Origin of the sequence: Bacteroides sp. HPS0048 (assembly GCF_964240755.1) — a bacterium.
Classification (GTDB): domain Bacteria; phylum Bacteroidota; class Bacteroidia; order Bacteroidales; family Bacteroidaceae; genus Bacteroides; species Bacteroides nordii.
The window spans coordinates 288,358-346,028 of sequence record NZ_CAXSVC010000001.1 but is presented as its reverse complement, the minus strand read 5'-3'; the positions used below and the strand labels follow the sequence as shown (position 1 = coordinate 346,028).

35 protein-coding genes, 1 tRNA gene and 1 pseudogene (2 of these 37 only partly in view) are annotated in these 57,671 nt (G+C 42.9%); 15 read left to right on the top strand and 22 right to left on the bottom strand.

All coding sequences use genetic code 11. The features are described from left to right. From ftsZ to ACESQI_RS01210, 5 genes are all read left to right on the top strand, one after another. Nucleotides 1-247: the final stretch of a cell division protein FtsZ gene (gene ftsZ / locus ACESQI_RS01230; protein ID WP_002558771.1), read on the top strand. Its footprint begins 1,067 nt before the window's first position; only the last 247 of its 1,314 coding nucleotides appear in the window; the start codon falls outside the window, past its left edge; it ends in the stop codon at nt 245-247. Nucleotides 248-323: 76 nt separating this feature from the next. Next, entirely contained in the window at nt 324-773 is a 450-nt protein-coding gene (locus tag ACESQI_RS01225) for a GatB/YqeY domain-containing protein (protein WP_195661509.1), read from the top strand. A 259-nt stretch (nt 774-1,032) separates the two neighbouring features. Next, nucleotides 1,033-4,221, top strand: a complete 3,189-nt coding sequence (locus ACESQI_RS01220) for a TonB-dependent receptor (protein WP_195661508.1) — start codon at nt 1,033-1,035, stop codon at nt 4,219-4,221. A gap of 23 nt (nt 4,222-4,244) precedes the next feature. After that, nucleotides 4,245-5,894 carry a RagB/SusD family nutrient uptake outer membrane protein gene (locus tag ACESQI_RS01215; protein WP_320908220.1) on the top strand — a complete coding sequence of 550 codons (1,650 nt, stop codon included), beginning with the start codon at nt 4,245-4,247 and terminating at the stop codon, nt 5,892-5,894. A 146-nt stretch (nt 5,895-6,040) separates the two neighbouring features. Then, nucleotides 6,041-9,448, top strand: coding sequence for a sulfatase-like hydrolase/transferase (locus tag ACESQI_RS01210; protein ID WP_373125376.1), 3,408 nt, complete (start codon nt 6,041-6,043; stop codon nt 9,446-9,448). 601 nt (nt 9,449-10,049) lie between these two features. On the opposite strand, the gene recO is transcribed toward ACESQI_RS01210, so the two are convergent. Further along, entirely contained in the window at nt 10,050-10,778 is a 729-nt protein-coding gene (gene recO / locus ACESQI_RS01205) for a DNA repair protein RecO (protein WP_002558765.1), read from the bottom strand. 287 nt (nt 10,779-11,065) lie between these two features. On the opposite strand from recO, the gene ACESQI_RS01200 reads away from it, so the two are divergent. The 3 genes from ACESQI_RS01200 (at nt 11,066) to gyrB (ending at nt 13,601) form a co-directional block, all read left to right on the top strand. Then, nucleotides 11,066-11,137 (top strand) — tRNA-Glu (locus tag ACESQI_RS01200). A 39-nt stretch (nt 11,138-11,176) separates the two neighbouring features. Then, complete coding sequence (rpsT, locus tag ACESQI_RS01195) at nt 11,177-11,431, top strand: 30S ribosomal protein S20 (RefSeq protein ID WP_002558763.1); 255 nt, start codon at nt 11,177-11,179, stop codon at nt 11,429-11,431. A gap of 202 nt (nt 11,432-11,633) precedes the next feature. After that, nucleotides 11,634-13,601: a DNA topoisomerase (ATP-hydrolyzing) subunit B gene (gene gyrB, locus ACESQI_RS01190; protein WP_002558762.1), complete on the top strand. Its 1,968-nt coding sequence runs from the start codon at nt 11,634-11,636 to the stop codon at nt 13,599-13,601. Between the two features lie 120 nt (nt 13,602-13,721). Here gyrB and ACESQI_RS01185 read toward each other — a convergent pair whose 3' ends face one another. After that, on the bottom strand, nt 13,722-14,303 hold the full coding sequence (locus ACESQI_RS01185; RefSeq protein ID WP_278510805.1) for a DUF3109 family protein: 582 nt from the start codon (nt 14,301-14,303) through the stop codon (nt 13,722-13,724). 119 nt (nt 14,304-14,422) lie between these two features. Beyond that, nucleotides 14,423-15,937, bottom strand: coding sequence for a 2,3-bisphosphoglycerate-independent phosphoglycerate mutase (gene gpmI / locus ACESQI_RS01180; protein ID WP_002558760.1), 1,515 nt, complete (start codon nt 15,935-15,937; stop codon nt 14,423-14,425). 264 nt (nt 15,938-16,201) lie between these two features. Between gpmI and ACESQI_RS01175 the strand changes: the two genes are divergently transcribed. The 3 genes from ACESQI_RS01175 (at nt 16,202) to ACESQI_RS01165 (ending at nt 20,729) form a co-directional block, all read left to right on the top strand. Next, nucleotides 16,202-17,128 (top strand): magnesium transporter CorA family protein, encoded by a 927-nt coding sequence (locus ACESQI_RS01175; RefSeq protein WP_002558759.1) that lies wholly within the window; start codon nt 16,202-16,204, stop codon nt 17,126-17,128. 307 nt (nt 17,129-17,435) lie between these two features. After that, a complete protein-coding gene (locus ACESQI_RS01170) occupies nt 17,436-19,229 on the top strand; it encodes a hypothetical protein (protein ID WP_007483436.1) in 1,794 nt (597 codons plus the stop codon). 30 nt (nt 19,230-19,259) lie between these two features. After that, nucleotides 19,260-20,729: a DUF5723 family protein gene (locus ACESQI_RS01165; protein ID WP_007483434.1), complete on the top strand. Its 1,470-nt coding sequence runs from the start codon at nt 19,260-19,262 to the stop codon at nt 20,727-20,729. Here the strand turns inward: ACESQI_RS01165 and ACESQI_RS01160 are convergent. Together ACESQI_RS01160 and ACESQI_RS01155 are read right to left on the bottom strand one after the other, a co-directional pair. Continuing rightward, entirely contained in the window at nt 20,718-21,320 is a 603-nt protein-coding gene (locus ACESQI_RS01160; protein ID WP_007483432.1) for a ribonuclease HII, read from the bottom strand. The genes ACESQI_RS01165 and ACESQI_RS01160 overlap by 12 nt on opposite strands. Before the next feature lie 213 nt (nt 21,321-21,533). Beyond that, nucleotides 21,534-23,738, bottom strand: a complete 2,205-nt coding sequence (locus ACESQI_RS01155) for a sodium-translocating pyrophosphatase (RefSeq protein WP_025866618.1) — start codon at nt 23,736-23,738, stop codon at nt 21,534-21,536. Nucleotides 23,739-24,218: 480 nt separating this feature from the next. On the opposite strand from ACESQI_RS01155, the gene ACESQI_RS01150 reads away from it, so the two are divergent. The 4 genes from ACESQI_RS01150 to ACESQI_RS01135 all read left to right on the top strand — a co-directional run bounded on the left by ACESQI_RS01150 (nt 24,219) and on the right by ACESQI_RS01135 (nt 28,198). Next, complete coding sequence (locus ACESQI_RS01150) at nt 24,219-26,177, top strand: heavy metal translocating P-type ATPase (RefSeq protein WP_373125375.1); 1,959 nt, start codon at nt 24,219-24,221, stop codon at nt 26,175-26,177. A gap of 2 nt (nt 26,178-26,179) precedes the next feature. Beyond that, complete coding sequence (locus ACESQI_RS01145; RefSeq protein ID WP_002558752.1) at nt 26,180-26,596, top strand: Fur family transcriptional regulator; 417 nt, start codon at nt 26,180-26,182, stop codon at nt 26,594-26,596. A gap of 78 nt (nt 26,597-26,674) precedes the next feature. Continuing rightward, on the top strand, nt 26,675-27,733 hold the full coding sequence (locus ACESQI_RS01140) for a YhcG family protein (protein ID WP_373125374.1): 1,059 nt from the start codon (nt 26,675-26,677) through the stop codon (nt 27,731-27,733). Between the two features lie 15 nt (nt 27,734-27,748). After that, on the top strand, nt 27,749-28,198 hold the full coding sequence (locus tag ACESQI_RS01135) for a serine hydrolase (RefSeq protein ID WP_256142184.1): 450 nt from the start codon (nt 27,749-27,751) through the stop codon (nt 28,196-28,198). Nucleotides 28,199-28,227: 29 nt separating this feature from the next. Here the strand turns inward: ACESQI_RS01135 and ACESQI_RS01130 are convergent, their stop codons facing one another. From ACESQI_RS01130 to ACESQI_RS01050, 17 genes and pseudogenes are all read right to left on the bottom strand, one after another. Beyond that, nucleotides 28,228-28,548 carry a heavy metal-binding domain-containing protein gene (locus ACESQI_RS01130; RefSeq protein ID WP_002558749.1) on the bottom strand — a complete coding sequence of 107 codons (321 nt, stop codon included), beginning with the start codon at nt 28,546-28,548 and terminating at the stop codon, nt 28,228-28,230. Nucleotides 28,549-28,635: 87 nt separating this feature from the next. Continuing rightward, the gene (locus tag ACESQI_RS01125) at nt 28,636-30,846 is read right to left on the bottom strand and encodes a RagB/SusD family nutrient uptake outer membrane protein (protein ID WP_373125373.1); all 2,211 of its coding nucleotides are present in this window, start codon (nt 30,844-30,846) and stop codon (nt 28,636-28,638) included. A gap of 36 nt (nt 30,847-30,882) precedes the next feature. Then, nucleotides 30,883-32,094: an aminotransferase class V-fold PLP-dependent enzyme gene (locus tag ACESQI_RS01120; RefSeq protein WP_195661453.1), complete on the bottom strand. Its 1,212-nt coding sequence runs from the start codon at nt 32,092-32,094 to the stop codon at nt 30,883-30,885. 103 nt (nt 32,095-32,197) lie between these two features. Next, nucleotides 32,198-33,541: a Fe-S cluster assembly protein SufD gene (gene sufD, locus ACESQI_RS01115; protein WP_007483415.1), complete on the bottom strand. Its 1,344-nt coding sequence runs from the start codon at nt 33,539-33,541 to the stop codon at nt 32,198-32,200. A gap of 116 nt (nt 33,542-33,657) precedes the next feature. Further along, nucleotides 33,658-34,410, bottom strand: coding sequence for a Fe-S cluster assembly ATPase SufC (sufC, locus tag ACESQI_RS01110; protein WP_195661452.1), 753 nt, complete (start codon nt 34,408-34,410; stop codon nt 33,658-33,660). A gap of 160 nt (nt 34,411-34,570) precedes the next feature. Next, the gene (gene sufB / locus ACESQI_RS01105) at nt 34,571-36,025 is read right to left on the bottom strand and encodes a Fe-S cluster assembly protein SufB (RefSeq protein WP_002558744.1); all 1,455 of its coding nucleotides are present in this window, start codon (nt 36,023-36,025) and stop codon (nt 34,571-34,573) included. Then, a complete protein-coding gene (locus ACESQI_RS01100) occupies nt 36,025-36,525 on the bottom strand; it encodes a CvpA family protein (RefSeq protein WP_025866611.1) in 501 nt (166 codons plus the stop codon). Before ACESQI_RS01100 ends, sufB begins: the two co-directional genes overlap by 1 nt. 154 nt (nt 36,526-36,679) lie before the next feature. Then, nucleotides 36,680-39,745, bottom strand: coding sequence for a translation initiation factor IF-2 (gene infB / locus ACESQI_RS01095; protein WP_007483410.1), 3,066 nt, complete (start codon nt 39,743-39,745; stop codon nt 36,680-36,682). Between the two features lie 144 nt (nt 39,746-39,889). Continuing rightward, a complete protein-coding gene (gene nusA, locus ACESQI_RS01090; RefSeq protein ID WP_002558741.1) occupies nt 39,890-41,152 on the bottom strand; it encodes a transcription termination factor NusA in 1,263 nt (420 codons plus the stop codon). 1 nt (nt 41,153) lies between these two features. Next, the gene (rimP, locus tag ACESQI_RS01085; protein WP_002558740.1) at nt 41,154-41,621 is read right to left on the bottom strand and encodes a ribosome assembly cofactor RimP; all 468 of its coding nucleotides are present in this window, start codon (nt 41,619-41,621) and stop codon (nt 41,154-41,156) included. 876 nt (nt 41,622-42,497) lie between these two features. Beyond that, entirely contained in the window at nt 42,498-43,097 is a 600-nt protein-coding gene (locus ACESQI_RS01080) for a chitobiase/beta-hexosaminidase C-terminal domain-containing protein (protein ID WP_373125379.1), read from the bottom strand. 231 nt (nt 43,098-43,328) lie between these two features. Beyond that, nucleotides 43,329-44,623: pseudogene (locus tag ACESQI_RS01075) on the bottom strand (beta-N-acetylhexosaminidase); the annotation flags it as partial. A gap of 164 nt (nt 44,624-44,787) precedes the next feature. Further along, nucleotides 44,788-47,367 (bottom strand): glycoside hydrolase family 3 N-terminal domain-containing protein, encoded by a 2,580-nt coding sequence (locus tag ACESQI_RS01070; protein ID WP_373125372.1) that lies wholly within the window; start codon nt 47,365-47,367, stop codon nt 44,788-44,790. Further along, the gene (locus ACESQI_RS01065; RefSeq protein ID WP_373125371.1) at nt 47,348-49,735 is read right to left on the bottom strand and encodes a polysaccharide lyase family 8 super-sandwich domain-containing protein; all 2,388 of its coding nucleotides are present in this window, start codon (nt 49,733-49,735) and stop codon (nt 47,348-47,350) included. The genes ACESQI_RS01070 and ACESQI_RS01065 overlap by 20 nt, the downstream gene beginning before the upstream one ends. 10 nt (nt 49,736-49,745) lie before the next feature. Then, nucleotides 49,746-52,022, bottom strand: a complete 2,277-nt coding sequence (locus ACESQI_RS01060) for a glycoside hydrolase family 95-like protein (RefSeq protein WP_373125370.1) — start codon at nt 52,020-52,022, stop codon at nt 49,746-49,748. A gap of 118 nt (nt 52,023-52,140) precedes the next feature. Further along, nucleotides 52,141-53,139, bottom strand: coding sequence for a glycoside hydrolase family 16 protein (locus tag ACESQI_RS01055; protein ID WP_025866607.1), 999 nt, complete (start codon nt 53,137-53,139; stop codon nt 52,141-52,143). A 110-nt stretch (nt 53,140-53,249) separates the two neighbouring features. Continuing rightward, on the bottom strand, nt 53,250-57,671 hold the 3' portion of the coding sequence (locus tag ACESQI_RS01050) for a RagB/SusD family nutrient uptake outer membrane protein (RefSeq protein WP_373125369.1). It continues 822 nt past the right edge of the window; the window shows 4,422 of its 5,244 coding nt (coding positions 823-5,244); the start codon falls outside the window, past its right edge; its stop codon occupies nt 53,250-53,252.

Below are 57,671 nucleotides of genomic sequence, written 5' to 3'. Positions count from 1 at the left end.
GCGTATTCGCAAAGCATATGGCGAAAGTGCCAGCAGCATTGGAAGTAAAAATATTCGTAAACGCCGTCATATCTACATTTTCAGTGCTGAAGATCTGGATAATGACGATATCATTGCAATGGTAGAAGATTCACCAACCTACCAGCGTGATAAAACCACTCTTGGCAAAATCAGAGCAAAAGCAGCTTTGGAAGAAGAGATCGCAACGGAAGAAGCCGTGGACGAAAGCGGACTAATCACTTTTTGAGTTGAGAGTTGAAAATTAAAGAAATAAGAGTTTTTTTTAATTGTAAATTGTAAATCGCTAAATTGTAAATATAATTATGGATTTATTCGAAAGGGTCAGCGAAGACATTAAAAACGCAATGAAGGCTAAAGATAAAGTAGCCCTTGAAACACTGAGAAATGTAAAGAAATTCTTTCTGGAAGCCAAAACAGCTCCGGGAGCAAATGATATTTTGACAGATGATGCTGCTTTAAAGATCATCCAGAAGCTGGTTAAACAGGGAAAAGACTCTGCAGAAATTTACATCGGACAAGGACGCCAGGACCTGGCAGACGGTGAATTGGCACAAGTAAAGGTTATGGAAGCTTATCTACCTAAACAGATGACGCCGGAAGAATTGGAAGCTGCGCTAAAAGAAATCATTGCGGAAACAGGTGCTACAGGTGGTAAAGATATGGGTAAAGTAATGGGAGTTGCCTCCAAAAAACTTGCCGGATTGGCAGAAGGCCGCGCTATATCTGCTAAAGTGAAAGAATTACTCGGTTAATTCTTCAATATACAGAGGAATTCTCTACGAGAAAACCGAAGCAAATACCAGTTTTTTAGAGAAGTCCCGGAAAGAGAATATTGCTCTCTTTCCGGGACTTCTTTTATAATATTCAACAAATTTATATTTAATTTACACAAGATTAAAATCCAAAAATCAAAACTAAAAATAACAACAACAAGGCTGAAAGCGCAAAAAGAAATAAAAGATTACATTGCAAACACTAAAACCTAAGTATTAATCTTATATTCAAACACGTATGAAAAATGTATTACGCTACATCTTTCTTGTATTATGTACCTGTTTCACTCTACAGGTATACGCACAAGGAAGTATCGAAGTTACTGGTCAGGTGGTCGATGCCGATCAGGAAGGTTTACCCGGTGCAAATATCCTTATTAAAGGAACAACAGTAGGAACCACGACCGATGTGGAGGGTAACTACAAACTTACCGTTACTAATCCCGGTCAAGCCGTGTTAGTATTCTCTTTTATAGGCCTTGACTCCAAAGAAGTGGCCGTGAAAAATCAACGAAGAATTAATGTCACCCTTGAATCATCTGCTGTCGAGCTGGAAGAAGTCGTAAAAATCGGATATGCTACTGTGAAGCGGAAAGATCTGACAGGTTCTGTGTCTTCAGTAAAAGCCAGTGAGCTGGCAGCTGTACCTATTTCAGACGTAACCCAGGCATTAAGTGGTAAAGTGGCCGGTGTACAGGTAATCCGTTCACAAGGTTCACCTGATGCTGATGTATCTATAAAGGTACGTGGAGGTACATCGATTACACAAAGCAATGAACCTCTTTATATTATTGACGGTTTCCCCTCGGAAGACGGATTGAAAGGTATAGAAGCTAATGATATTGAGTCAATTGACATCCTGAAAGATGCTTCGTCGACAGCCATTTATGGAGCAAGGGGAGCAAATGGTGTGGTTCTGGTAACAACGAAAGGCGGTAAACAGGACAAATTGGGTATCAGTTACGACATGTATATAGGATTCAAAAAAGTAAATAAGAAGTACGACCTCCTGGATGTAGAGGATTTCGTAAAATTAGACTACGAACGTTACATCGATCAGCCGGATAAAATGCGCGATGTGATCATTCCAACTTATGGAAATTTCGATGAATACAACCAGTTATATGGAAACCGATCCGGTATCGACTGGCAGAAAGAGGTTTTTGAAAACCACTCTGCTATCAGCCAACAGCATAAATTCACAATCAGTGGAGGTAGTAAGACCTCAAAGTATCTCTTCTCTTATACACGTAATGACGACAAAGGTATTTGGTATGGTAGTGGACTAAAGCGCGATAACTTCCGTATGAAGATCAACCAGGTAGCATCCGAATGGCTTAACCTATCGGCCAATGCAAGTTATATCGACGAAACAACAGAGGGATTGGGAAGTCTCCAGGAAGGCGGAGCATTCAGCCGCATGCAACATGTGATACAATACCGCCCTACTATCGGTAAAAACGGCAGTGACAACGACTTACTTATCAATGATGACGATCCGGTATTGCTACTCGAAGGTGCAAGCCCCATGCAAAGCCCGATTGCTTCTATCGAAAGCGAATCTATAGAAAAACGAAACCGCATCCTGAATATCAATGGAGATGCTGAAATCAAATTCAATAAAGAATGGTCCTATCGCGGAACGGTTGGTATCCGTAAGCGGATGCGCAACGAAGATGTATTTTATTCGGAACGTTCAAAACAGGCAAAGAATGCCGGTGCTCCTTTCGGATGGAAAAAATCAACGGACGAAGAGAGTTTCATGTATAATAACGTGTTGACCTATAATAAATCATTTAACATCAATCATCAACTCGATCTGGTAGGTGGACAGGAGTTCATCTCTTTCAAATCAAAATACTTAAAGACGGGAGCAACTAATTTCCCCGACAAGAACTTCGGTCTGAATGATATGTCGTTAGGGGCTTCACCCGATATTGTACAGACGATCAACCAGGAAGAACGTATGCTGTCTTATTTCTTTCGTGCCAACTATAACCTAAAACAAAGGTATCTTTTCGCAGCTTCCATCCGCGCAGATGGTTCGTCTAAATTCGGAGCAAACAACAAATGGGGCTATTTCCCTTCTGCCTCTTTTGCATGGCGAGCTTCCGAAGAGGAATTTATTAAACGCTGGAATGTATTTTCTAATCTGAAGGTAAGACTCAGCTACGGTGCTGCCGGTAACAATCATATCGACAACTACCTTTCACTTTCAAAAATAGGTTCGGTATGGATCCCCTATGGGACAGGCACTCAAAGTGGCTTTGTAAGCAAACAGCTATACAACCCCGACCTGAAATGGGAAACCAATATCACTGCCAACCTTGGACTGGATATGGGATTCTTCGATCAACGCCTGCAACTGACTGTAGATATCTACAACGTAGAAACCAAAGGTTTGCTACTGGACGCTCCTATCCCTCAATTATCCGGCTTTAAAAACATGATGATCAATGCAGGAAAAACCAATAACAAAGGTGTAGAAGTATCTATTACGTCGCATAACATCCATACCCGGGACTTTACCTGGACTACCAACATCAACCTTGCACACAACAAAAACAAGGTGAAAGAGCTGTACATGTCCGACTATATGGAAATCGTATCAGGATGGGCACAAACCTCTGAGTTCAATAAGAGTGACTACATGATCCGGGTGGGACAGTCGTTGGGACAGATGTATGGCTATCGTCTGAAAGGAATTTATACGATGGATGACTTTACATACGATGCCAATCAACAAAAATATATATTAAAAGAAGGTATACCCTATGATAAAAGCCGTTATCCCAAACCCGGTTATTGGAAGTTTGAAGATATAGATAAAAACGGAGAAATCACCGATAAAGATCGTGAAGTTATCGGGAATGCCAATCCCAAACTCTATGGTGGCATGACCAATACATTGACCTGGAAAGGCTTTGACCTGAGTATCTTCTTGAATTTCTCCATAGGAAACAAGGTATACAGTGCTAATAAGATGTATTATACAAAGTTCAATAACCAGTGGCGCAACACACTGAAAGACGAAGCCCTGAGCCGTTTCACCGTAATGAATGCCAAAGGTGAATATATCTTCAACGATCCGGTACAACTGGCAGAAGTGAACAGAAACAGAAACTACGTATCCATTGAAGGAAGTTCTGACCTTTATTTCCACTCCGGTTATGTAGAAGACGGCTCGTTCCTGAAGATTAACAATATCTCATTGGGATACACCCTCCCACGTGAACTGACAAAGAAAATCAAACTGTCAACAGTACGTTTCTATGCTACCGGATACAATCTTCATACATTCACGAAATACTCCGGCTATGACCCTGAAGTAAACACATACCCTAACAATGGTCTGACTCCGGGAATCGATTGGGGAGCTTATCCTTCTTCTATCTCCTTCGTATTTGGTGCAAACATCGCTTTCTAAACTTTAAAAAAAGAACAAGTATTATGAGAACAACAACGATCAAGCATATAGTAACCCTGCCACTTATTGTTTTGGGTATGGGCATATTCACTTCTTGCGAAGATTTCCTTTCAGAAAAGAAATATGATTTCATTGACGAAGCTGACTTTTATACCAATAACACCGAATTAGAACTTGCCGTAAACGGAGCTTATGAAGTGCTGAGTGAAAAGATGACTTACGGACATTTTATGCTCGTCAACGATTGCGATACCGACCTGAGCCATATCAAGGGTTCGGGTACAGGACAAGCTGCACGGGATATAGGCCACTATAATATCTATGCCGCACATACCTGGCTGGAAGAATCATGGGGGCTTTATTATACAGGTATTGACCGTGTGAACCGTATCATGGACAATAAAGATAAAGTGGAATTACCGGATGAAGCAAGTAAAGCTACTTTCAAACGCATGATTGCTGAGGCTCGCCTTCTGCGTGGACTTTGTTACTTTGACCTTGTACGCATGTGGGGCGATGTACCGATGAAACTAACCTCATCCAAAAAGAGCGAAAACTTCCTGATCCCCCGCACTGATCGTGAAAAGGTATATGACCAGATTATAGAGGATATGACAGCTGCTGTTGCCGACCTACCCTGGCATGACGAAGTTTCTTATACGGGGCGTCCTTCCAAAGGAGCGGCTATGGGATTACTGGCACGTGCTTATCTCTTTCGTGCCGGATACTCCTTGCACCAGGATGGAAAGATGAAACGCCCGGACAATTACAAAGAGTATTACAAACGGGCCAAAGAAGTTTGCAGCGAACTGATCACTTCGCATCACCACTCACTAAATCCAAGTTATGAACGGGTATTCCGCAATGTATGTGAGTATAAACTAGAACCCAAAGAGGTGATGTACGAAGTACAGTTCTATAACCCGACAGGAGGTACGGAACATACCGGTAAAATCGGTTCATACAACTCACCTGAGATTGACAGAAACTCTTCTTATGGGTTGGGAAATTCATTTATCAAAACCACTCACATCTTCTATAATTACTTTGATGAAGATGATCCACGCCTCTCAACCGCTATTGCTACATTTAAAATAGACAAGAATGATAAAGTAATCGCAGTTCCCCTCAACGAGAGTTATAACTGGGCACCCGGCAAATGGCGTCGCAACTGGGTAGCAGGTTCTCCAAAAGACCTCGAAAATACAGATGTAAACTTCATCCTGTTACGTTACTCTGACATACTGCTGATGTATGCTGAAGCTGTAAATGAATACGACGGGCAACTGGACGATCTGGCTATTGAATGTTTGAATCAGGTACGTCGCCGGGCTTATGAAGCCGATCCTACAACTCCGAATGCAGAACTGGACTTCACAAAAGCAGACTTTCCCACACAGCAAACCGTTCGTGATTATCTATATATGGAACGTGCACGCGAACTTTGCTTTGAAGGTTTTCGCAGATTTGATCTTATCCGATGGAATTTATTGGGTAGTACGATTGCCGATTTTGCAGTGAAGTTCAAAGCAGCTGTAGCTGACGGTACACTGAAAGCCTATACCTGGGCGGCAGGAAATCGTTTTGAAGCGGGCAAACATGAACTATATCCGATACCAACTTACGAAATACGGGAGACGAAGGGTATCGTGACCCAGAATCCGAAATATTGATAAAACCCCAGACCGCAGGTTGTATGAACCTATACAAACTATAAACTCTTAAGTCCATAACAATTAGTGTGATTATCTTTTGTTCCGGATTTGTATAATCTGCGGTCAAAGGGGAAAGCTGAAACAGATTTTTATCCCTGACAATTATGAAATACAAGTTATTATCAGCCCTGTCGGGCCTCATCTTACCGCTGGCACATAGTAACGCTACCGGGCAAAAACAGCCCGAACAGCCAAACATTCTCTGCATCGTTTGCGAAGATATCAGTCCTTACCTGGGATGTTATGGCGACGCCGTAGCCGTTACCCCCAACCTGGATAATTTCTCCCGCGAGAGTATACGCTACACGGGTATGTACACCACGATCGGAGTCTCTTCTCCAAGTCGTGCAGCACTTATTACCGGGATGTATCCAACCTCCATTGGTGCCAACAATATGCGTACAGCACAAAACAAGTCGAAACCGGCCGGCATACATCCATACGATGTAGTACTTCCGGCAGGTATCAAATGCTATACGGAACAGATGCGTGCCGCAGGTTATTTCTGCACTAATAACTCAAAAACAGATTACCAGTTTGCCGCTCCTCTAACCGCCTGGGATGAACAAGGAGATCGGGCACATTGGAAACATGCTCCCGAAGGGATGCCCTTCTTCTCCATCTTCAATCTCAATGTGACGCATGAGTTTCAGGTAATGAAACGTGCAGACCAGCCCTTGAGTGTCCAGCCGGAAGGTATCATTCTTCCTCCCTATTATCCGGACGACCCTGTTGTACGCAAAGATATGGCTATTCTTTATAGTAATATCACCGAAATGGACCGTCAGTTTCAGATACTGGTGGATGAGCTTAAGGCATCCGGAAAACTGGACAATACAATTATTATATGGTACTCAGACAACGGAGGCCCCATGCCCAGACAAAAAAGAGAACTGTACGAATCAGGAGCACTTGTGCCGTTTATGATACGTTTCCCCGACGGATACAAAGCGGGAACGGTGGACCGGGGATTGCATATGTTTGTTGATATCCCTGCAACAATCCTTTCACTGGCCGGACTACCTGTACCCGAATATATGCATGGCCGCCCTTTTTTAGGTCAATACAAGCAGAAATCGCGTAAGTATGTCTATGGTGCGCGCGACCGCCTTGACACTTTCTATGAAAAACAAGGTTGTGTACGTGATGAGCGCTATCGCTATATACGTAACTATCGTACTGAACAACCCGACTATCTACCCATCATCTCCCGTGCCGCCATGCCTATGATGGCCCGCATGGCAGAGCTCCATGAAGCCGGAAAACTAAATGCCGATCAGGAGAAATGGTTCAAATATCCCCGTCCCGAAATAGAATTCTATGATGTACAGGCTGATCCGCATGAACTGAACAATCTGGCGGATGACCCTAAATATAAGAAAAAGATAAAGGAACTGAGTGATGAATTTGACCGTTGGATATCCACTTATAATAAGATGTGGAAATACACCGAACCGGAACTCATTGAAATGTTTCGCCCGGGAGGGGTACAGCCTGTAGTAGCCCGCCCTGAAGTAAAGATAGAAAACGGAACGGCTACGCTGACTTGCAGTACCGAAGGAGCTTCCATTGCTTACCAGATAAACGGACGCGGATTGAACGAACACCACTGGTTCCTCTACACAGGTCCGTTCAGCGTAAATCCGGGAGATAAAATTTCGGCTATCGGTGTACGTGCCGGATACAAAGACAGCTCTATACAAGCCGAAGCCGATGAGCTACTTGCCGAATGGGTGGAAACACTCCTTACCTATCAAGTCAGCCACAAAAATGCCTCATTGGACGGAGGACTTCTTTGTCCGGCCTGTGCCCGTGTACACGGGCGTTGTGGTGATGCCGTGCTACCTTTAATGTATATTGCCGAGAAAACGTGTAATGAGAAATATGTAACAGCAGCCAAAAACCTGATGCACTGGATGGGCAATGTTCATCAACCGGATGGTTCATGGATGAATGATGTGAACGTGTCGGATTGGAACGGAACAACCGTATTTGCTGCCATCGCTCTTTATGAGGCCTTACATCATCACGGCCATTTACTGGACGACTCGACCCGTAATGCCTGGCGTGAACAACTCTTGCAGGCCGGAGAATTTATCTATGGTGATAAATTCATCTACAGCCGCCGCCGTGAAGGAATGCGCAATATGAATGTAAACTACTCCGCTTCGGCAATCTATGCCCTCTTTGCTATCGGCACAGAATTCAACCGGCAGGACTTCATCGCCCGTGCCCGCGAAACAGCCGGAGACTTAAAAGCTTTCTTCACCACCAATGAATATTTCCTTTTTGGTGAAGGTCCCGAAATAAAGAAAAAAACACGCAATGGTTGCCTCCCGGTAGACCTTCTATATAATGTAGAAGAATCACTTCCCAATATGGTTTACTATGCCCATATGGCAGATGATAAGGAGCTAATGGCACTCCTGGAAAAATCAATGGATACCCATCTTGAATTTATGCTCCCCGACGGAGCGTGGGACAACAGTTGGGGAACACGCAGCTTTAAATGGACCTATTGGGGAGGACGTACCAGTGACGGTTTCATGGGAGGATACTATACACTTGCCGACCGACATCCGGAATATGCAGAAGCCATCCACCGCAATATCACCTTACTGAAAAAAGCAACCCACAACGGACTATTACATGGAGGTATGAATTATCACGACTGCGGTGTAGAAGCCTGCATTCATCATACCTTCGGACATGCCAAAGCACTGGCTTCTTTTCTCAACCAACCGGTAGTTACTCCGGCCCCCGTTCCACTCCCACGAGATAAGGCTTATGGAGCGAAACGTTTTGAGGATATCAATACCTGGCTGGTGAGTGAAGGCGAATGGCGGGCTACCGTCACCGGATTCGATTCGGAGTACAAAGTGAAAGGGACACATCCGATGGGAGGAGTTCTTTCTATGTTATGGAACAAACAGATCGGTCCGGTATTTGCTGCCACCATGAATCTCTACACGCTGATTGAAGCCCCCAATATGCAAGCCTATACACAGCCACACCGTATGTCCGGCAGCCCTCGTATAGAGTTAATTGAAAATGGAACGATGTATAGTAACCTCGACGATCTGGACACAAAAATAACTTATCAGAAAAAGGGAAATACCCATCAGTTTCATATTGTAACGCATCTGGTAGATAGCAAACAGCAATTTTCTTCTGTCGGAAAAGAAGCTGTGGAGATTGATTATATCTTCCAGGAGAAAGAGATCGGCATTCACTGCTCTATCCCGGAATCACTAAGAAAAGCCGGCGTACAACTAACGTTGCCCATCATTGCCGCGCCACAGGAAAAAGAAAATATAACCGAACATTCTGTTCAAGTAAATAAGGAAGGAGGAGTCTTACTACTCAATAGCCCGCAAACGCTAACGATCGCTCCAACAGATGAAAACGGACGTATTTTCAACCCTGTCCCTGGATTTTGTTTTATCCCTGTGATTGTACACCCCAATGAAAAAGGGGAAGTAGAAATAAGTATCCGTACCACGGCGCCTTAAAAATCCCTACTTATGCGAATCAGTTCACCACAGAGTAGCACAGAGTTCCACAGAGTACTATTTATCTGACAAAATGCGGATTAACACAGATAAACGCAGATTAAAAGACTGTAGCTCTTTATCATACATTTGTTTCCCTTTGCGAAAATCTGCGTTCATTTACGTTTCAATAAAGATTTAAACTCTGTGGAACTCCGTATTACTCTGTGGTGAAATAGATTCATATCCATATAAGAACAAAGATTATGGCCCTATCTTTTCGGTAGCGGAAGTGCCCCTAAACGGCATCGCCACCGTTATCCGGTGTTGTACTTTGTCTTTCTCAGAAAGGAACGTTCCTTTCCCCGGTGAGCAGCGTTGTTTTACATGTACATGTTTCACTGCACGACATGCACATGTCGTACTGCACCACATGCACATGTCGTACCGCTTTACATGTACATGTAAAACAACGCTATACACCGAGGCTTCCTACGTCACTCTACGAGATAGGGCTTTATCGATACCGGAGAGATAAATAGATGGTAATGGCAGACAACATTTAGCGTAAAACTGATTAATAATAAATCAGCTCACCGCAGAGGACATAGAGACGGAGCAACTAATCGAATAACTCTTTCAGCACATCTAAAGATTTCAATAGCGGAAAATCGGGTAAGTGCAACCGATAATACTCATTAATAATGGTGAGGCAACGTGCCCGTTCTGTACGGTTCATACCGAAAATATGCATCGTATCATAATTCATTCGCATCAAACCAATAAGACGAAATGCCTCCTGCGGACCAATATACGACGAATGCAACTGCGGACGAAGCGAAGTAAAACAAGCATTCAACATATCAAAATAATCCCCTTCATGATAATCCTCCAGATTGGGATATAACCCCAAAAAGCGGGAAAGACGCATTAAAAACACCAAATGGAAATTGGCAAAACTCTCCCGGCATTCATCCAGCCAGGTAATGGAGTGAATCAGATAAGCAAACAACGGACGGTTTTCCGCTTCCTCACGAATGGCACGGTAAAGAAATTCCGCCAGAAAAAGAGCGATAGCTGACTTATATGGATCGTAAGGAATTGAAGAGAAAGGAAAAAAGGATTTTGCCTCTTTTATCTTATAAAGAGTAGCATTGGGGCGGTAATCTGCCTCAAACTCTATCAAAGAAAGTGGTTGAAACAATACGGACTTTACTGCCGCTTTTCTCGAACGTGGTACCGAAACTAAAAAAGAGGCACGTCCCAACAGCTCAGTATACATCTCAACGATATTAGATGTATCGTTATATTTCAGTGTATGAAGAACTATCCCAACCGTTTTTTGTAACATTTCTCTTCTAATTCTAATCCAATACAAAACTACAAAAAAAAGCGGAATGTTAGTAACTCTTCTCCTACTACCTAAAAAAAAGAGTTTCTATGTGACATTTTTTTTGCTACATTATTTCACTGATAATCAGAAGAAAGTCAGGTATAACATAAGGAATAGGGTAACTTTTTATAAAAAAAATCTTGCGAAACATTTGCTAATTCAAAAAAAGTATCTACCTTTGCATCCGCAATCGAGAAACAAACACTCGAAAAGCAAAAGAAACGGAAACGCTTCAAAGAAATGATGGCCCGTTCGTCTATCGGTTAGGACGCAAGATTTTCATTCTTGAAAGGGGGGTTCGACTCCCCCACGGGCTACAATTAAAAAAATAAACGAATTAAAACAGATTAGTCGAGATGGCAAATCACAAATCATCACTAAAGAGAATCAGACAAGAAGAAACAAGAAGACTTCATAACAGATATTATGGCAAAACCATGAGAAATGCTGTTAGAAAACTTCGTTCGACTACTGACAAAGCAGAAGCAGCTGCTATGTATCCAGGTATCACCAAGATGCTTGATAAGTTGGCTAAAGTGAATATTATTCACAAGAACAAAGCCAGCAACTTGAAGTCAAAATTGGCTATCTACATTAATAAGCTTGCTTAATATAAGAAATTAGCACTACTTCATACAACACTGAGACTGAACTTTTTAGTTCGGTCTTTTGTGCGTTAGGATCTATTTATTCAGGTAGTATCTTCTTCTTTTCCACTACTTACCAGTATTCGTGTTTTTTCACCCTTTATTCTTCCTCAATCCATTTTTTTTTGCTATTTTTGCTCTGTTATTATAACTTAGAAAGGCAATTATGAGCGAAGACTTATTCTCCCAAGTTCCCCAGGACAACGGATCGTATTCAGCCGACAGTATTCAGGTCTTAGAAGGTCTGGAAGCTGTACGCAAGCGCCCCGCGATGTACATCGGCGACATCAGTGTAAAGGGACTTCATCACTTGGTATATGAAATCGTTGATAACTCTATCGACGAAGCGTTAGCAGGTTATTGCGACCACATTGAAGTCACAATCAACGAAGATAATTCAATTACTGTACAGGACAATGGACGTGGTATTCCTGTAGACTTCCACGAGAAAGAACAAAAATCTGCATTAGAAGTAGCTATGACGGTACTTCATGCAGGAGGAAAGTTTGATAAAGGTTCCTATAAAGTTTCAGGTGGTCTGCACGGTGTAGGTATGTCTTGTGTAAATGCACTGTCTACCCACATGATCAGTCAGGTTTACCGTAATGGTAAAATCTATCAGCAGGAATATGAAATAGGAAAGCCACTTTATCCTGTAAAGGAAGTAGGCGAATCCGAACATACCGGAACAAGGCAACAGTTCTGGCCGGACAATACAATCTTCACCGAAACAGTCTATAAGTATGAGATTCTGGCTGGACGTATGCGTGAACTTGCTTACTTAAATGCAGGAATTAAAATCACGTTAACAGATCGTCGTGTAGTTAATGATGAAGGCAAATTCAAACAAGAAATATTCTACTCAGAAGAGGGTTTGAAGGAATTTGTTCGTTATCTGGAATCCTCACGTGATCACCTGATCAATGATGTAATCTACCTGAACACAGAGAAACAAGGTATCCCCATTGAATTGGCTATCATGTATAATACCGGATTCTCGGAGAACGTTCACTCTTATGTAAATAACATTAATACCATAGAAGGCGGTACGCATCTGGCCGGTTTCCGCCGTGCGCTTACACGTACTCTAAAGAAATATGCCGAAGACAGCAAAATGCTGGAAAAGGTAAAGGTAGAAATCTCCGGTGATGACTTCCGCGAAGGCCTGACTGCCGTTATCTCAGTCAAAGTAGCCGAACCTCAGTTTGAAGGACAAACTAAAACGAAGTTAGGCAACAACGAAGTAATGGGAGCCGTAGATCAGGCAGTAGGTGAAGCATTGGCTTACTATCTGGAAGAGCATCCTAAAGAAGCCAAACTGATTGTTGATAAGGTGGTACTTGCTGCAACAGCTCGTCACGCTGCCCGTAAAGCACGTGAAATGGTGCAACGCAAATCTCCAATGTCCGGTGGTGGACTTCCGGGCAAACTTGCCGACTGTTCAGATAAGGATCCGCAAAAATGCGAACTATTCCTCGTCGAGGGAGACTCAGCCGGTGGTACGGCAAAACAAGGTCGTAACCGTGCATTTCAGGCCATCTTACCATTACGTGGTAAGATTTTGAATGTAGAGAAAGCCATGTATCACAAAGCACTTGAAAGCGAAGAGATCCGTAACATATATACAGCGTTAGGCGTTACCATCGGTACAGAAGAAGACAGCAAAGCAGCCAATATCGATAAATTGCGTTATCATAAGATTATTATCATGACCGATGCCGACGTCGATGGTTCTCACATCGACACATTGATCATGACCTTCTTCTTCCGCTATATGCCGCAGATCATTCAGAATGGCTATCTGTATATTGCTACACCTCCACTTTACTTGTGTAAAAAAGGTAAAGTAGAAGAATATTGCTGGACGGATGCGCAACGCCAGGCATTTATTGACACCTACGGTGGTGGTTCTGAAAATGCTGTTCATACACAACGCTATAAAGGTTTGGGTGAAATGAACGCCCAGCAGTTGTGGGAAACAACGATGGATCCGGAGAACCGCATGCTAAAACAAGTAAATATTGAAAACGCAGCAGAAGCTGATTTCATTTTCTCCATGTTAATGGGTGAAGATGTAGGACCGCGCCGCGAATTCATTGAAGAGAATGCAACGTATGCAAATATCGATGCATAATACGTAATTATTTACCAACCTCACATCTTACAACGAAGAAGCGCCGGGAAACAAAGGAAAATCCTCTGTACCGGCGCTTTTCTTTTTAAGAAGAAAGGCTGGAATACCGCCTTGTTCCAATCAAATAAAATGTTGTTTCTTTAATTCTTCGGCAGTAACTTCCAACTCCTGGTACCACTCTTCTCCGAATTTACGAATAAGTGGTTCTTTCAGAAATTTATATACGGGTACATCTTCTTTCTTCCCCAACAACACGGCTGCCTTACAAATATCCCAACGGTTGTAATTAACAGCTTTATAAGGACCATAGTCGCCTACACGAATAGGATACAGATGGCAAGACACAGGTTTGTAGAAATTTACTTTCCCTTCGCGGTAAGCTTTTTCAATGGCACAATAACAATAACCTTTTTCATCGTAACAAGTAAACACACAATCCTTATTGTTTACAATAGAAGTCACAATATCTCCCTCTTGGTCAGTATACACCACCCCTTGTTTGTCAATAATGGCACGAGCCTCCGGAGAAAGCTCTTCCCAAATCACGGGAAGTACCTCTTCCAGCTTCGCAATCTCATCGAGTTCTACCGGAGCACCGGCATCTCCTTCGATGCAACATTCGCCTTTACAAGCCTTTAGGTTGCAAATGAATTTTTCGCGAAACACATCTAAACTTACTACAACATCTCCTATTTGAATCATCCACTCAATCTATTAAAAAGCAGAGACGCATTGAATACACCTTGTACCCTTATAAACATTTCATTCGTGTTTGCAAAGCTACAAGACGCATGCAGTGCGTCTCTATCATAAATTATATATTACTTAATCAGTACGTTACCATTCATCTCTGCCGGTGCTTCAAGTCCCATAATCTTCAGGATTGTAGGAGCAACATCAGCAAGACGGCCATTCTCTACTTTAGCATCCTTATTTTCTGTAACATACACACAAGGAACCGGGTTCAAAGAGTGTGCTGTATTCGGAGTACCATCTTCATTCAAAGCGTGATCGGCATTACCATGATCAGCAATAATGATAGCTTCATAGCCCTGCGCCTTAGCTGCTTCAATTGTTTCTTTTACACAAGCATCTACAGCAACAACCGCTTTCTCAATTGCATCATAAATACCGGTATGGCCTACCATATCACCATTGGCATAGTTCACAACGATAAAATCATATTTATTCTCGTTGATGGCAGCCACCAGTTTATCTTTCACTTCGTAAGCACTCATCTCCGGCTTCAAGTCATAAGTAGCCACTTTGGGAGACGGAACCAAGATACGGTCTTCATTATTATATGGAGTCTCACGTCCACCGTTAAAGAAGAATGTTACATGTGCATATTTCTCTGTTTCGGCAATATGAAGCTGTTGCAAACCTTTGGCAGCCAGATATTCACCCAAGGTATTCATTACATTTTCTTTATCGAACAAGATATGAACACCTTTAAAAGAAGCGTCATATGGAGTCATACAATAATACTGCAACCCCGGAATAGTATGCATACCTGCTTCCGGCATATCCTGCTGAGTCAGTACTACAGTCAGCTCTTTCGCGCGGTCATTACGATAATTAAAGAAGATAACAACATCGCCTTCTTTAATTGTACCATCCACATTCGCATTAACAATCGGCTTTATAAATTCGTCAGTAATACCTTCATCATAAGATTGCTGCATTGCCTGAACCATATCTGTAGCTTTTGCACCAATACCGTTTACCAGCAAATCATATGCTTCTTTCACACGTTCCCAACGTTTATCGCGATCCATTGCATAATAGCGACCAATGATAGAAGCAATCTTACCGGCTGATTTTGCACAATGCGCTTCCAACTGTTCGATAAATCCTTTACCGCTCTTCGGATCTGTATCACGGCCATCCATGAAACAATGAATGTATGTATTCTCAACACCATATTCTTTGGATATATCACAAAGCTTATACAGATGATCCAATGAACTGTGTACACCACCATCAGAAGTCAATCCCATGAAATGAATATTCTTTCCGTTTTCTTTAGCATAAGTAAAAGCAGAAACAATTTCGGGGTTCTTCATGATGCTGTTATCACGACATGCCAGATTGATTTTTACCAAATCCTGGTAAACCACCCGTCCGGCACCAATATTAAGGTGTCCTACTTCTGAGTTACCCATCTGTCCATCGGGCAAACCCACGTTCTCACCACTTGCCTGAAGCTGAGAATGAGGATACGTTTTTAGCAAATAATCCCAATAAGGAGTGGGAGTATTAAAAATTACGTCATCTTTTCCGTGGTCGCCTATTCCCCAACCATCAAGGATCATTAAAAGGGCTTTCTTACTCATAATATTTAAAATTAATTAATTGGCTTTCTTTAATTCGGGTGCAAAGGTACGAAAAAGATTATTTTAATCACAAAAAAGGAGAATAAGGTGCACTCTTATAAGAAATATTCCGTACTTTTGCTCCGCTTTTAAAAATATTAAGAATATAAATATGGACGATTCAAACCCGCGAACGTGCAACAGTATTAACTAAAAGCGAACAGAGCCATACAAGCGTCATGATGCCTCTGTTCGGATTAAAAACAAACGAAAGGAGGCAATAAGATGAGAAAATATCTTTATTGTGAGGCTGGCTTTGTGGAAAAATCACAATGGCTACCCAATAGCTGGGTGAACGTAGTATGCCCCGATGCAAATGATTTTGAGTTTCTGACTCAGGAATTACAAGTCCCGGAATCTTTTTTAAATGATATAGCCGATACCGACGAACGTCCTCGTACAGATACGGAGGGGAATTGGTTATTGACTATTCTTCGTATACCCGTACAAAGTAATCAGAACGGTATCCCATTCAGCACCGTCCCCATTGGCATCATTACCAACAATGAAATCATTGTTTCCGTATGTTATCACAACACGGAATTACTACCGGATTTTATTGAACATACCCGCCGTAAAGGGATCATAGTACGCAATAAATTAGACTTGATTTTACGGCTTATCTATTCATCGGCAGTATGGTTTCTGAAATACCTGAAACAAATTAATGTTGATATCACCGCAGCAGAAAAAGAACTGGAAAAAAGCATCCGCAACGAAGATCTTCTGCGCTTGATGAAATTACAGAAAACACTCGTTTACTTCAACACCTCTATTCGTGGTAATGAGGTGATGATAGGTAAACTGAAAAGTATTTTTCAGGATACTGACTATCTGGACCAGGAATTAGTGGAAGATGTCATAATCGAATTAAAGCAAGCATTCAATACCGTGAATATCTATAGTGATATCCTTACGGGAACCATGGATGCATTTGCCTCTATCATTTCCAACAATGTGAATGCGATCATGAAACGCATGACAAGCCTGTCTATTACATTGATGATACCTACACTGATTGCCAGTTTCTATGGAATGAATGTAGATATACACATTGATGAAGTGCCACACGCTTTTGCATTAATCGTATTATCTTCAGTAGTGCTTTCTGCAATGGCGTTCATCATATTCAAAAAGATTAAATGGTTCTAAGAGAAGGGGTAAGAAGAAGGGAGAGTGGAGAAGGGAGAAGTACTATGTAGCGTGACAGGGCAACAACTTTCAACTTTTCATTAAATAACTTTTTTCATTTCCAACGTTCAATTTTCCATTTTTAATTAAATCAGGTCCAAACAGACAGAAAGAATGCTTAAGTGGTTTAAATAGCCGCTTAAGTGTTCTTTTTGTTGTAAAACAAAGAATATCTGCAAGATGCATTTCTTGCACAAAGTTTGTGCCGTTTGATTTATTTGTTTATTTTTGCAAAAAGTACTACTATCGTGTTAAAAAGGAATGCATTATGAAGAAAAAACACTTAAAACTCGGCTCATGTGCCCTCATGGCCTCATTACTTACACTATCCTCTTGTGTGGATAACGATTATGATCTTACTAAAGACATCGACTTAACCATTCAGGTGGGCGGAAGCGAATTCGCTATTCCCGGAGGAGAAACTGAGCCGATAAAGCTAAGTAAGATACTGGATATTGAAGAAGATGGCGTTGTAAAGATCGACAATGAAGGCAATTATTATCTGTTGCAGGAAGGATCGGAACAAACCACTTTCATCTCAGTGTCCGGATTCGAGATCAACAGTCCAAGAATCAACCCAATAACCCCGGAACTCACATTCCCCATCCCTCCGTTAGCAGGTATTCCGCCAACAGATATCCCCGCTTCTCTTCCTAACCAAAGCACAAGCTTTGAGCTAAATAGTGACAACCTGCCTACAGATATAGAATCTCTCTCTTCCATCAATATGGGTATGGAAGCTGTGATTCACCTTTCATATTCGGAGCCGGTGGCAAGCAAGCTCCACCTGACAGAACTAAACTTAACCTTTCCTCAATTTATCAAATCAAACAGGCTACAAAACGGAATATTGAAGTTGGAAAACGAAGTAGCCACCAGTACCGACGGTTATATAACCACAATCCCCGTAGATGGCATCGATTGTAAAGCAGACGGTGTGACCTTTACCAAAGGAACTGACTTCTGTAAGCTCCTGATAGAAGGAACAATTTTGCTGGACGGAAAAGTCAGCCTCAACACCGGAGATGTGGATTCGAGATATGAAAACCAAACAGTTTCCGTACACCTGAACGTAGACATCACACTGCGAGATCAACAAACCAAACAGCACATTATCAGCATAAAGAGTGTAAAAGGCGTTGTACAACCGAAGATTAACATCGACATCGCCCCTGTAACTTTGTCAGAACTTCCCGACTTCCTGGACGATGAACAGGTTACTCTGTCCGTACAAAACCCGATGGTATTCTTCACAGCCCAAAACAACACACCGGTCAAAGCAAATGTAAACGGAACGATCACTGCTTTCACAGATAAAGACGGTGTAAAGAAACCAATAGGAGACCCGGTAAATAATCCTGTGAAATTCAGCTTCACTTTAAACAAAGACGGGGATGGCAGCAAACAACAGTTCTGTCTTTCGCCCATCGATCCTAACAAACCAGACGTAAAACATGTAGAAGTGGCTAACCTGCCTACACTCATTAACAAAATACCAGATATATTTGAATTTGCTGTAGAAACCAAAGCAAGTACTGATGAGACAGAAGTTTTATTAGGACACACTTATGAAATAATGACCGATTATGATGTGAATGTACCTTTCGTATTTGGTAAAAACATCACAACGATTGTTTACAAAGACAGTGTAGACGGTTGGTATGACGACTTGAAAGACTATGAAATACAACAGGTGAACGCTACCGCTACTGCTTTCAACACAATCCCGTTAGGATTGAACCTCACAGCTAAAGCACTGACAGTAGATAATCAAGGAAAGGCAGAAGAACTGAAAGGTGTAACTATCACAGTAATAGTTGATGGTAAAAAAGACGGTACCATCAAAGCCGGTAAGAATAATACAGCCGCTGAAAGTACATTAGTCATTGAAATAAAAGAAACGACTTCCGGAGCTGTCAAAAGACTGGACGGACTTGCTTTCGAAATCGTAGCAGCATCAGCAGAAGATGCAGAGGGACAACAACTGAACGAAAACCAGACGTTGCAATTGAAGAATGTACGCCTAAAAGTACCCAATGGTGTAATTATAGATTTGAACTAATTTAGATGTATCAAAAAAACGAATAGAACAATGAAACACTATAAATTAAAAGCCACACTGGCTTCACTCTTTATTCTCTGTACTACAGGCGTAGGGGCACAAAGCCTCAACTCAAGCTATTTCATGGAAGGCATGACTTACCGTCATCAGCTCAACCCGGCATTTATGAATGAAAGTAATTACATCAATTTACCTTTCTTCGTATTAGGTAATTTCAATGTAGGTCTTCAGGGTAATGTCGGAGTGAATGACTTCCTTTATAAATATAATCAGAACGGATATAAACTGACAACGTTTATGAATCCGACTGTTAGCAACCAAGAGTTTCTGAGTAACCTGCATACTAACAACCATCTCAGCGTAAATCTTCGTATGCCTATTATTGCATTTGGTTTCCGTGGTTTCGGAGGTTTCAATACATTTGAGATTGCATTCCGTTCTAATACCTCCGTCAACCTACCATACGGACTTTTTGATTTTATGAAAACAGGGATGAGCGACGAAGGCGGAACTCATTATAGAGTAAAAGATCTCACAGTACGTTCCAACAATTATGCAGAAGTAGCTTTAGGACATTCTCATGAGATCATTAAAGATCGCCTGACAATAGGTGCTAAAGTTAAATTCCTGGTAGGAGGTGCTAATGCAGAAGCAAAAATCAAGAGAATGGACATCACAATGGGACAGGATGAATGGCTCATAGATGCCGAAGGCCAGGTAGAAGGTTCATTAAAGGGTGGTTACTTTGAAAGTAAAGAACCCGACGAACACGGTAAACCCGGAGAAATTGACGGTTTTGATATCGATGGTCCCGGTATAGGTGGTTACGGAGTTGGATTTGATTTGGGAGCTGTATACAAAATGGACGATTATGTAGAAGGACTTACCCTTTCGGCTGCTCTACTTGACCTCGGCTTCATCAAATGGAATAACGGTTTGAAAGCTAAAATGCAACATAATTACACTTTTAAAGGATTCGAAAACCCAATCGCAGTAAAACCGGGAGAAGGTGAACCGGGAGACATCGACGACGAATTGGATAACTTAGGAGATCAGTTTGAAGAATTTATCAAGTTCTATGATGATGGAACAGTTAAGAGCCGTACCACCAAACTGGCTACTACGATGAATATCGGTGCCGAATACGTGCTTCCTTATTATAAGAACCTGAAATTCGGTTTACTTTCATCCACACATTTCAATAAGCCTTTCACATGGTCGGAAGCACGTCTTTCAGCCAATGTAGCCCCGGTAAGATGGTTTGAGGCTTCTGTAAACTATGCAATAAGCAGTTTCGGTTCGTCATTAGGATGGGTACTGAATTTCCACCCGAGTGGTTTCAACTTCTTCATTGGAACAGACCACATGATAACCAAAGTAACCCCACAATATGTTCCGGTAGGCAATGCTAATGCAAACGTAAGTATGGGATTCAACATTACCTGGGGAAAGAAGAAGGCCAAAAAAGTGGTAACAACAACTACAATATCAGAATTCTAAGGATAACTGACCGTCACCCAACAGGTTGAAGGTCATCCGATGATAAGGAGAAACACCGTGTTCGGCAATAGCTGCACGGTGTTTTTTTGTGGGATATCCTTTGTTATGATTCCAATCATAATAAGGAAATTCTTCATGCAACCGGTTCATATAATCATCACGATAAGTTTTCGCCAGGATAGAAGCAGCAGCAATGGACAGATACTTCCCGTCCCCTTTTATCACCGTTGTATGAGGTATATCAGTATACTTTTTAAAACGATTACCATCGATAAGAAGATGTTCCGGGCGTACCTTGAGTTGATCTACCGCACGATGCATGGCAAGGAAAGAAGCATTCAGAATGTTTATCTCGTCTATCTCTTCAGGAGATACAATCCCAACAGCCCAGGCAACAGCTTCCCGCTCAATAACCTCACGCAAAGCATAACGTTGTTTTTCGGTGAGCTGTTTGGAATCATTCAAGAGTTCATTCTTAAAATCTACCGGAAGAATAACGGCGGCAGCATAAACAGAACCGGCCAGACAACCACGCCCAGCTTCATCACAACCGGCCTCCACAAGACCTTCATTCAAATAAGGTAATAGCATAATCGCTTTATTTAGTTGAAAATTGAAAGTTGAAAGTTGAAAATTAGCTGCGCGATTATGCTACGTAGCAACTTTCAACTAATAGCATAATCATCCTTACATTAAAACGGCACAAAGATAATTATTTAGTTGAAAATTGAAAATTGAAAGTTGAAAATTACTATGCAGCGTTATAGCGCAGCCAATTTTCAACTTTCAACTTTCAATTTTCAACTAAAACAAGCTCCAGGCAACAGTCAGACCTGCCATAACAATGGCAACCATGCTCATAAGCTTTATCAGGATATTCAAACTCGGACCAGATGTATCTTTAAACGGATCACCAACGGTATCGCCCACAACAGTTGCTTTGTGTACTTCGCCGCCTTTGCCACCTAAATTGCCTTCCTCTACATATTTCTTTGCATTATCCCAGGCGCCACCGGCATTAGCCATAAAAATAGCAAGTACGAAACCACTGCTCAGACCACCGATAAGTAAACCAACAACTCCCGTCACTCCAAAAATGACTCCGGTAAGAATAGGAGCAATAATGGCTATAAGTGAAGGAATAACCATTTCACGCTGAGCACCTTTGGTGGAGATAGCCACACAACGTTCGTAATCGGGTTCTGCCTCTCCGGTCAGGATACCTTTTATCTCACGGAACTGACGACGTACTTCATCCACCATATGCCCGGCAGCGCGACCAACAGCATTCATTGTCAATCCACAGAAAAGAAAAGCCATCATAGAACCAATAAAAATACCGGAAAGCACCTTTGGATTCATCAAAGTGACATCATAGTAATTCATGAAATCCACAAAGGTAGCATTGGCAGTAGCTATAACATCGCCATTGGGCATCGTCAGTTCTATTGTCCCCAGACGAGTCAGTCCAATACGGATCTCTTCAATATAAGAAGCAAGCAAAGCAAGCCCCGTTAATGCAGCAGAACCAATGGCAAATCCTTTACCGGTAGCAGCTGTTGTATTACCCAATGAGTCGAGGGCATCCGTACGCTTACGTACCTCCTCACCCAAGCCGGACATTTCGGCATTCCCACCGGCATTGTCAGCAATCGGTCCGTAAGCATCCGTAGCAAGGGTTATTCCTAATGTAGAGAGCATACCTACGGCAGCAATGCCAATGCCATAAAGTCCCATACCGACATTATCAAAGTCGAAACCGGAAGCAAACAGGAAAGAAGCTATAATACCCACTACGACAGCCAATACAGGAATAGCCGTAGAAAGCATCCCCAGACCAATACCGGAGATGATTACTGTAGCCGGACCAGTCTTACCGCTCTCACTCAACTTTTGGGTAGGCCGATAGGACTGGGATGTATAATATTCGGTAGAACGGCCGATGATAATACCAACCACCAATCCGACTACAACGGCACAAGAAATCCACATCCAGTTTTCGAGCTGTAACAGCCAAAGGATAAAGAAAGTAGCCGCTACTATCAGTACCGAACTCAGATTTGTACCGAAAGCAAGGGAGTTCAACAAGTCTTTCATCTTAGCATTCTCTTTGGTACGCACCGAGAAGATACCAATAATAGAAAGCAGAATACCCACAGCAGCAATCAGCATCGGGGCAATAACGGCTTTAAACTGCATCACGGTGTCACCTGTATGAATAAAGGCAGCTGCCCCCAATGCGGCGGTAGCAAGGATAGAGCCACAATAAGACTCATAAAGATCGGCTCCCATACCAGCCACATCACCTACATTGTCACCTACATTATCGGCAATGGTGGCAGGGTTTCGCGGATCATCTTCTGGTATGCCTGCTTCTACCTTCCCCACAAGGTCGGCGCCCACATCGGCCGCTTTGGTATAAATACCGCCACCCACGCGGGCAAACAATGCCTGTGTGGAAGCTCCCATACCGAAAGTCAGCATCGTAGTAGTGATAATACAAAGTTTATGGGTAGGGCTCAATACATCAGCCGGAATGGCCCAATTCAACAATAGATACCAGAAAGATATATCAAGAAGCCCAAGGCCTACCACTACCAGTCCCATAACGGCACCACTACGGAAAGCGATCCTCAGCCCGGCATTTAGAGAAGTACGGGCGGCATTGGCTGTACGTGCAGAAGCATAAGTGGCCGTTTTCATACCAAGAAATCCCGAAAGCCCGGAAAAGAAACCACCGGTCAGAAATGCAATAGGTACCCAGGCATTCTGTACCTGAAAACCGTAGGCCATAATAGAGAACAGGACTACCAGACCGAAAAAGACCCATCCCACAATCTTATACTGTTGTTTCAGATAAGACATGGCACCTTTGCGCACTGCAGCAGCAATTTTAATCATTTGAGGAGTACCTTCACTCTCTTTCATCATTTGCTTATGGAAATAATAAGCAAAGCAGAGAGCCAATACAGAGGCTGCAGGAACCAGCCAGAAAAGCAAGCTATCCATAGAATAAATTTTTAGAGGTTTACGAAAGGCTAAAAGTATTGATTCCAAACGAGATAAGCAAATAAAAAAGAAAGAAAAAAGATGTCGGATTACTTGACTTTAGCTTTTTTATATCGTATCTTCGTCAACGTAATCATAAGGTAGATTCAGTTAAACTACATTAGAAGGAGAGAGCCGCAGCTTTCTCCTTTCTTCTTTTATATACGGAAGATATGCCTTCTTTCTTCGGTATTTTTTAAGTATTTCCTCGGTATATAATGAAAATTACACGGTATGTTACGGTTCATTACATACTATGTTACGATGCAAATGATACTATGTTGCGATGCAAATGACATTGTGTTGCGATGTAAATGCTACTTTCTTCCCGAATAGTTGCTTTTTAGTTAAGAATCAATAAATCAGCTCTTGACAAGATTGCAACCCAGTTGCACATGCAAATGCTCTATCTTTGCATCAGAAATCAATAATAGAATCATTATGAGCTGTAACTGTTGTCACCCTTCCGGCTGTAGCCCGGAAAAGAAAAAGAACGAATATATACCGGCTATCATCAGTTTTACCATGCTAACAGTAGGAATGATACTCAATCATTTCAATCTGTTTACGCTGCCGGGCAGTGCTCTGATATGGTATACAGTAGCCTACCTGCCCGTAGGATGGCCTGTATTGCGGGAGGCTTTCGGACGACTCTGTCACGGAGAGTTCTTCAATGAATTTATGCTAATGGGCATCGCCACCATCGGCGCATTCTGTATCGGCGAGTATCCCGAAGGAGTGGCAGTGATGCTATTCTATTCCATCGGAGAAGCTTTTCAGGATCGTGCGGTGGGGAATGCACAGCGAAATATCAAAGCACTGCTCGATGTTCGTCCGGAAACAGCAACAGTCATCCGTGATGAACGTCCGGAGACAATGCACCCCGAAAATGTTAAGGTAGGAGAAACCATCGAGATAAAAGCCGGAGAACGCGTCCCTCTTGACGGAATGATGCAAAACGAGCAGGCCTCTTTCAATACAGCAGCACTAACCGGAGAAAGTCGTCCTCGAACCATCCGCAAAGGAGAGACGGTGCTTGCAGGAATGATTGCTACCGACCGGGTAGTACGACTTACAGTAACCAAACCATTTAATGAAAGTGCACTTGCCCGAATACTTGCCATGGTACAAGAGGCCAATGAGCGGAAAGCACCTGTAGAGTTATTCATACGCCGGTTTGCACGGATATATACCCCTATCGTTACGGGATTGGCAGTACTTATCGTTCTCCTCCCCTTCCTCTACTCATTGGGAGTGCCTGCATTTGATTATGTTTTCAGAGACTGGCTTTACCGGAGTCTGGTCTTTCTGGTTATCTCCTGCCCTTGTGCACTCGTTGTCAGTATCCCTTTAGGCTATTTTGGAGGTATCGGAGCAGCTTCCCGCGCCGGAGTCCTGTTCAAAGGGGGAAACTATCTGGATGTTATCACTCAGATCAACACCGTAGTGTTCGACAAGACCGGAACCCTCACCAAAGGGGTGTTTGAAGTACAGCATTTAGAGAGCGTGCTCTCTTCCGATACAGAGTTATTGCAATACGTTGCCTCTGCCGAGCAGAAAAGCACACATCCGATAGCGCGTGCCATCGGTGAATATGCGATCCGAAAGGGAGTAACACTCCTCCCTGCCACAGACACAACAGAGATACCCGGACATGGACTGAGAGTTATCATAGCCGGGCACGAAGTACTGGCAGGTAATCCCCGTCTACTCTCCCGCTACAACATTGCCTACCCGGCAGAGTTGAATGTTTCGGCAGATACCATTGTAGCCTGTGCGATAAACGGAACATATGCCGGATATCTTCTTCTGGCCGATACTCCCAAAGAGGATGCAGAGATAGCTATCCAGGCATTGAAAGCATTAAATATTGATAATATACAAATTCTTTCGGGCGATAAACAAGCAATTGTTTCTAAATTAGGGGCGCAATTGGGAGTATCTCAGGCATACGGCGATCTGCTACCCGAAGGAAAGGTTGCCCATATCGAACAACTGAAGGCCAATCCTGCCCACCGCATTGCTTTCGTAGGAGACGGTATCAATGATGCACCTGTACTGGCAATGAGCAATGTGGGTATCGCTATGGGAGGCTTGGGTAGTGATGCAGCCATCGAGACAGCAGATGTAGTGATACAAAACGACCAGCCGTCTAAAGTAGCAACTGCCATACGCATCGGTCGTGCTACCCGACGGATTGTCTGGCAAAACATCATTCTCGCTTTCGGTGTAAAACTAGCCGTATTGCTATTGGGTGCCGTTGGCATGGCTACCATGTGGGAAGCTGTGTTTGCTGATGTAGGCGTAGCTTTGCTGGCTATCCTGAATGCCATACGAATACAGAAGCAAGGCGCTTCGGATCAGTTTACATCCGGCATGAACAATGAAAACAAAAAATGATTATGGAAGAGAATATCTACCTCGACAAATTAGGACAACGGGATATTAAGCCAACCGCTATGCGGTTGCTTATCCTTCGAGCCATGATGCAGTTCAACCGGGCTTTCAGTCTGCTCGATCTGGAGACGTATCTGGATACTGTGGACAAATCTACACTCTCACGCACTATTAACCTTTTTCTGAAACATCATCTCATACATGGTATCGACGATGGTTCAGGCTCACTAAAGTATGCCGTATGTGGGAATGAATGCAACTGTGACATTAATGATCTGCACGTACATTTCTATTGTACTAAGTGCCACAAGACATATTGCTTGCGGAATATACATATCCCGGCAGTCAGCCTGCCACAACATTTCACTGCGGAAAGTATCAATTACGTGATAAAGGGCTTGTGTGATCATTGTTCGCATTGACAAAAAAAGATTCGGTTAGCGTTCTCTTTATATATATCTTTTGTTACCTTTGTGTCTCATCATACTATTCAACACACAATGGAACAGCTTTATGGATTGCAAGAAGACTACCGACAATGGCTCACAGAGCTTAAATCAAAAATACGTTTCAGCCAGATAAAAGCGGCAGTAGCCGTTAACAGTGAGCTCATCCGTCTATATTGGAACCTCGGGCAACAGATTGTAGAAAAGCAAGAGAATGCACAATGGGGAAGCGGATTCATAGAACGGCTTAGTAAAGACTTACAAATGGAGTTTCCGAATATAGGCGGGTTCTCTTATCGGAATCTAAGACGTTGCAAACAGCTCTATCTCTTTTATAATCAAGGCAATACAATTCGGCCACAACTTGTGGCCAAATTAGAAGACGATTCTTTATTCCAAATCCCCTGGGGGCATCACGGACTCATAATGGAACGGATCAAAGTTGTTCAGGAAGCCCTCTTCTACATCCACAAAACCATCGAAAACGGATGGAGTCGTGCCATATTAGAATATCACATCGAAAAAGACCTCTATCATACTCAAGGCAAAGCTATCAATAACTTTTCTACCACTCTCCCCGAACCTCAAAGTGAACTCGCCAACGAACTTATCAAAGATCCGTATCATTTCGATTTCCTCCAACTTTCAGACAAAGCATTGGAGCGCGACATTGAAAATGGTCTTGTACAACACATCTCACAATTTTTATTGGAGATGGGACAAGGCTTCGCTTACATGGGACGGCAATACCTGCTGAGAGTAGGTAAAAAAGAGTATAGATTGGATTTGCTATTCTATCATACAAAACTTAAGGCCTATATCATTATCGAATTAAAAGCGAAAGAGTTCGAACCCGAATTCATAGGTAAACTCAATTTTTACGTATCAGCTATTAACGAACTGGTACGTGATTCCCAAGACCGCCCCACCATCGGTATTCTCCTCTGCAAAGGAAAAGATGACTATGAAGTGGAATTCTCGCTTCGAGACATCAACAAACCTATTGGAGTCAGTACTTATACTTATAATGAACTTCCGGAAGAAATCCGACAAGCGCTCCCCGGCCTGCAAGAGCTGAAAGAACAATTAAACGAATATGACCGTTTACAGTAAAAAACAATCTGCAATATGAAGAAACCAATAATCTCATGTATTCTCTTCTGTTTAATCCTGTTGCCAATACAGGGACAAGAAATAAACACAGCCAAAATCGATTCTTTTCTTAATCATATCGAGAAGTATAATCAAGGTATTGATTCTGTGGCCATTTCCAAAGGAGAGAAAACGGTGTATACACGCCGTTTCGGACAAAATAATCTGAATAAGAAACAAAACGGTGAAGCATTCAAATATCGTATAGGCTCCATCACCAAACTTATGACGGCTACACTGGTTGAACAACTTGTGGAACAAGGCCGGCTCAGTCTAACCGAGACATTGGATACTTACTTTCCCAATATCCCCAATGCCCCCAAAATCAGTCTGACTCAATTACTGAATCATAGTAGCGGATTAGGCATTTATATTCTAAGAAATGACAGTCTGTACTTTTGGACAAAACTCCCCCAATTGTTATAACTTTACTAACAATCAGAGGAGTCCTGTTATTATTCTATCACTACCGCCGTTCCGGTAGCAGTTACCATCAACATGCTACCACTACCCCCAACGGTTTCATAATCCAGGTCAACGCCTATTACAGCATTAGCCCCGAGCCGGGCAGCCTGTTCTTCCATTTCCTTTATCGCCGTTTCTTTAGCTTGACGGAGCACTTCTTCATAAGCACCGGAACGTCCACCTACAAAATCACGAATACCGGCTAAAAAATCACGAAATACATTGGCACCGATGATCGTCTCACCGGAAACAATTCCATAATAGTGAATTATTCTTTTCCCTTCAATAATGGGAGTCGTTGTTACTAACATAATCTTTTCTTTGTTTATTGGTTATTTACGTTATTAGACGCACAAATAACCGGAAAAGTTGCAACTGCTGTCCAATTTAATTCACAATTATTTCCATCCCGGATTCTGAACAAGGTTCCGACTCGTATCTATGTCATGCTGGGGAATGGGCAATAACTGTTGATAATCTTTTATATTCAACAGCTCAACAGCCAGATTGTTGCGCCGTAAGAATGAAAAATAGCTACCAAAACCCTTCAATTCACTTTGCCAAACCGAGCGTAAAGATTCGATAAAGTTAACTTCAGAAATTAAGGGTAGATTCCGTGCTTGTGTTACTTTATTCGAATAAGCCATTGCCTCAGCCCGGTTGCCTAAATGATAAGCACATTCAGCAGCAGATAACAGGACTTCGGTATAAGTCACAAAAGGTACATAAGCATTGCCTTTCAAAACAGATTCAGATGACTGCTGTAGGGAATCAGTACGTAGCCCCCAGACGATTTCACGGGAGTTCAATCCCAGCGAAGTTTCCGAAGAGGACTCCAAGGCGTATACCCCACTGTCAATAATCCGTTTCAGATAATTATAAGCTTGTGCATAGGATTTCTGATGCAGATACATCTTAGCCAATAACGCTAACGAAGCACCTTTCGAAGGATACAAAACGCCCTCAGGAGTATCAAACCCACCCGGTTCCAGCTTACTATGCTCCACACAATAATTCAAATCATCTATAAAATTCGCAAACAAATTCTCACTACCCAGTTGTTGAGAGCCCCCAAGCGGATCATCATAATTTATCACATAAGGAACATTCTCCCACCAGAATGCTAACTGGAAATACTGAACGGCAGCTAACTGATGAATATAGGCCATAAAGGAAGGGGCTTCAACGACTCCACCTTTTTCAAGTATATAATCTAACATCCTGATTCTGGAAATAGCATTATATGCCTTCCTCCAAATATTCAGTATTTCATTGTCACGGGGAGTCAATGTATGCTCATAAATGGCATGATAAGGCGCATTCCTGCCATCAAAGCTTTGTGTATAGTAACCATCCAAATTGGAAAAGTCCTGCATGGAAATCATCATTTGACTGGCTATACCGGCAATAACTGCTTGTCCACCCTCTTCAAACTCGATCTGTTTAGAAGGATCTCCGTTTTGTGTAATCCTCAGTTCTGCAGAAAGTTTTCCACTTGTAGTATAGACAGTAATAGATTCTCCTTTTATCAAAGCTCCATCAGCAGGCCGGGCAACGATAACCAGTTCATTCCCCTCAATCGTTTTCGTATAATTAATATCAGTATATTTAAAAACCTTCAGACTCTCCTCAAAGACAGGTTCATCCGGTATCCCAGCCGGTCTCTCTAAAGTTACCGGCACTTTACACTCTATCTTAATACGGAAAGTTCCTCCCTCCGCAGGAATAGACAACTCTTTTTTATCAAGCGTCAGTGTCATATCTCCTCCGGCATCGGGTTCATTACCGGCAATACCATCACCATCCCAGTCAATAAAATAATTCAGGTTTGGGACAGTAACATCCATATTCAACTTCTTATAGCGGCTGATGATGTTATCTGATATGTCATTTACATCCAACATCATGGCATCCTCCCGGAGTTGTTTTTTTGTATTATCCATAAACGTACCTTCCGCTTTGAATTCGGCACTCAGTTTGGCCAAGTATTCCGTTAATTCAGCATCCGTACGATCTCTCAATAAAGTAGAAGACACAACGATTAATGCACCGGCTTCATCAGTACCGGAAGCAATAGAAAAGTTACAAACGTCCTTTTCGGCATAACGTTCCAGCCCAAAGCTCTTCAAAACTTCCTTTTGGACTTTTGCATCAGCTTCATTAAAATCTGGCTTGTTATTCCTAAGAAGCTGCATCATACGTTGCGTTTTCAGGTGGGTAAGAATGTTGATATTAGCCTGTTTATTATCAGCCAAATTGACTATTGACTGCAGGGATATCTGTCCGGTAGACAATTCCCCGTCTACTTCATTAAAATAATATCCGTCAGCTGTCAATAACACGTAAGAGGAATTCAATTTAATCTCTCCCAGATTAAAAGAGCCATCATCATCAACAATAATACCCTGATAAACCTCACCAGTCAGATTATAATCCTTATCCAATGCTTGCGCAGTAATTTTGGAACCATTTATAAAAGGTCCTTTTTCTACTTTACCCGTTACTTTATAGAGTTTCGGAGTAAAATCATCCTTATTATCTTCTTCACATCCGGTTACGAATGCCAAAAGAAAAAGTAAACAGAAATAGTTTAGCAGTTTATGTTTCATAGTTTATGTTATTGTGCCTTACGGCATATTACTCAATCAGAACATTTTACTAACGCGCTCCACACCGGCTACAAGGGCATCAATCTCCTCTTTTGTATTATAAACGGCAAAAGAAGCACGAACCGTACCTTCAATACCAAGACGCTGCATCAACGGCTGCGCACAATGATGTCCGGTACGAATGGCAATACCCAGTCTGTCGAGCAAAGTACCCATATCAAAATGATGAATGTTACCTACCAAAAAAGAGATAACACTGCTCTTGTGCGCTGCCTCACCGAAAATACGGATATCCGGAATCTCTTTCAAACGTTGCATAGCATAAGTAGTCAGTTCATGTTCATGGGCGGTAATATGATCCATACCAAGACCTGTCACATAATCAAGGGCTTTTGCCAGCCCGGTAGTACCAATGTAATCGGGAGTACCGGCTTCAAACTTGAAAGGAAGTTCATTAAACGTTGTTTTCTCAAAAGAAACGTGCTGTATCATTTCTCCCCCACCCTGATAAGGCGGCAGGCGGTCGAGCCATTCTTCTTTTCCATAAAGAACACCCACACCGGTAGGACCATAGATTTTATGTGCAGAGAAGGCAAAGAAGTCAGCATCCATGTCCTGCATATCAACTTTCATATGAGGTACGGACTGCGCACCGTCTATCAATACAGGTACCCCGTGAGCATGAGCAGTAGCAATCATCTCTTTGACGGGATTAACCGTTCCCAATACATTGGAAACCTGCGTTACACTCACTATCTTCGTCCGGTCTGAAAAAAGCTTCTCGTATTCGTCCAGCAACAATTCACCTTTATCATTCATAGGTATCACTTTTATTGCAATACCTTTACGGGCAGCTAAAAGTTGCCAGGGCACAATGTTACTGTGATGCTCCATGACGGAGAGAATAACCTCATCTCCCTCTTCCATAAATTCCTCACCGAAACTGGAAACAAGAAGATTAATAGCCTCTGTTGTACCACGGGTAAAGATAATCTCATTTATACTACGGGCATTGATAAACTCACGCACCGTAGCACGGGAAGCTTCATGTAACTCTGTAGCCTGCTGAGAAAGATAGTGTACTCCCCGATGCACATTGGCATTAACAGAATAGTATTCATCTACCAGCGAATCAATCACCAGACGAGGTTTCTGAGTCGTTGCACCATTGTCGAAATAAATCAAAGGCTTCCCATACACCGTACGGCTTAGAATGGGAAAATCTTCACGTATCTTCTTTATATCCATTTTATTAGTGATTAGTTGGTTAATGATTAGTGATTAGTGGTTAGTGATTAGTGGGCTGCGCTATTATGCTGCATGGCACTAATCACTTATCACTAACCACTAATCACTTACATATCGCACATCCCTGGCACTTGTTCAGTTCACCCCGGAAACGTTTCTCCACCAACAGATGTAAACGATCTTTTAAGGCATCCAAACGGATGGTATCTATTACTTCATTTACAAAAGCAAACATAAGCAGCAAACGGGCTTCTTTCTCTGCAATACCACGGGTACGCATATAAAACAAAGCAGTTTCATCCAATTGGCCAACGGTAGCACCGTGAGAGCATTTCACATCGTCTGCATAGATTTCCAACTGAGGCTGGGTATACATACGGGCATCACGGGTGGCACAAAGATTACGGTTCGTTTGTTGAGAACTTGTATGCTGTGCACCAGGACGCACCAGTACCAAACCGGCAAAAGCGCCAACAGACTGGTCATCGAGTACATATTTAAACAATTCATTACTGGTGCAATTTGGCACAACATGGTCAATGGTCGTATTATTGTCTACATGCTGGTTCTTATCGGCAATAGCCATACCGCAAAGATTGATTTCTGCACCTTCTCCCGCAAGAGTTACCTCTGTTGTATTACGGGTAGTACCGTTATGGAGAGTCATACCGTTAAGCAATACGTTGCTGTTTGCCTCCTGTTTTACATAGAGATTACTGATACGCACCGTACTGGTATGTGTCTCCTCCAATTCATACAAATCGAATACGGAGTTCGCTCCGGCAAACACTTCAACCACTTGCGTAGCCAGGAAGTTTACGCCGTCCATAGCATGGTCACACATCAATAAACGCGCCTGCGCACCTTCTTCAAGAATAATCAATACACGGCGGTTTACCATGAAATTGACATCCGCACGTAATATATTAATCAACTGAATAGGGCGTTCTACCACTACGTTTTTGGGAACATACATCAGTACACCATCCTGTGCAAAGGCGGTATTAAAAGCGGTCACTGCATCTTTAGAAGTATCAGCCAGCTTACCATAGTATTTCTTTACTAAATCGGGATGTTGCTCTGCTACCTCTTTCAGACTTCCAAAGATGACTCCTTCCGGCAGATGCGACTTTGGCAATGCCTTATTATAAAATGCATCGTTCACTACAAAGAACAAAGAGGTGCTCATGTTGGGCACATCGCACTTGAACACCTCATAGGGATTCACCGGAATATCCAGACGATTCAGATTAAGTCCGTAATCGGGCGCGAAGAATTTGCTGATATCGGTATATTTATACTTCTCCTGTTTACGTGTAGGAAAGCCCAACCGCTCAAAATCGGCAAAAGCAGTAGCACGCGGAGCATTCATGACCTCAGTACTATGCCGGCAAATCATTGCTTCACATTGTGAGAAGAGATCTATATATTGTTGTTCTACACTCATCTTTTTGATTTATGATTTATCATTTATGAATTATGTATGATGATGTATGAATATTATGAGTTATGATGCATAAGCAATATCATGCCACACAGTCTTCATGACTCATAATTCATAAATCAATCCTCCACCTCTTTCTTAATCCAGTCGTATCCCTTCTCTTCCAGTTCAAGAGCCAGTTCCGGTCCGGCAGTTTTCACGATACGACCTTTATAGAGCACGTGTACGATATCCGGTTTGATATAGTCCAGCAAACGTTGATAATGGGTAATAACAATATAACTTGTATCAGGAGTCTTCAGTTTATTAACTCCCTCGGCTACAATGCGAAGTGCATCGATATCAAGGCCAGAATCGGTTTCATCAAGAATGCTGAGACGTGGTTCCAACATGGCCATCTGAAAAATCTCATTCCGCTTCTTCTCACCACCAGAGAAACCTTCGTTCACCGAACGGTTAGCTAACTTATTATCCAGTTCTACCACCGCACGCTTCTCACGCATCAGTTTAAGAAACTCACTGGCTGTTAGTGCAGGAAGTCCTTTGTATTTGCGTTGCTCATTTACCGCAGCACGCATAAAGTTTACCATACTTACTCCGGGGATCTCTACCGGATACTGGAAACTCAAAAAAAGACCTTCATGGCTACGATCTTCAGGGCTCAGGTCTAACAGATTCTTTCCATCAAAGGTTACGCTACCCTTGATTACCTCAAAAGCAGGATTTCCCACCAAAACAGAAGAAAGCGTACTCTTTCCGGATCCGTTAGGTCCCATGATAGCATGTACCTCGCCCGGTTTCACTGTTAAGTTAATACCTTTCAATATCTCTTTGCCATTGATGCTGGCATGTAAGTCTTTTATCTCTAACATGATTATATTTACAATTTATTCCCTATGGTCATGACCATTCTCTAATCTTTATCACATAGGTACGTTTACGATTTACAATTTACGATTGAAATTACTTTTAAGACGGTCTACATTTACAATCAAACTTCAATCGTAAATCGTAAATCGTCTAATCGTCCAATCATCCCACGCTTCCCTCCAACGAGATCGTCAGCAATTTTTGCGCTTCAACGGCAAATTCCATCGGAAGTTTGTTCAATACTTCTTTGGCATATCCGTTTACAATAAGTCCGATAGCATCTTCGGTTGGGATACCACGCTGGTTACAATAGAATATCTGGTCTTCACTGATCTTGCTGGTAGTAGCTTCGTGTTCTACCACAGCCGTCTCGTTATGAATATCCATGTAAGGGAAAGTATGTGCACCACATTTATCACCGAGCAAGAGTGAATCACACTGGCTATAGTTACGTGCATTATCAGCTCTTTCAGAAACACGTACCAGACCCCGGTAGGAGTTTTCGCTCTTTCCGGCAGAAATACCTTTACTTACAATCGTACTACGGGTATTCTTACCGAGATGTATCATCTTTGTACCCGTATCCGCCTGCTGATAGTTGTTCGTTACAGCTACAGAATAGAATTCCGCTGTAGAGTTATCGCCGGTAAGAATACAGGAAGGATATTTCCATGTAATGGCCGAACCGGTTTCTACCTGCGTCCACGACAGTTTACTATCTACTCCTTTACAATTACCACGTTTCGTCACAAAGTTATAAACGCCCCCTTTGCCGTTAGCATCACCGGGATACCAGTTCTGAACAGTAGAGTATTTCACTTCGGCACGATCATGTACCATAATTTCCACAATAGCAGCATGCAATTGGTTTTCATCACGCATCGGTGCTGTACAACCTTCCAGATAGGAAACATACGAATCATCATCCGCCACAATCAGTGTACGTTCAAACTGCCCTGTATTCGCCGCATTAATGCGGAAGTATGTCGATAACTCCATCGGACAACGTACGCCTTTCGGTATATAAACAAATGATCCGTCAGAGAACACTGCAGAGTTCAGCGCAGCAAAGAAGTTATCACGATAACCTACTACCGATCCTAAATACTTCTTTACCAGATCGGGATGTTCACGCACTGCTTCACTGAAAGAGCAGAATATAATCCCTTTCTCCATCAGCGTTTCTTTAAATGTTGTCTTTACTGAGACGGAGTCCATTACAGCGTCCACAGCCATTCCACTCAACGCCATCTGTTCTTCCAACGGAATACCTAACTTATTGAATGTCTTTATCAACTCCGGATCTACCTCATCCATACTTTTCGGTCCTTCTTTCTTCTTGGTAGGATCGGCATAATATGAGATAGCCTGATAATCTATCTCAGGAATACGGAGATGCGCCCAAGTAGGCATCTCCAATGTCAACCAGTGGCGATACGCCTTCAAACGAAACTCCAGCAACCATTCCGGCTCGCCCTTCTTTGACGAGATAAGGCGAATGACATCTTCATTAAGTCCTTTCTCAATGATATCTGTATGCACCTCCGTAGTGAAGCCATATTTATACTTCTCCTGCGTGAGTTCCTTTACATATTTATTGGGTTCTTCTTGTTGCATTATTTATTGAGTATATATTGTTGTGTCACTTCTTTTGCCGCAGGAAAGAATATTCCCGCAAACTTAGCCATAGGATAATATAACACTGATTCCTCCTTCTTTGTTTTATCAATCAAGGTGTTATCTGCATCGATAAATTCTATCACACAAATTACCAGACTGGTAAGCAACAGAAACTTCAACGCCCCCAGTCCACTGCCAAGCCAGCGATTCAGCCAGCCCAAGGAAACAGCTTCCATTGCTTTTGTCAGCAGAGATGCCACCAAAGTAAAGATCAATGGCACGGCAATCCAAATGATAATGAAGGATAATATTTGTGCCACCGTCATTGAGTCTGTCACAGTAGGACAAAGTTTCTCAGCAAGAGAAGCGTACAACGCTTTTGCTGCCAACAATCCCACTATCAACCCCAATATGGAAGCAAGCTGCCGGATAAAGCCCTTCATAAAGCCTGTCACCACACCTGCACCAACGATAACCAAAATTATTATATCGATCATATATAAAGAGGGTTATAGAGTTGTAGAGTTATAAAGTTATAGAGTTATAGGAACTCAGTGATAATAAGTTATCAAAAAGAAAAAGGTGGTAAGGTGGCCATTACCACATTACCACCCTATAACTTTATAACGTTATAACTCTATAACCTATCCATTACAGCGTTTGTTTTACTTCTACTTCTTCGTAGGTTTCGATCATATCACCCATCTTGATGTCATTATAGTTCACCAGGCTGATACCGCACTCGAAGTTTGTACCTACCTCCTTCACGTCATCTTTGAAACGTTTCAGCGCATTAATTGCACCCGAGAAGATAACAATACCGTCGCGGATAAGACGCGCTTTGTCGCTGCGTTTCACCTTTCCGGTCTTTACTACCGCACCGGCAACCGTACCAACTTTCGTAATGTTGAATACTTCGCGAACCTCGATAGTAGAAGTTACCACTTCTTTCACTTCCGGTGCCAACATACCTTCCATAGCAGCCTTCACCTCTTCGATAGCGTCATAGATCACTGAATACTTACGGATATCGACACCTTCTTTTTCTGCCATTCTCTCAGCTGAACCTGAAGGACGTACCTGGAAACCGATAATAATAGCATCTGAAGCAGCTGCCAGAGAAACATCCGATTCGGAAATCTGTCCCACACCTTTGTGGATTACATTTACCTGGATTTGCGGAGTAGAAAGTTTAATCAATGAATCGCTCAAAGCTTCTACCGAACCGTCTACGTCACCCTTCACGATGATGTTCAATTCCTGGAAGTTACCCAATGCAATACGACGACCCAACTCATCCAATGTAAGAATCTTCTGTGTACGCAAGCCCTGTTCACGTTGCAACTGTTCACGTTTATTAGTAATTTCACGTGCTTCCTGATCCGTCTCTACAACATGGAATGTATCACCTGCAGCAGGTGCACCATTCAATCCTAAGATCAATGCCGGTTCGGAAGGACCTGCTTGCTTGATACGCTGATTACGTTCATTAAACATCGCTTTGACACGACCGTAGCTGGTTCCCGCCAACACGATATCACCTACTTTCAGTGTACCATTGGATACCAGTACTGTAGCCACATAACCACGTCCTTTATCCAAAGTAGATTCAATAATAGAACCTGTTGCATTACGGTTCGGATTGGCTTTCAACTCAAGCATTTCGGCTTCAAGCAATACCTTTTCCATCAATTCACTTACACCCATACCCTTCTTGGCAGAGATATCCTGTGATTGATACTTACCACCCCATTCTTCAACCAGGAAGTTCATGGCAGCCAGTTCTTCTTTTATCTTATCGGGATTAGCCGTGGGCTTATCCACCTTATTGATTGCAAATACAATAGGTACCCCGGCAGCCATCGCATGATTGATGGCTTCCTTTGTCTGTGGCATCACATTGTCATCAGCAGCTACAATAATAATAGCAATATCTGTTACCTTAGCACCACGGGCACGCATCGCAGTAAACGCCTCATGTCCCGGAGTATCCAGGAAGGTGATCTTACGTCCATCTTCCATACTAACGTGGTAAGCACCGATATGCTGTGTAATACCTCCGGCCTCACCGGCAATTACATTCGCCTTACGGATATAGTCAAGCAATGAAGTCTTACCATGGTCAACGTGTCCCATTACAGTAACAATCGGTGCACGCGGTTCAAGATCTTCCTCTGCATCTTCTTCCTCTACAATGGCCTGAGCAACCTCAGCACTTACATATTCTGTTTTGAAACCGAATTCTTCGGCTACCAGGTTAATTGTTTCCGCATCTAGTCGCTGATTGATAGAAACCATCATACCAATGCTCATACAAGTTGCGATAACCTGGTTAACAGATACATCCATCATGCTTGCCAACTCATTGGCAGTCACAAATTCTGTTATTTTCAGCACTCTGCTGTCTTCCATTTCCTGGTTTTCCAATTCCTGCATACGGCTGGAAACCATTTCACGTTTCTCTTTACGATATTTGGAAGCCTTATTTTTTCCTTTTGTAGTCAGACGAGCTAAAGTCTCTTTTACCTGCTTAGCTACATCTTCCTCGCTCACTTCCTGTTTTACAACCGGTTTCTTGAAACGATCCTTATTATTATTGTTGCGGTTGCGGTTTTGTCCGCCACCACCTTGCCCCGCAGGCTTCTGACTATTGGGAGTAGGATGTGCAAAATTGGAAGCAACGTTATTAACGTCTACTTTCTCCTTATTAATACGGATACGCTTCTTCTTTGCATTTGCATCGGCATTCTCCTTCGGAGCAGATTTAGCTACCTTATTGTCATCCTTACGGATTTCCTTGATAATAGCATCCTTGATCTGTTTCCTCTGATCCTGACGAACTTTTTCCTTTTCTTCCCGTTCTTTCCGTTTTTCCTCTTTCGATTTCTTTTTGGGTCGGGTTGACTGGTTCAATGCAGCCAGGTCTATCTGACCGATTACATTAATCTTAGACACAAACTCCGGTTGGCGGATTTTAAAGACGTCATCGTCTTTCTTTTCAGACTCAGCAGCCTCCGAAACAACAGGTTTCGATTCTACCTTTTCTTCTTTTATTTCAGGAGCAGCTTCCACTTTCTGTTCTTCTTTTTTCACTTCTTCCACTACTTTCTCTTCCACTACCGGTTTTGGTTGTTCTACAACTACAGGCTGTGCTTCTTTCACCGGTTCCGGTTTTGAAACAGGTACAACCACCTCTTCCTTTTTTGCCTCTACGACCACAGGTTTCACCACTTCTTCCACTTTCTTCTCTTCCACTACAGGAGCAGGAGCCGGCTTGGGAGCTTCAGGTTTAGTCTGCGGCTGAACTTCCGTTTGAGGTTGCGGCTTAGTCTCACTCGCTGCCTCTTTGTCAGTTTTCCGGTTGAATTTATTTAAATCTATTTTTCCGACAGGTTTAAACTTCGGGCGTGCATCTTCAGGGACAACTGTCTTAATAACATCGTCCGTTTTAGGTTTTTCCGGTTGTTTCTCGTAACCGTCAATAGCTACTGATGCTTTGTTACGATCTTTATTCTGACGTTCCTGGATAAAACGCTCTGATTCAATCCGAAGATTTTTATCTGTACTAAACTCCTTCACGAGTATAGCATATTGTTCCTCGGTAATTTTTGTATTTGGGTTTGCCTCAACGGTGTACCCTTTCTTTTGTAGAAACTCAACTACCGTTGCAATTCCTACATTCAAATCTCTTGTTACTTTGTTTAACCTTATCGTCATACTTTAAATTAAAAGAATAATGGAATGAGAAGATATTTACGATTTCACGATTGACGATTAGACGATTTAAGTTCCTTTCATCTACAACCTACAATATAGAGTAGCTCCAATCGTAAATCGTAAATAGCCTAATCGTAAATGAAATTATTCATTGTCTTCAAACTCCGATTTCAAAATACGTAATACCTCGTCCACTGTTTCTTCTTCCAGATCCGTCTTTTCAATCAACATTTCGCGAGGTGCAGTCAATACAGCTTTAGCCGTATCAATACCGATGGCTTTAATAGCATCAATTACCCAACTGTCGATTTCATCTTTGAACTCGTCCAGATAGATATCTTCATCCTGCGCGCTTTCATCCAATTCACGGAACACATCAATAGTGTACTCAGTTAACATACTGGCAAGTTTGATATTCAAACCGCCTTTACCAATAGCCAGCGAAACCTCTTCCGGACGGAGGAAAACCTCGGCCTTACGCTCTTCTTCGTTCAATCGGATAGAAGAGATCTTTGCCGGACTCAGTGCACGCTGAATAAACAAAGAGATATTTGACGTATAGTTAATCACATCAATATTCTCGTTGCGAAGCTCACGAACGATGCCATGGATACGACTTCCCTTTACACCTACACAGGCTCCTACAGGGTCGATTCTATCATCATAAGATTCTACCGCAATCTTAGCACGTTCACCGGGAATACGGGCAATCTTCTTGATAGTAATCAGGCCATCGTTAATTTCAGGTACTTCCATTTCAAACAGACGCTGTAGGAAAACGGGAGATGTACGTGAAAGAATAATCTTCGGATTATTATTTTTGTTATCTACGCGGGCCACCACTGCACGCGCAGTCTCTCCTTTACGGTAGAAATCTGCCGGGATCTGCTCTGTTTTAGGCAATAACAGTTCATTTCCTTCATCGTCAAGCAGCAGCATTTCTTTCTTCCAGATCTGATATACTTCTGCGTTAATGATCGTACCTACTTTATCTATATATTTATTGTAAATACTATCTTTCTCAAGCTCAAGAATTTTAGAAGCTAATGTCTGACGAAGGTTGAGAATAGCACGACGACCGAACTTTGCAAAAATAACTTCGTCAGTTACTTCTTCTCCGACTTCGTAAGAAGCATCGATCTTCTGTGCTTCTGTCAACGAAATCTGCATATTCGGATTTGTCAAATCTTCGTCTGCCACTACCTCACGGTTACGCCATATTTCAAAGTCACCCTTATCCGGGTTTACAATTACGTCGTAATTTTCATCAGTGCCAAACATTTTCGCGATCACACTCCGGAACGACTCTTCGAGCACGCTTACCATCGTTGTTCTATCGATATTTTTCAGTTCCTTAAATTCCGAAAATGTATCAATCAAGCTGATTGTTTCTTCTTTCTTGGCCATATTATTTAAAACTAATTAAGTATTTAGTGTATTTTATCTCATCATAACGGAAGGTTTCATCCTCTTCCATAAGTTTGGGACGTTTTGCTCCATCAAGCTTCACTTTCTTCTGCACAGTCACTACAAACTTCTCTTCATCGGCTTCTTTCAGCACTCCTGCCAGTTTTTTACCACTTTTGGTCAATACTTCCACTTCACTGCCGATATGATTATAGTACTGCTGTACTACCTTGAATGGCTGTCCGATTCCAGCCGAGCCAACTTCCAGCTCATAATCCTCCTCTTCACGGTTTAATTTAGATTCGATGAAGCGACTCAGCTCCACACAATCTTCAATCCAAACTCCTTCTGCATGGTCTATTTCAACCACAATCTTGTCATCAGGGCTTACAGTTACTTCTACCAGAAAGTAGTCTTTTCCTTCCAGCCACTCTTCAACAATCTGACAAACAGTTTTCTTTTCTATCATTGATTAGCTATATAAGAACAAAAAAAGGAGCTTAATCGCCCCTCCACCTTTCATCCATTTCGGGTGCAAAGATATAAATAATCTATTCGACTACAAAATATTAGAGAAAAAAAGTTTAATATAACACCAGACGCAAAAGTAACTACTCTTTATACCACTAAAAGAGAAGTCAAACAGATATTGATTTGGTAAAAAAAGAGTAGTTATCTACCTGCAACGGAATTTATTCGGATCTGAATAGAAACGAGCAAAACTCACCACAGAGTAGCACAGAGTTCCACAGAGTACTATTTATCTGATAAAACGCGGATTAACACAGAACGCAGATTAAAAGACTATAGTTCTATATCATACATTTGTTTCCCTTTGCGAGAATCTGCGATCATCTGCGTTTCAATAAAGATTTAAACTCTGTGTCCTCTGTATTCTCTGTGGTGAAATACGCTCAAAACCGTTACGGTAACGAAGATTGCGGCCCTATCTTTTCGGTAGCGGAAGTGCTCCTAAACGGCATCATTACCGTTGCCAGGTGTTGTTCTTTGTCTCTCTCAGAAAGAAACGTTCCTTTCCCCGGTGAGCTGCATTGTTTTACATGTACATGTTTCACTGCTCCACATGTGCATGTCGTATTGTCCCACATGTGCATGTCGTACTGCTCCACATGTGCATGTCGTACTGCTTTACATGTACATCTAAAACAACGTTACACACCGAGGCTTCACACGTTACTCTACGAGAGAGGGCTTTATCAATACCGGAGAAAGAGATTGATGGCGATGACAAACACCATTAAGCACAAAACTGAATTTATTTATTATTAGACGATGTACGATTGGGAGTACTATTTATCTGAATGAATCCCCGTGTGGGAAGCACTCAGTGATAAACCTCCGGAGTAGTGAGTGTACCATCTTCCCCGATCAACTGAAATCCACGTTTGTTCCAGTAACGATGATAACCACCGATGTTACTATTGATATAGATAAGTTCGAATGAGTGAACTCCTTTCTTCAAAGCAACTGACTTCCGGCTTACTGAATGTCGTATCAGCTTCCCGCTATTATTTATTATTCTCTCCCCATCTATCTTCAGTTGATCCATCTCGGAAGAGATATAATAGACGCCGTCAGCAGGAACCTCGAAACAGCCTTTATAAAGAAAGGCACCGTTAGCCTCCGGAGGGACATCCAGATGAAATCCCGGAACAATCATTGGCTTTTCCCAATTCACATCGACTAAGTCTGTAACATAATAATACTTACCTGAGATGCGTTGCAGTTCTACTCCCGACACCAATTCTTTGCGAAGAGCAGGCCTCATTTTCTCTTTCCGGACATCTATGATTCTTGTCCGGCTCAGTTTTCCGGACGGAAGCTGGGTAGCTATCCTCAGCGTCGTATTTTTCATAAATACAAGAGGGGTGGTATATAGAGTGGATTGTGCTGTAGGCATCGTTCCGTCAACGGTATAAACCATAGGTAAATTGCGGCTGTTATGAAAGGTCAGGGTTGTTTTATCAACAAATGCTACATAATCGGCCTGCGGTCCTTCGGGCAATGGGATATGATAATTAATATGGTGGGCATCCAGGCGCCTCAACTGATTGTCCAAACGCTGCACAAAGGAAGTATAATCCTTATTTTCTTTTTGCGTCCAGGTTAATTCTGCCATAGCCAGCATACGCGGATAAAGAAGATATTCCGTATGCTCGGCAGTCGGAGAGTATTCTGTCCATAAATTGGCCTGCGCACCCAATATGTGGTGAGACTTCTCCCGGGAAATCCCTGCTGCTACCGGTTCATATTTATATGCCTTCTCGAGCGAAATACCAAAACTGATGGTGATAGGTTCTACCTCCGGCGCCCCCTGTCCGGCATCATAATAAGCAAAATTCAAAGGAGTCATAATAACATCATGCCCCATATTGGCAGCAGTGATTCCACCCTCCTCCCCCGTCCACGACATGACAGTGGCAGATGCAGCAAGCCCTCCTTCAAGTATTTCATCCCAGCCAATCATTGCCCTGCCATGTCTTAACAGGATTTTCTCGATACGATGAACAAAATAACTCTGCAGTTCGTGTTCATCCTTCAGCCCCTCTTCTTTCATACGGTGCTGGCATTTGCGACAAACTTCCCAATGAATCTTCGGGCATTCATCTCCACCGATGTGAAAGTATTTTCCGGGAAATAGAGGAACGACTTCACCTATCACATCTTCCAGAAAATTGAATACACGGTCGTTTCCGGCACAATATACGTTATCTTCCACCCCCACTGGTTTCTCAACCGGAAAGGGCCTTCGATGCAGGATAGTTCCGGATAAGCTGTAATCGCCGCGAGAGCATGCCCAGGAAGTTCTATTTCCGGGATAACGGTGATTTTCTTCTCAGCAGCATAGGCCACTACTTCCCTGATCTGGTCTTGTGTATAGAAACCACGATTCACACTTCCGTCTACATTGTGCCGGATGGATCCTATCTCTGTCAGTAAAGGGTATTTTTTTATTTCAATAGTCCAGAGGTGGTCATCGGTAAGATGCCAGTGAAAGTAGTTCATTTTAAACATAGCCATGATGTCCAACTGCTTCTTTACGAAATCGACATCAAGAAAGTGCCGACATACGTCCAACATCATACCACGATAGGCAAAACGGGGTTCATCTTTTACAGAAACGCAGGGAAGAGTCCATGCCACATTGTCCACAGCAACCGCCTCTTCTATTTCAGGGGGAAGGAGTTGCATCACTGTCTGCATGCCGTAAAACACCCCTCTATCGCTCTTTCCGGTTACTGTGATCTGCCCGGGCATCACTTCCAATACATACCCCTCCTCATTGAGAGGCAGTTGGTTATCGATTGATAATATAATGCTGTTTTCGGTAGCAATCGTATTTACAGGTAGTTCATATCCTGTAGAGCGCTTTATTTGGGCTCCAAAATATCCGGCAATATCTTTCAAGTCAGCAGCCTGAACCACAAAAGAGGTCTGTGGAGTAATCATAAACTCTCCCTGCCGTACATGCACTTCCTGAGGATAAGGTGTTATAGTGATTTGTCTGTTGCCCGTTGCAAAAGCTGACACCACGCCAACGGTTGCCAATAAGTTTAGAAAGAATCGTTTCATAAATAGTATCAGTTATTTTAATATTTATCCGTTTCCGGCCATTACCTGTCTTCACCGTACGCCAGTTTTACATTGATGTCCGTATGATGATTCACAGGTACAGTCTGTTTTAAGTACCCTTTCCCGGAGAATATCAGGATATCATCCGATGCAGCTTGTATTTCATACTCTCCCTTCTTATTTGTTTTCCCAATCTCCTTTTTCTGTCCGACAGACCAAATAGAAACGTTCGCTACCAAAGTAGCCTGTATATCTCTCACAATTCCCCGAACGGTCCTCATCTTTCCCGTCCCCACAGGTTTGCTTTGAGTTGCAGTTTCATCTCCTGAATCCTTCTTCACACTGTCGCCTATCCTTATCGTTTGTTTCAACAGGATATTATCAGAAGAGTTACCCAACTGAATCTCAAACTCACCGGGTTCAACCAACCGCTGCCCGGCTTCATTTGTCAAGGCAAGTTCTGCAACCGGGAAACGTAACAAAACCGTCCTCTGTTCTCCCGGCTGCAGTTCCACCTTCGCAAATGCTTTCAGTTGTTTTATAGGGGTAACAACCGAGCTGACAAGATCACGCACATAAAGCTGAACGACCTCTTGTCCGGCCCTTTTGCCTGTGTTAAGTATTTCTGCTTTGACAAAAACCGAATCTTCCCTTACCGATACCTGCATATCCTTCATAGAAAAAGAAGTATAGCTCAATCCGTATCCGAAAGCCCATAAAGAAGCAGGAGAAGAGAATACATAATCCCGGCCCGGCTTCTGATAACTCCCCGGTTTTTTATAGAACCCTTTATCAGAAGGCAAATAATTATAATAAGCCGGAAGATGTCCTACACTCTGCGGGAACGAGAAAGTCAATTTCCCGGAAGGGTTTACCTTGCCAAAAAGAACGTCTGCAATAGAGTTACCCGCCTGCTCGCCTGCGTACCACTGTACAAGGATAGCCGGCACATGTTCCTTCTCCCAGGCGATAGTGAAAGGTTTCCCACTTACCAATACCAGTACTACAGGTTTTCCGGTTGCATAAACAGCCTTTATCAACTCTCCCTGTGCTCCGGTAAGATTGAGATCATGCAAATCGAACCCTTCACCGCAGTTGGTATTGCTATAATCTCTTGCCAAAGATGCACTCGAACTGCCACAGAACACCAGAGCGACCTCACTTTTCTGTGCTGCTGCCACAGCTTCGGGGATCAATGAAGTATCTTCGGACATCATACTGCATCCCGGAGCATAGTGAATGGCTACTTTACTTCCCAACAGCTTCTGTAATCCTGCCAATGGAGTAACTCCATCCTTATTATCCCGGCTCCAGGTATAATCACCAAACTGTACCTGCGCAGCATTCGGCCCTATCACAGCAATTGAATGCAGTTTGTCAGCATCCAGCGGCAACAGTCCATTCTCATTCTTCAACAATACAACAGACTCATCTGCTATTTTACGGGACAACGCAATACTCGCGGCAGAGTGCATCGCCGTCTTCTTTATCTTTTCACCAAAAGGGTCTTCAAAGAGTCCCTGTTTAAATTTAGCAGCCAGCACACGACGTACGGATTCATCCAGTATCTTTTCGTCAAACTCCCCTTGCTCAATAAGTTGCTTCAGGTACGGATAACATTCACTGGAAGCCTCTACATCGAGTCCGGCAGAAAGCGCTTGTACTGCACAATCGGCAGGGGTGGCAGCCGTATGATGAAAGTTCTGCAACATCTCGATCGCCCCCCAGTCAGAATAAACGTATCCTTTGAACCCCCATTGTTTCCGCAAAACGTCGGTCAACAAGTAGGCAGAAGCCGAATTAGGAACATGATTCCAGGAGTTATAGGTAGACATAACTGCCTGTACCGGCAACTGAGTAATAACCATCTCGAAAGGTTTCAGGTAGATATCATGCAAATCCCTCAAGCCACTCTCCACAGAAGCAAGATTCAAACCGCCTAAAGGGTTACCATGTGCTCCGAAATGTTTCAGCATAGGAGAGATACCGTTATCCAAATACCCACGTGTCTCTGCCAAAGCCAATGTCCCGCAGAGGAAAGGGTCTTCTCCGTAAGACTCTTCAACCCTTCCCCAACGCAAATCCCGTACCACATCGATACAAGGGGCAAGAACCTGACGCATCCCCTGGGCATGAAGATCAGAGGAAGTCAGAGCCGCCTTCTGATAGGCAAGCGCCGGATTGAATGTACTTCCCAATGCTATGTTCTGAGGAAAAATGGTAGAGCCCTCATGAGCGGATCCGTGCAAGGACTCGGCCACGGTAAATACAGGTATTCCCAAGCGAGTATTCTTTATCATATACTCCTGAATCACCCGCATATTTTTCCGGCAGTTTTCACCGGTCAGCGGAAAACCTTCCACAAAGCCCCAACCTATATCACCTACAAAAGTGGCGAGCTTATTCTCATCGAGTTCCTGTCCGTTGAATATATTCCAGGAATGTATGTGGCGTATCTGGGCTATCTTTTCTTCAAGTGTCATGCGTTGCAGCAAATCCTCCACCCTGTCTTGTACAGGCAATGCGCTATTCTTATAAGGAAGTTGTTGTGCCACCCCTAATCCTTGCTGAGACAGCAACAGGAGCAATGAAAGTACTAATTTATTCAACCGTTTGTTCATGGTATGTCTTTTTATATATTTTGGTAACTGTATTGCCACATTCTTTTCCCTGTGGCATGTCAATTGTGATTCTATCTTCTCCTATTCTCAGAGTAATACTCTGTAAATCAGCTCTCATCATAGCATCAGTCACTGATATCTTAGTGCCCTTCGCATCCTGTTCCATCAATACAACACAAGGTTCGGAAGCCGAGATTTCAGTATTACCAACCGTTACAGCTACATCGGCCTGATAAAAGACAAGCCCTGTAAGCATATGATCCACCGTCGAAACGGCTTGCGTTAGCGTATCATTTCTCCATACGGTAAAAGGCAATTCATAAGCAGGAGTCCCTTCACCGCAATAAACAACGTATCCATATTTACCATCTTTTACCTCCCGGCCCTGATCAATCCAAAGACGGAAGACAGCAGCACTATCCGGCAAATTCACTTTACCTTTATTGCTCAGGTTTCTTTTCAGCCATTCGTTAGGAAGGGTCTCTATTGAATAAAAGGCATCCGAAGAATAGGGTGGCAATACCGTATAGGCAAATCCTCCCTGCTGCACGATCCATCCCGGCCTTCCATCCCGGCACAAAGTACCCGCAGCCGAAGTCACCGGAGAGACGGACTTCCCATCAAACAAACACACTTCTCCCTGATGGGCTGTTTGTTCAATCGATGTCCGGATCGTACCTTCCAGTTCAGGAGACAGGTTGGTTACACCGGCTCCTAAAGCAACCAGATAATCTCCCATTATAAACCAGGATTTATAGGCTTTCACTCCGAAGGCCGACGAATTACTCTCTTTCACCGGTTTCTCTTTTGCTTCGGCATCCATTTTTTCGAAGATAAAACCTGCCACCGCATTCTCTCCCCCGCTCGTAGCACCTCCGGCAAAGTTGTGTTTACTGCAAAATCCTCTCCAGTTAGTCACAGGGGCCAGTTTATCCATGCCTTCCCGTGCGGTAATACCTGGCATGGCAGTCAAATCCATAGCACCTATTATTCTACGGTATTCATCTCCCCGACGTTGAAAAAAGGTAAGTCCGTCATTGGTGAAAATATTAAACTCATCCGCAAAGTTACTCGCACTTTCCAGTCCGTCACAACGGAAAGAGGCCATATTAATAAAAATGTGGTACTCTTTATTCTTCTTAATCAGATCATCATTGTTGAAAAACCAGCGAGATCCGTGATACATACCGTCCGGATAATTATCCATACGGATATCTTCCCGCCCTGCCTCGTCAATCAGTTGTTTCAATTCTTCCAACTCGGCCGAAGTAAAAGCGTCTGCATAGTCCTCCACCGTTCGTTTCAGCATTTCATAATAAGGTACGGGCTGATGCCTGCCCTCATAATATACCATCGAATACCGGTCGAGACACGGAGGAATGTATCCTTTGTAATGATAAAAGTTACTTCCCCGGTAGAAATGGAGTAGCGCTTCCGCATTCTCCCTGCTTAATGTCTGAGTCCAGGGAGTATGCTTCAACACTTTCAGAATATTCAAGGCACTGGATGCACCGTGAATAGGATATCCCCATACCAGACATTGCTTACCATGCCCCCATCCGGCACCATCGGCTGTGAATCCTTCATTCCAGAAAGCCTCTTCATAATTGGTCTGAGACACATTGCTCAAACTCTTTTTCGCAACTTCCGCCACAACGTCCACCATCGAAATAGAGTCCATCAGCACAGCCGTTTCCAACAGAGGACGGTAAGCCAGTGCATTTCCTCCTACCCACCACACATGATGACGGAAACGAGGAATGCTGACCACATTCTTGTCCGTTTCATCATTGCGCAACGGTTGTGTCCACGACTGCATAGCAAGGTGTTTGAGCATCCGGTTCGCCTCTCTCTCCAAAGAAGAACCTTTTCCATCCTTTTCCGTTCGCTCCATCGCATCTATCAACAAGTAATAAATACCGCAGGCCGCCTGAGGAATGGCAAAGCAGGAAGCATGGAACCGATCATTCGGCCGGCGGTTCTGTTCGATAGTACCATATCTGACAATCGCTTTCCAATACTTATCAGGAATCTCTTTCCCACCCTTCTGACGGTAATAAGCGGCAACCAATTTCAAACGGTTCATCGCCTCGGTGAGATAAAGTCCCATGTGTTGTTGTTCGTCAAAACTGATACTTTCGAGCAGCTTCCGTGTTCCTATCTCTCTTTCATAAGCAATCATGTCCGTAAACTGCCCGTCACGATTCAACAGGCTGATATATTTTTCACAATCAGCTTTATTACAGGTACCATTCACATTTGCCACATAATACTCCCTAAGCATCCGCATAGCTTCCTTCTTCGACGGTTGTGCAAAGACACCGTAAGAAAGCAAAATCAAAATCGCGAATAGATGTGTTCTCCTCATATATCAAATCTTATTTTCCCATCGGGAACTTATTCGTAAATGTAATTGTCTCTCCGGCCACCATCTTTCTCTCTGTTATTTTGTCCGTAAAAGGATTATACAGCTTCATCCATCCTCCTTTTTCAGATTCAACTGTGATAGAAGCAATCTTCCCTCCTTCATAAGAGGCCGATACGAGAAAAGCTCCCATCGCCCGGAGATGCCGGAAAGAGACATCCTCCCATTTGGTGGACAAAGCCGGAAATACTTTTATCACTCCGGTATGACTTTGCAGCAGCATCTCCTGAATAGCAGCTGCACAGGCAAAGTTACCTTCCAGTGTAAACGGACGATAGGTAAATTGCGAATAGCCCGCCTTCAACTGGTCACCATTCAGATGAAAACTGTTCGGAGAGCAAAAAGCTTTAATAAAGATGTGCAGGTTTCTCACTACATCGTCTCCTTCAAAAACACGGGCCTTCATGTTGGCCAGCCATGCATAGGTATATCCGGTCCACCAATCCGTGCCCAACATCTCTACATTCTTAATAGAACGCAATATCAAATCGATATTCCCATTTCCTTTACTCACGTCTATCAATCCAAAAGGATGAAAAGACAGCAAATGTGAAAAATGGCGATGCGACTCCGTTTGTGCCTTTCCGGGTGCAATCATCAACCCACTCTCATTCACAGCAGGTTTGGGCCATTCGCTTAGTTGTCTTACCCAGTAACCGGCTTCTTCATTCAAGCCCAAAGCCTCCGCCATCTCCCGGGCGATGGTATACGTCAGCCGTATATTAGCAAGGTCGTAGTTGGTTGTCTTCTGAAACCAGGCATCAATACGATTGTCATTTATCTCCGGAGAAGTAGATAAAGGCAGTTGCCGTTCTCCGTTTTCACCCCGGACTGAAATATTCTCAAAATACTGTGCCACCTCCTTTATCCATGGATAAGCGCGGTTCTTCAGGAAATCGGCATCCATGCTATACTTCCATTGCAGATAGAAATGGTGCGATAACCAACCAGCTGTAGAAGGAGAGTGTGAGTAAGGGCTCCATCCACCGATCGGTTCTCCTGTCAATGTGGCAATACAAGGTACATTCAGCCCCTCCACGCCATAAAATTGCCGGGTGAATGCTTCTGCATTTTCTTTTATCTTCCAAAGCCAGTCGGTAAATACGGACGACTCTTCAAGATGATTAGAGGTATATCCTGCCCAATAACTCAACTGGGTATTCAAATCGCTGTGAAAGTCTCCGCGCCAGGGAGGAGTCTGCCCGTTATCGGCAGTCCATACGGCTTGCAGGCAAATAGGAGGTCCACCCTTTCGTGAAGCAGCGGCAAACTTGTACATTTCCAGATACCATTGTTTCTCCAGCAATGTATCGGGCAGGCTGATAGAAGATTTCATCCAATATTCCCGCCACCAATGCTTATGCATTGCCAAACTACTATTGAAGTCGCTGCTCATCGTCTGTCTCATACATTCTAATGCTCCCTCCTTCTCCGAATACCAGGTTCCCTTGGAGGTTACACAATACTCCCCTTCCAGCGAATGCCCGGAGGGAGACTTCCATTTTAATGCTATTTCATAAGAAACATCTCCCCACCCTTGCTGCTGATAGAGCAAAGTTCCGGGATTTATTCGTTCTACTTTTCCTCGTTTATATCCCAATGCAGTCAGCTTGTTTACACCGGGTTGATAGTCCAGTTCTGTGTCGTTTTCTTCATATAAAGGAGTGATCAACTCCGGCGAAAGAGTATCCGGTAGATTTTCAAAGAAGAAGCGCCCCCCTTTCTCATTGGCGGAAACAAAAATGCGTGCTTTGGCTCCATTCTCCCATAAAATGGTACAGACAGCAGAAGTCAGGTCCAGACTAACATCCTTCACTTTCCCTAAAGAAGCAATGTTGAACTCAATAGCCCCTGCAGGTATCTTAGTGGGAGCCGCGTCATATTTAGTCCTGTCGTCTATCAAACGCTGGATAGGGGCAATATCTTTTTTCTTTAGTACCTGATCACAAATAAACTGATAAGAGTGATCGGGTGATTTGAACTCTTCTACCGGACGTAAATCCCACAGATCGGCCCGGTCTATAGCGATTCTCAGTTTCCCTTCCTTCTGCCAGATAAGAGCACCGGTTAAACCATTTCCTAACGGAAGGGCTTCATCCCAAACCTCCGGAAGTTTTTCAAAACGAAGGTTATGATAAGGACGGGGAAGATCGGACACCTCCTCTCCCGACCGGCAGGAAAACAAGATTCCTACCACAACTATAAGTAACAAATGTTTTACACGCACCATAATCAAACAAAATTTAGATAGAAACAGGGATATATCCATTTCACAACATATATCCCCGGTTATCCTGTTAACAATACAATCAACTATCGCATAAAGCCTAATATATATATGCAATTTATCAGGATACACTTACCTTTACAACCTGATTACCATACTTTAAAATATAACAGCCTGTATCCTTCACAGCAATACGTGCCGAATCAACTATATCTATTCTTTCTACCAATCGACCCGAATAATCATAAACAGAGACCTCACCGGTTGTATTCTCAACACAGATTTCTTTGCCCTCCACTGATACCTTCATCGGGTCTGCAAAGGTATGTTGGGAGAAACCGGTAGGAACTTTCTCATAAGCCTTTATCCAGTCTACTTCCATATATCCCGGTAACTCTTCATCATTGATCACTCCGGGCCAGGTTCCTTCACCTCCTAAAGCATAATTCAAAATAAGATAGTAGGGAACATCAAACACCCATTGCTTACAAGCCTCACTTTCGGGTAACTGAGTATTTCTCAGATAAGTACCCGTACTTACTCCGTTAATAAAGAAAGATAGTTCGTCCGCTGTCCAAACCAAAGTATATGTATTAAAATCATCGAGAACATACTTTCCGCCCAGACCCGATCCGCGATACTCCTCACTTCCCGGATGAACACTGTGCCATGCCATATATTCATGACTCACCTGCTCCATAAGATCTATTTCTCCCCCATATCCTGTTGAATATTGCGGACTGACAGGCAATAACCAAATAGCAGGCCATCCACCCTGTACAGATTTGAATTTTGCACGAACCTCCAATTTACCATATTTAAAAGCGACCTTTCCTTTTGTCCAGATGCCTCCTGTCCGGTATCGTTTCGCCTTCTCTGCTTTCAGTACGAGTTTACCATCCTGCAGGTAAGCCTGATCATAACTTTTTGAAAGATAAATAGACCAGGGTGCACCATCCGGAACAGCAAACGACCAATATTTAGGATCGGGTTTCCCGGTATCCTGATCGAAATCATCATAAAAGACCAGTTTATAGTCCGTAGTTTCCGAAGTTTTCATCTGTGCATAAAGTAGTCCGCCCAAAGATAAAGAAAGTACTAATAGAATCAGCTTTTTCATCGAATATCCGTTTTATAGAGTGAAGAGCCGGGGGTATTTTCGGCTCCTCACACCTTCATTTATACTATTATTTACCACCGTAGAAAATACGGTCCGGCACTGCGTTCATATCATTTCACAATCACCTTGGCTACTTCGCCACCGCATCTGATGATGTAACAACCCGTCTCCTGTATTACGAACGTCACCGAACCATCGGCTTCTTTCGCATCAACAAGCTTACCTGCCACGTCATAAACAGCCACCGTTCCGTTTACATTCTTAACCTGTATATGATCCTCACAAACAGTGACTTTCATGGCTTCTGCCAAGTTCATATCAGAAATACCGGTAGCATTCGGATCCTGCAATGTAAAGTAAACCGGTTCTCCTTGTTCCAGATGCAGGCTTACTTGCGTGTTACCATCAGCCAAAGTGGTAACTGAAACGCCATCAACAGCTTTCTGGAGTTTCCATTCGCCCTTTACAACAATCGTAGCATTGGTTTCCTGTTCAATCCACTTAAACAGATCGTGTGTTTTCGGGCGAAGGTTCGGATTAGCGGCTGCAAATGAGATACTTTTGGCTCCCGTATCGGCCTTCTCCATCAATAACAATTCCGAGTCGGAAGACTTCACATTGGCAAAGCCGAGTCCGTCTACTGCTCCAAAGAACGTGTAAGCTGTAATACCCTGCGATTTGTAAGTCAATGCATGCAATTTGTCATTCTGTGCCTCCACTTTAAAAATATCTCCTCCGTTACCAGCAAGTTTTGCAGATAATTGTTGCATCTTTTCGGGTGTGGTCCCCGGAACAGCCACAAACAGGTATTCTTTATTTTCCGGTTTTACCCCGTGGTCAATATAAGCCTTAGCAGCCATTACCGTATTCATATCGCCTGTAACATCACTGCCGTCTTCACGTGGAGCTGTTTGATTAGCGTGTTTGATAACAATCGGGTCATTGCCTTTCGGAATAAAATATCCCGTTGTTTGCGGAGTTACCAACCATACATCCTGCTCTGAGTTGTTAGTCATATTCTCTGCTCCCGGAGCCATCACCTGCCCGTTTACGACCAGGTCACCGCTAATACCTTCATGATCAATTCCCTGGAACAAATTCGTAGCCGTAATCATATCATCTCCATAACTACCTTTGGCACTGATACCACTACCCATACTGATGAGCATACCATCGAACGCATAAACCGATTTCTTAAATTGCAGGTTAGTCGGCGTAAACTGTTGACCTCCCCAATCATCACTTTGCAGGAAATCCGTTCCAAAGATACCGTACTGTCCCCAAGCCAATGCTCCGGAAAAATCCTTTTTCGAATACTGGCAGTAAGTACCTTCTGTACCTTTTCGTGGCATCATCTCTTTCCATGAAGTATAATGTACGGTAGTAGCTCCCGGTACCACATTCCAATCCCAGCCTCCGGACATTTTACTGCCTGTCGCATTGGGTGCTGTTTCAACAGGATATCCGCATACAGCCGGCCCACCATCATACATGACTTCCAAAGTACCATGGCTCTGGTAACGTCCGAACCGGTTACTGGTCGTATAAATTTCCGTACCCCAGAACTGAGTGGTGGCACTACGCATGGTAGCTACCCAGTTATTCTGCCGGTAAATACCAGCCGGACTATAATTAAACTGATAGTAACCATCCACTTTCGCCGGCTCTATATCATACTTATCCGTCATAAAGAAATAGTTATAGAATGCAGCTAATTCCATATCATATTTGGTACCTAAAATATCACCGCCACCTTCTATCAGGCGGTCCACATACCAGGCTTCTGACGGAACAATTCCACCGCCATCTGTATACGGATGTCTTCCGCAAAGACTGTTAGCTGCATAGTAGTCAGTTCTGTTTGCTCCCTTTACTGCCATCAGATACATGGATACGATCGCTTTACGAATACGTTCGTAAGAGTCTTTCTTTACCTGGAAACAAGTTCCTTTCAGCGTATAAATATAATTGCACCATGCTTTATAAGCATACATATATGCATTATAATGTGTATCGTGGTGGAAACCTGTTCCGTCCACTTTCAATACTTCCCGCCCAGCCGGAGTATAAATGGTATGCAACTCCATGAAGCGAACCATATCTTTCAAGTTCTGGATAGCCTCTTTCTGATCAGTAGGAGCAACAGCCAGTGCAAACAGATGCTTAAAGTAATTACACAGATAATCCGCATTCATCCAGGAAATCAGGTAATCATCATCGGCATATACCATATTTGCTTCGAGCATCCAGGTCATAGCCTTTATCATCTCTTTCCGCTGTTCCTCCGTATATTCGGACATTGCTGCTATAAAACCTGCAGGAATACCATCCACACTACCATAATGACTATATGTCAGACGTTCGAAATCATAGAAGATACCTTGATCTAAAATATAATCAACATAATCTTTCAATAAGTCTTTTGCTTCCTGATCTCCCTTCTTTGCATGGGCTGCCAGTGCTTGCACCCGTTGAGAAATATCAATCATAATATCGATTGTCAGCTCTTCGCTTCCTCCTAATGCAGGGCCATTAATCGAACCGTCTTCATTGCGGACCAGACCGAGAGACGACATATAAGATCGCAAAGTTTTCATCGTTACTGTTGTAGTAGGCACCGTAGCCAATGCAGTTTTCAACTTTTCAAAATCAGTAACTTCCTGCGCTGTAGGTTCATTAATCACTTTATTCTGACCGGCAGCATACGCTTTCAGCAATTGAACACGGTCTTTATACAAATACTCCAGGTCCGGCATCATCAAATCCTGATACAGTACTTTCCAATTGGAAGACTTAGGTGCATCAAAATTCACTTTATCCAGATATATCTTTGTATTACCTGCACTCTTTCCCACATAAGTAAACCGTATATCGGTAATAGTAGCTGCATTCTTATTTGCATAATCCGAGTAGAAACGGTTGAACTCACGCCATCCTTTAAAATTCATTGAGATATGACCGGTTTTCACCGCTTTACCGGTTTCGTCCAGATAGTCAATCGTAATCTGATCGTCACACGGTTGTGAGTTATGTATCTCAAAAAATGCGGACTGGCTGCCAATGGTAAACTCTCCGACAGAAACGGTCAGCGTTCCTCCGTCTTTCGTATCCCAGCATAAAGCCTGATTCCCTTCACTACGGTGTTCTTTACTCAATGATAGCGTACTGTTCACTGCACTCCACTGTTCCAATTCCGATACATTCTCAAAAGTAAATGCTTTTGGCTTGTTTGTTTCCAGTGCAGATAACTTATCGAAACGTACATCATCGATGTATGACTCTGCATTGTTCTGATTATAAAACAATATACAGAAGTTAGTCAGGTCTATATCTGTAGATTCTTCCACAGGTTTCGACTCCCAGAAGTCCGGTTCCACTTTCGATAAATCAAAGTCAATCATGTATTTAACCCAGTTATCGGTCAGTTTTAAGATAACCGATGCCTTTTTATTATCAGTCACATTATCTTGTTTCACAACAAAGAAACGACCTCCGGAAGCATCCGAGTCATCCTCTTTCGTAAGGAAAGTATATACTCTGAGCTGAGCTTCATTCATTGATTTGGCATAGAATGTCAAACGATAAATATCACGATCAGCTTTTCCTTTCATACGTTGTGCCAGGAAATCTTTATACCAGGTGCCGGGCGCTCCGGTCATTCTGGCAACCTTTCCATGCTCCGAGTCATCTACAACAGCAAACTGTACTACATTCGGCTGAGGATTGTTCGTAACCCATTCATTGAAGAGATAAGGTTGTGTTTTAAAGCCCCGAGTCAAATCTGCATTGTCGAAACCATTGTCTTTAATCTGTATAGCATACTTATCGTTTTCCGACGCTGGCAACGGCATCAGATAAATATCACGGTTACCGGCTGTTATGCCTCTCGCCTCATAAGAGGCCTTCACACGTGGATTATACAGATTTGCCTCATATACTTTTTCCGTTCTCACCAATTGGAACCATCTTTTGAATTCAGCAAAAAACTCCCATCCCCGTTCATCAAATACAGCCTTGTCAAAGTCGGCCTCATTCAATCCGGCAGCAAGTTCAGTTCCTCCGGCCCGGTTACGTATCTGATTTATACATTGGTATGCTAAAGCATCCGGCCCCTTATCCGCTTTATTCTGAGCCTCAGCATAAATCAACAGCACATCTGCATAACGATAGATAGGAGTAATGCCACTAGTTTGTGCACTCAGTGGTTCTATTCCTCCATAATCACGGTACTTATTAATAGCAGGGGAGCGCATTTCAGATACCTTAAAATCTTTCGCTCTTTTCCCCTCACCGAATTTTGTTACAAAATTAAAAGCCTTACGAGTGTCTTCCGGATAACGTTCATAGAAACAGGAATCGGCCAGATAATCACTCCAGGCACCTGCATTCTCTTCCATTGCCATGTAAGAGATACCATAATTACTGGATCCGACAATGGTATGGTTTAACGCTAAAATATGTTCCGTATCGTCTCCGCAAGTAGCCTCTTTCCACAAATCTTCGTAACGGGGCAATAGAGAATATTTTCCACT

Bases quoted from the DNA above. Each gene is read 5' to 3' on its own strand.
- ACESQI_RS01100 (WP_025866611.1), bottom strand. From the start codon at position 36,525: ATGATCGATATAATAATTTTGGTTATCGTTGGTGCAGGTGTGGTGACA.
- ACESQI_RS01220 (WP_195661508.1), top strand. From the start codon at position 1,033: ATGAAAAATGTATTACGCTACATCTTTCTTGTATTATGTACCTGTTTC.
- rpsT (WP_002558763.1), top strand. From the start codon at position 11,177: ATGGCAAATCACAAATCATCACTAAAGAGAATCAGACAAGAAGAAACA.
- ACESQI_RS01160 (WP_007483432.1), bottom strand. From the start codon at position 21,320: ATGCTATTACCTTATTTGAATGAAGGTCTTGTGGAGGCCGGTTGTGAT.
- sufC (WP_195661452.1), bottom strand. From the start codon at position 34,410: ATGTTAGAGATAAAAGACTTACATGCCAGCATCAATGGCAAAGAGATA.
- ACESQI_RS01150 (WP_373125375.1), top strand. From the start codon at position 24,219: ATGAGCTGTAACTGTTGTCACCCTTCCGGCTGTAGCCCGGAAAAGAAA.
- ACESQI_RS01135 (WP_256142184.1), top strand. From the start codon at position 27,749: ATGAAGAAACCAATAATCTCATGTATTCTCTTCTGTTTAATCCTGTTG.
- ACESQI_RS01130 (WP_002558749.1), bottom strand. From the start codon at position 28,548: ATGTTAGTAACAACGACTCCCATTATTGAAGGGAAAAGAATAATTCAC.
- sufB (WP_002558744.1), bottom strand. From the start codon at position 36,025: ATGCAACAAGAAGAACCCAATAAATATGTAAAGGAACTCACGCAGGAG.
- ACESQI_RS01165 (WP_007483434.1), top strand. From the start codon at position 19,260: ATGAAACACTATAAATTAAAAGCCACACTGGCTTCACTCTTTATTCTC.
- ACESQI_RS01060 (WP_373125370.1), bottom strand. From the start codon at position 52,022: ATGGTGCGTGTAAAACATTTGTTACTTATAGTTGTGGTAGGAATCTTG.
- ACESQI_RS01210 (WP_373125376.1), top strand. From the start codon at position 6,041: ATGAAATACAAGTTATTATCAGCCCTGTCGGGCCTCATCTTACCGCTG.
- sufD (WP_007483415.1), bottom strand. From the start codon at position 33,541: ATGAGTGTAGAACAACAATATATAGATCTCTTCTCACAATGTGAAGCA.
- ACESQI_RS01055 (WP_025866607.1), bottom strand. From the start codon at position 53,139: ATGAAAAAGCTGATTCTATTAGTACTTTCTTTATCTTTGGGCGGACTA.
- nusA (WP_002558741.1), bottom strand. From the start codon at position 41,152: ATGGCCAAGAAAGAAGAAACAATCAGCTTGATTGATACATTTTCGGAA.
- ACESQI_RS01125 (WP_373125373.1), bottom strand. From the start codon at position 30,846: ATGAAACATAAACTGCTAAACTATTTCTGTTTACTTTTTCTTTTGGCA.
- ACESQI_RS01175 (WP_002558759.1), top strand. From the start codon at position 16,202: ATGAGAAAATATCTTTATTGTGAGGCTGGCTTTGTGGAAAAATCACAA.
- ACESQI_RS01140 (WP_373125374.1), top strand. From the start codon at position 26,675: ATGGAACAGCTTTATGGATTGCAAGAAGACTACCGACAATGGCTCACA.
- ACESQI_RS01185 (WP_278510805.1), bottom strand. From the start codon at position 14,303: ATGATTCAAATAGGAGATGTTGTAGTAAGTTTAGATGTGTTTCGCGAA.
- gpmI (WP_002558760.1), bottom strand. From the start codon at position 15,937: ATGAGTAAGAAAGCCCTTTTAATGATCCTTGATGGTTGGGGAATAGGC.
- ACESQI_RS01070 (WP_373125372.1), bottom strand. From the start codon at position 47,367: ATGAACAAACGGTTGAATAAATTAGTACTTTCATTGCTCCTGTTGCTG.
- ACESQI_RS01225 (WP_195661509.1), top strand. From the start codon at position 324: ATGGATTTATTCGAAAGGGTCAGCGAAGACATTAAAAACGCAATGAAG.
- recO (WP_002558765.1), bottom strand. From the start codon at position 10,778: ATGTTACAAAAAACGGTTGGGATAGTTCTTCATACACTGAAATATAAC.
- rimP (WP_002558740.1), bottom strand. From the start codon at position 41,621: ATGATAGAAAAGAAAACTGTTTGTCAGATTGTTGAAGAGTGGCTGGAA.
- ACESQI_RS01065 (WP_373125371.1), bottom strand. From the start codon at position 49,735: ATGAGGAGAACACATCTATTCGCGATTTTGATTTTGCTTTCTTACGGT.
- ACESQI_RS01170 (WP_007483436.1), top strand. From the start codon at position 17,436: ATGAAGAAAAAACACTTAAAACTCGGCTCATGTGCCCTCATGGCCTCA.
- ACESQI_RS01080 (WP_373125379.1), bottom strand. From the start codon at position 43,097: ATGGTTTATACCGTTGACGGAACGATGCCTACAGCACAATCCACTCTA.
- ACESQI_RS01120 (WP_195661453.1), bottom strand. From the start codon at position 32,094: ATGGATATAAAGAAGATACGTGAAGATTTTCCCATTCTAAGCCGTACG.
- ACESQI_RS01145 (WP_002558752.1), top strand. From the start codon at position 26,180: ATGGAAGAGAATATCTACCTCGACAAATTAGGACAACGGGATATTAAG.
- gyrB (WP_002558762.1), top strand. From the start codon at position 11,634: ATGAGCGAAGACTTATTCTCCCAAGTTCCCCAGGACAACGGATCGTAT.
- ACESQI_RS01215 (WP_320908220.1), top strand. From the start codon at position 4,245: ATGAGAACAACAACGATCAAGCATATAGTAACCCTGCCACTTATTGTT.
- ACESQI_RS01155 (WP_025866618.1), bottom strand. From the start codon at position 23,738: ATGGATAGCTTGCTTTTCTGGCTGGTTCCTGCAGCCTCTGTATTGGCT.
- infB (WP_007483410.1), bottom strand. From the start codon at position 39,745: ATGACGATAAGGTTAAACAAAGTAACAAGAGATTTGAATGTAGGAATT.